Raw genomic sequence first — 57,671 nt, 5'->3', positions numbered from 1 at the left:
ATGGTCTGCCTACCATTTTGGTAACAATCGTATCCTCTGTTATTTCGTCGACATTAAATGTATCGACTGTCTGACCATCTCTTAAAATCGTTACCGAATCAGCCAGCCTCATCACTTCGCCGAGCTTGTGGGAGATATAAATACAGGTAACACCTTTTGCTTGGAGATCCTTCAAAATCGCAGCTAATACCTCTACTTCACTTTCTGTAAGAGCTGCTGTTGGTTCATCCAAAATTAAAATCTCCGCATGTTTTGTAAGTGCCTTAACAATTTCGATTAATTGTTGTTTGCCAACTGTCAGATCCCCCAATTTTCTTTGTGGATCTATATCTAGCCCAATGTAATCTAACCATCTCTTTGTTTCTGCATAAATCCTGTTCCAATTCAGTACTTTTTCCCGCATTAAATCACTGCTTAAGAAAATGTTTTCTCCAATAGTCATTTCAGGTACCAAAGCCAGTTCCTGATAGATAATGGCTATTCCGGCTTCCTGTGACGCCTTAATATTGCGAAAGCTCACTTCCCTGCCTTCAATCATTATTCTTCCATCAAAACTGCCAGCAGGATATACACCGCTTAAGATCTTCATAAGCGTGGACTTACCGGCACCATTCTCGCCACACAGGGCATGAATTTCCCCTTTTTCAACGGACAATGTGACATGATCCAATGCCTTCATCCCGGGAAATTCTTTTGTGATACCTTCCATTTGCAGTGCATACGCACCCATACAAGATTCACCTCTTTCATCAACTCACTAAGAAAAGAAGAGAGTTCCCCCTCCTCCCCAAAGGCTGATGGCAGCCAATGTTCATAAGTTATTCCGGTTTTTCCGGTCGTTCATCTTCCGGTACATTTTCATACACATCCTCGAAAGAATGAAATCCATCCGCAATAACGGTATCGACTAAGTTATCCTGGCTTACTTTGATTGGTTCAAGTTTAATAAATGGTACATCCACCGTACCATTATTAACTGTGTCTTCTGCTTCGGTATCCTCGCCATTAGCAAGTTGCACGGCTACTTCAGCGTTTTTGGCTGCGATGTCCTGAATAGGCTTATATACTGTCATGGACTGTTTACCTTCTGCAATTCTTTGAACCGCTGCTAAATCGGCATCCTGTCCGGATATAGCTACTTCACCTGCAAGGTTTTGTGCAGCTAGTGCCTGCACTGCACCACCAGCCGTGCTATCATTTGTTGCTACAATCACATCAATATCATTTTCATTTGCAGTCAATGCATTTTCCACGATACTCATAGCAGTTTCGGCAGACCATCCTTCTACCCATTGGTCTCCAACCACTTCGATGTCACCGTTTTCAATCAATGGGGCTAAAATATTCATCTGGCCATCCCTGAACATTTGTGCATTATTATCTGTCGGTGCACCACCCAAAAGAAAATACTTACCTGCTGGTACCTGTTCAACTAAATATTCAGCTTGCATCTCCCCAACACGTTCATTATCAAAAGACACATAAGCATCAATTTCTGCATTGTTTATCAATCGATCATATGCTACAACTGGTATATTTTCTTCCTTTGCCTGATTAACAACAGGACTTAACGCATCAGAGTTATTCGCAATGATCACTAATACATCAATACCTTGTGAGAGCATATTTTGAATTTGAGACAATTGTTTTTCATCTTCCCCGTCAGCTGACTGAACCAGCACCTCCGCACCCAGTTCCTCTGCCTTATCCACGAAAATATCACGATCATGCTGCCACCTTTCCAACGTTAAATCTGCTACCGAAAGTCCGATCGTAATATCGTTGTCTGATGATGCATCATCGTTATCATTACCATTGGAGGCGTCCTGTCCGCATGCCGCAGCTAAAAGCAGTAAGAAAGCTGATATGACTGCCAAAACGCCGGATTTAAATACCTTACTCATTAAAAATTACCCCTTTCATTCAAATTTCATTCAACTTGGACTTTGTTCGTACAGCAAATAAACAAAGTAACTATACTGGGATGACGATTCTTGCAATGTCAAGCACGATAGAAAGTTTTTCTATTCCCACTTGGACATTAAATACGCAGCATTTTGATCAAAAATTTGATAAGCGTAATCGGATATGAACGCTTTTTCTTTCTTCTGATCCAATTTTTCTATGAATTTTTCCATATGTTTAATGGCCTTCTCCGGTTCTTCCTTCTCTTCAAAATAATCCACCGTTTTCAGCTGTGCCTGTAAAGATTGAGCAATGCCATGGTTTGCAAACTTGCCTTCCTGTTCGAAGTCTTCAATCAATCCCTTCATTCCATCTATGTTGTAACCCATCATTTCCCAATAGGCAGGTTTGACATTAAAATCTGGATCGAAGACAAATGGTGCATCTTTTCCAACGCCATGATTATACGCTTCCGCACGATCATCCAGCCATGTATGGTCATCTGCAATTCCCCAGAACGTCACATGACTGATTTTATCTTCCAGTTCGCCATATAGTTCAAATAACTGACTATAACGTGCTGCCTGATCAAACAGACGACCACTCTCCAGGATTTCGTCATAAGATGCGAACGCTGGTGTTGGAGGCCATCCATACAGACTGACGTCCAGCTCTGTAATTTGATTATCTAATCCCAAACTGGCAAATAGATTGATAGAATCCCTTGTTTCTTCAATAGAAGGCCATCCTATTTGAATATGTGCCTGGTGACCAACACCATCAATTGGAACGCCTTGGTCGAGCAGGTCTTTTACTAGATTATATAGGTGAGTGCGTTTTGGTTCTACTTCGGTATTGTAATCGTTTATATATAATTTGGCATTTTCGCCAGCATATTTCCTTGCTGTTTCGAATGCCGTTTTAATATAGTCTGTACCTGTCAATTGGTACCACTTTGATTCACGTAAACCTCGAGCATTGGATGCATTCGGGTCAATTGTTTCATTAACAACATCCCACGCATCTACTTCATCACGATAACGCTTCACAATAGTCTTAATATGGTTCTCCAAACGTTCAAGTAAAAGTTGTTTATTTTCTTCTCGCTGTTCAGGATCTGTTTCGTCAATCATTTCGTTTCCTTCCTCATCTAAGAAAAACCATTCTGGCACCTGGCTATGCCAAACCAGCGTGTGAAAGCGCAAAGCCATATCATTTTCTTCAGCAAACTGGACGATTTTATCCGCCTCTTCAAAATTGAATACACCCTCTTCCGGCTGAATATTGACAGGCTTCATGACATTCTCTGCCACAATGCTGCTATAGTGACGTTTTAAAATCTCTCCATGAATTCCTTCCAGTTGATATGGTTCAACTGCAGCCCCAATTGGAAAGGAATCTTCATACCTGTCTTTCATTGCCGGCACCTCTAATGCACTAATCGGCTCAATTTCCGGCTCAGCATAGATGACATTAGCTCCGGCTGCTGATAATAACAATAAAGAGAATCCTGCCACAATAGATTTTCGAAAAATGTTCTCCATCCCAAATCCTCCTTTTTTATTTTTAACTCTTTGGAAGCGGTCCGCAGCTGATTAAGAGAGACCTTTCATATGCGTCAAACCAACCAGCTCTCTCCCCATATGAAAGAGCTTACATTATATCTGATAAACAAATAGGTTCAACCCATGGCGTAATTGAACCTATTATGAAGAAATCGTTTTTCCTGTCATAATCTAGTTGCGGTATACTGCTAATCTCTCATTCAATTCTTTTGTCTGACCATAAACGTCCTGATATAAACCAAACAATTTTTTATATTTATCCACACTGTCTCTATTTGGTATAAATGACTTATCTTCCTTCAGATATGCGTTCGCACAATCCTGTAATGAATCAAACCATCCGCAGCCATAAGCAGCCAGCATTGCCGCTCCCATACCAGCTCCTTGTTCACTTGAGAGTTTCACGATTTTAGCATCAAAGATATCAGCCTGCATCTGCAGCCAGTCATCATTTTTCGCTCCACCGCCGGTTGATACAACCGTGTCAATGGTCTTGCCACTTTTTCGAAAAATATCGATCGATTCATTCAGCGAAAACGTAATGCCTTCCATGACGGCCCGAACAAAATTCCGTCTTGCGTGCGAGCTATCCATACCGATAAAACTGGCGCGTATGGATGCATCTGCGTGAGGCGTTCTTTCGCCTGCTACATATGGTGTAAACAATAAGCCATTGGACCCTATCGGAACAGAACCAACTTCAGCTGCCAAATCATCAAAAGATTCATTCTTGGCAAATACATCTTTAAACCAGCTGAGACTATAGCCTGCTGCAAGCGTAACCCCCATGGTATAATAAGCTTCCGGTGCTCCATGATTGAAATAATGCACTTTACCGTGAAAATCCTTATCACTCAGGCCCTCATACGATAACACCACACCAGATGTACCGATACTGCAAAGCGTCTTTCCCTCTTCCAGAATGCCGGATCCGATGGCGCCGCATGCATTATCCGCTCCACCAGCAAACACACGCGTTGCTTCCGATAACCCCGTCTCATCAGCCACACGTGCATCGACTGTCCCCACTTGATCATGGGAAGTAACCAATGGTGGGCAAAAATCATCATCAATGTCTAGCAGGCTGCATATTTCATGGCTCCATTCATTCCGGCCAACATCCAGTAATAGCGTCCCGGCAGCATCCGAATATTCCATATGAAGTTTTCCTGTCAGCCTATAGCGCACGTAATCTTTCGGCAGTACAAACTTCGTCGCTTTCGCAAAAATATCAGGCTCATGCTCCTTCACCCAAAGTATTTTTGGCAGCGTGAAGCCCTCCAGCGCTGGATTTTTCGTAATCCTCAGCAAACGTTCTTTGCCAACCGTATCGTGAATCTCCTGACACTGCCGGGTTGTGCGGGTGTCATTCCAAAGAATGGCATGACGAAGCACGTTATACTGTTCATCCAGCAGCACCAGTCCATGCATTTGGCCAGAAAAACTGATGCCCTCAATCTCGCCAGGATCGCCCTCAAATTGATCGAGCATTTCCCTCAGGGCTGCTATCGTCTGCTCCACCCACACCTCCGGATCCTGTTCACTGTACCCGGTTTGTGGCTGGATTAATGGATAAGATCTGGAAACTTCCTGAGCGATTTCTCCATTTTGATCCACAAGCAGCAATTTGACTGCACTTGTCCCTAAATCAGCACCAATCACATACGTCATAGTTATTACGCTCCTGCATATGCTTTCAGCAAGTATTGGTTAATCGTTGCTTTGATGTACTCAAGACGTCCGGATTGATTTTGAATACCATCCAGGTTCAAGGCGTGTTCTTCCAGTTTATGAAAGTCTGTCGTGCCATCTTCAATCTCTTTGCCGATTCCCTCGTCAAAACTGCTGTACCGTTCCTCGATCACATTATCGAGCACTTGGTCATCAATTAATTTCTGTGCCACTTTTAATCCGACTGCAAAACTGTCCATTCCGGCAATATGCGCATGGACCAAATCTTCCGGTTCAAAGGATCCCCGGCGGACTTTCGCGTCAAAATTCAAGCCGCCGCGGCCGAGACCGCCGTTTTTGATGATTTCATACATCGCCAGTGTCGTTGCATACAAATCTGTCGGAAACTCATCCGTATCCCATCCCAGCAGCTGATGCCCCTGGTTGGCATCGACAGAGCCCAAAATATTATTAACACGGGCATAACGGAGCTCATGCTCAAAAGTGTGCCCCGCCAACGTAGCATGGTTTGCTTCAATATTGAATTTGAAATGATTCTGCAGCCCGTAACGCTGTAAAAAGGCGTAACCGCTGGCAACGTCAAAATCATATTGGTGTGTTGTCGGCTCTTTTGGTTTCGGCTCAATCAAAAATTGCGCATCAAATCCGATTTCTTTCGCATAGGCAACTGCCATATGGTAAAACTTGCTCAAGTGGTCCAATTCCCGTTTCATGTCGGTGTTCAGAAGCGTCTCATAGCCTTCACGACCGCCCCAGAACACATAATTTTCAGCGCCCAGTTCCTTGCCGATTTCCAACCCTTTTTTGACTTTCGCCGCCGCATAAGCGAAGACATCTGCATTATTGGATGACCCCGCACCGTGTACAAACCGTGGATGGGTAAAGTTATTTACCGTATTCCACAGCAGCTTGGTCTTGCTGTCTTTCATATAATCCTTCATCATGGCGACAATCGTATCGATATTTTGATTGGATTCCCGCAAATGACTGCCTTCCGGGGCAATGTCGACATCGTGGAAACAGAAATACGGCACATCCAATTTTTCGAACAGCTCAAATGCCGCGTCAACCCGAGCTTTAGCCCGGTCCATTCCATCATAATGGTCCCATGGGCGGACAGCGGTTCCTGCACCGAATGGATCAGATAAATCCTCAGTAAACGTGTGCCAGTATGCAACAGAGAATCTCAAATAATCCTCCATTGTTTTGCCGCCTACTTTTTCTTCTGGATTGTAAAATTTAAATGCATAAGGATTTGTGGAATTAGATCCCTCATATTTAATGTTGCTGATGTTGCTGAAATAGGTCATGGTTCATTCCTCCTGAAATTTTTCTTGATATTTAAAACGAATTCACTCACTATAACAATCCTTCATGTCAAACACTTCATGATGATGTATAATCGTGTTATAGTATGAAACTGACGCCAATGAGTTTTCTGAATCCCCCGATGGAGGGTATCTTAATGAATATGTTCGCCAGTACACTTTATCGAATAATGGAATGGATTACCCGTTTCGCTTATGTCCAATTATTATGGATCTGTTTTACATTTTTCGGGTTTGTCATCCTTGGATTCTTTCCCTCAACGGCTGCTATGTTTGCCGTTGTACGTGATTGGATACGAGGAAAAACGGATATTCGCATTTTTAAAACATACTGGAACTATTTTAAAACTGATTTTTTCAAAGCGAATCTTTTTGGAATCCCAATTATCTCTATCACTCTATTAATCGGTATCAATGTTTATTATATTCAAATTGATATAAGTGAACATTTGACCTGGACTTATATCCCATTATTCGCTTTTATGTTTTTATTTACTTTATTACTGTTTTATTTATTCCCGGTATTTGTGCACTACGACCTGAAGATATTCAAAGTGATTAAAAACACATTTTTAATCATGCTTATTAGCCCAATTCATAGTTTACTCATTGTAATCAGCCTCGTTTCCCTCTTTTGGTTGATGAAATCCATCCCGGCTTTAGCATTTATATTCGGGGGCAGTATATATGCATTTATCACGATGTGGCTAAGCATGCATGCCTTTCGCAGCATCGAACGGAAAAAGGGATCCGTATAATAAAAGCTTTGAATTTTCACTGCCGAATCAACCTTTAACAGCACTCGATGAGATCCCTTCCACCACTTTATTGCTAAAGAAGATAAAGGCTACCAAAATGGGCAATAAGCTGATGATCAATGTTGCCCCGATTGCACCCCAATCCGTCATATACTGACCGATAAAGTTTTGGATGCCGACCGTCAATGTTTTGAATTCATCTGAACTGATAAATGTATTCACAAATACAAACTCGTTCCAGTTATAAATCATGTTGATAATGACGATCGTTGACAAAACAGGCGCAGTCATTGGGAGAATAATCCGGAAAAACATCCGGTGAATGGAACAGCCATCTATGATCGCTGCCTCTTCTATTTCACGCGGCAATGTATAGTAAAAGCCAAGCAAAATCATCATCGTAATCGGCAGGTTATAGGCCGTATACGTGATGACAATTGACAATGGATTATCAATCAGGTTCACATTCAAAAACATGCTGAACAACGGGATAATAGCGGAATGGATCGGAATCATCAGACCGACCATGAACAATCCAAGTACCAGTTTATTCAGCTTCCAATGCATTCTTGTAATCGCAAAAGTTGCCATACTCGCCAAAATGGCGGTAAATATAATCGCCACTGCTGTTATCCAGACACTGTTCCAGAAATAAAGACCAATGCCACCTTCCCATACCTTTAGATAATTTTCCCATCGCCACTCCGTCGGTAAAGCAAATGGCGACCCTGCAAAAATTTCCCGATTGCTTTTTAATGAAAAGAGCAACAGCCAGATGATCGGGAAAATTTGAAATACAGCTACAATCCCTAAGCATATGTATAGAAAAACATATCCGACTCGATTCATGGCACAACCTCCTCTCTAGTATTGTATCTCGTCTTTTTCAGCTGTTAATTTCCGAACAATGACCGTGACAATCAGCGTGATAATCAACAGAAGAAAACCAATGGCACTTCCATAACCGAATTCGTTCGTATTAAAAGCCAGTTTATACATATAGGAGGCCATTACCTCGCTAGCACCATTTGGCCCGCCGCCTGTCATGACATAAATTAGATCAAAGTATTTCAATGACCCGACAATAGCCAGCACAATGGTAACCTTGACGACACTCTTAATTAACGGAAGCTTAATTCTATATGCGATCTGCAAAGGAGATGCGCCATCTATTCGTGCCGCTTCAATAATTGTTTCGGGAATATTTTTCAGCGCAGCATAATAGATTAAAATATAAAAACCTGCATATTGCCATAAAATGGGGATAAAAATCGCATATAATACGATATCCGTATCCGCCAGCCACGCAGGCGGATTTTCAAATCCAATTGACATTAAAATTCGGTTCAGCATTCCGTTAGCAGGATTAAATACTTTGATCCACAGCTGAGCTATTGCCACGGAGGATAATAACATCGGAATGAGATAGATTTTCCTTAAAAGATCTGCCCCCTTTATTTTGGAAGCTAGAATCATCGATATACCAAGATAAACAATCAAGCTTAGAGTCGAGAATAATGCCAGTAAAAAGGAATGTAATGCACTATCCCAAAATTTCAAATCCTGTACTGCATTGATGTAGTTTTCCAGCCCAATAAACTCCATTTCTCCTATACCATCCCAATCCATCAGGCCATAATAACCTGTCAGGATTAAAGGAATAAAAATTAATACACCAATCAGCAATAAAGCAGGAAGAACGTACATAGCTATGATCCATTTATTGGACATTACTTTATTCATTGCATTCAACCCCAAATCTTTTTAGAAAGCTTTGATTTATCGTTAAGCCTTTGTGGCATTTTTACAGACAGAAAATGATGATACTTTCCCATCTGTCTAACTGAGAAAAGGGCATGCCATCAAATGCCCTTTTCTGTAATTGTATACGTTTCTTAAGATAATCTATTTAAATTATTCTTCTTGCGAAAGGGCCTCTTCATGTGCTTTTGCAAAATCCTCCGGTGACACTTCCCCTCCAAACAATGCCTGAATCTGGTTTAAATGAACTTCTGCCGTATCAGGACTCATTTGCACATCTGCAAACAATGTTATATTGCTTGCATTATTTAAATCATCCAATACATCCACATACATTTGAGGCAGATCCAGGGATTCAGCATCTACTTTAGTAGCCGGGATAACACCCGCTTCTGAAACGGATTTTTCACCCCATTGCTGCGCAAAGAATGATGCAAAATCTTTTGCTTCTTCTTTGACGTCTGAGTTCTCAGAAACAAATAACCCTACACCCGGACCGCCTACATAGCTGTCCTTATCACCATTTCCTTCAACAGTCGGGAAATCAAAGTATCCTACTGAGTCTCTGAATTCTTGCGGTACTTCCTCATTTGTTGTGTAGTTTGGCAAATCCCACGTCGCAATCAAATACATAGCTGTTTGTGCATTCATAAACATACTTTTAGCTTCCTGGTCAGAAAGCCCGTTAAAGCCATCATTAAAAGCATTCATATCTACTAGATTCTGAACTTCCTCCGCTGCCTGGACCAAAGCTGGATCCTCAAACGTCCCTTCCCGGTTGATGGCGCTGGTCAAAACATCTGAACCGCCAATCCTGTCAGCGAAATACATATACCATAGTGATCCGGTCCAGCGATCAGCATTACCTAAAGCGATTGGTGGCACACCATTTTCGTCCAATGTTTGCACAACGTTCTTAAACTCTTCGTAGGTTTCGGGTGCCTCAAGACCATGCTCATCAAAAATAGATTTATTATAGAATACGGTTGCTATATTTAATTCAAGCGGCAGCCCATATGTTGTCCCATCCACCGAAAATGCTTCTGTCGTTCCGGATACAAAGGCATCCTGTAATTCATCACTTTCTGCAACATCATCCAGGGAAGCAAATTTGTTACCTTCCACAAATGGCTCCATATACCCTGCAGCCCATGTCATGCCAACATCAGGTAATTCGTCAGATGTAGATAACACTTGAATTTTATCCTTATACTGCTCATTGCTTAGTACTTCAAGATCAATGGTAACGCCTTCATTTTCACTTTCGTATTCTTCTATAATCTCGTCTACAATTCTATTATGTTCCGCCGAACTGCCTTCAGGCCACAAGTGCATAAACTTAATCGTTTTATCACTTTCAGAATCTGCACTGCTGTCGGAATCATTGCAGCCTGCCATGAACAAAGCCAATACCGTCACAAACAAAACAATTGTAATCGCTTTCTTTTTCACACTAAATTACCCCCTGATTATCATTTTTACATTCGATCCGAATGCTTATTTTAAATATTAACAAAACGAACTTTGTTTGTCTAGTGGATAAACAAAGTTTTCCGTGATATAATACTTAAAAAAGAGAAAGTGATGAAGCAAATATGCTACAAAACAAAACTTGGAATCAAAACACTATTAAAAATGGCAACAAATCCCTTGTTCTGGAAACGATTATGAATCATTCCCCCATTTCCAGAGCGGATATTGCAGAGAAAACCGGATTAAACAAGGGAACAGTATCATCCCAGGTCAATGAGTTATTGGACGAAGATTTGATTTATGAAAAAGGCCCCGGCAAGTCAAGTGGCGGAAGAAAACCCGTTATGCTTCTGTTTAATGAGGTTGCTGGTTATTCAATCGGTATTGATATCGGAGTTAATTATATACTCGGTATTCTGACCGACCTTAAAGGAAACGTTTGTAAAGAAAGCTCACTGGTATTTAAAGAGCTGACGTTTGAAGAAATCAAACAAAAATTATTTGAAATAGTTGATTTCCTTGCCTCCTCTGCCCCTTCAAACAGATATGGCATTGTCGGAATTGGCATCGGCGTCCCCGGCGCAACCGATAAGAATGGACAAGTTTTACTGGCCCCCAATCTTGGCTGGGAAAATGTTGATTTAAAATCAATTATGGAAGAAAAATATGACTGCCCTGTCATCATTGAAAACGAAGCAAACGCCGGAGCTTATGGCGAAAAGAAATTTGGAGCTGGTGCTGACGATATTATCTACGTAAGTGTAGGCGTGGGGATTGGTGTCGGCCTTATATTGAACGGAGAGTTGTACCGGGGCAATAACGGCTTTTCAGGCGAAATGGGGCATATGACCATTGAAACAAATGGAACAAAGTGCAGGTGCGGCAATAACGGCTGCTGGGAACTTTACGCATCTGAACAAGCTTTAATGAACAATTCCGGCCATTTTGGCATTGAGTATGCTAATGAGGATAACATTTTAGAAAAGATGGTGAACCTGGCGGTAGAAGGAGATAAAGAAGCTATGAAGCTATTTGAAACAATAGGAGATTATTTAGGAATTGGCATCATTAACATTATCAATTCTTTTAATCCGCAACAGGTCATCATAGGCAACCGCATGGCAGATGCAAAAAAATGGATCGAACAGCCATTACTTAAAAGGGTGAATAAACATGTACTCTGGTTTCAGCAAAATCATTTGCAAATCAGCTTTTCCGAGTTGTCTGCTCATTCGACAGCTTTAGGTGTAGCTGCTTTTTCAATTGAATATTTCTTTAAAATCCATAGTCATTCTTTTGCTTAAAAGTATGATTTAAATTTTAAAAAGAGGTGATCATATGGCAACTATACAAAACCCAATTTTGACAGGGTTTAATCCTGACCCAAGTATTTGCCGTGCCGGGGAAGACTATTATATTGCTGTTTCTACGTTTGAATGGTTCCCCGGGGTTGGTATCTATCATTCTAAGGATTTAAAAAACTGGCGGCTGATTTCAAGACCACTGAACCGGGTCAGCCAGTTAAACATGAAAGGAAATCCCGATTCCGGCGGCGTCTGGGCACCTGCTCTTTCCTACAGTGACGGAATGTTCTGGCTGATTTATACGGATGTCAAAGTCGTTGATGGTGCCTGGAAAGATTGTCATAACTATCTTGTAACAAGTGACACAATTGACGGCGATTGGTCTGATCCCGTTTACTTGAACAGCTCCGGATTCGATCCTTCGTTATTCCATGATGACGACGGGAGAAAGTATTTGATTAACATGCTTTGGGATAGTCGTGCCGGCCATCATGATTTTTATGGTATTGTGCTTCAGGAATACAGTCATGAACAGAAAAAACTGATCAATAAAGAGAAAGTCATCTTTAAAGGGACAGATATAAAGTTGACGGAAGCCCCACACTTATACAAATTCAATCACTATTATTATTTATTGACTGCTGAGGGCGGAACAAGGTATGAACATCAGGCGACCATAGCACGTTCTGACAATTTATGGGGACCATACGAAATTCACCCTGAAAACCCGTTGATTACATCATGGCCACATCCAAGAATCCCACTTCAAAAAGCAGGCCACGCTTCCATCGTTAAGACACATACAAATGAGTGGTTCCTGGTACATTTGACAGGACGGCCGTTGCCTAAAGAAGATCAGCCATTGCTGGACCAGTCGAGAGGGTATTGTCCATTAGGAAGAGAAACTGCCATACAACGATTGGAATGGAAAGGTGACTGGCCATATGTTGTTGGCGGAAACAGCCCTTCTGTCGAAATCGAAGGACCAGAAATCCATGAAGTCCAATGGGATAAGGATTTTGATGAAAAAGACGATTTCAATTCCAGCACATTGAATCATCATTTCCAGTCACTGCGGATCCCATTAGGTGAAAATATTGCATCGTTAAAAGACAACCCTGGTCATTTACGGCTTTATGGCCGTGAATCGCTGACGTCAAAATTTACGCAGGCTTATATCGCCCGTCGCTGGCAGCATTTTAATTTTACCGCTGAAACAAAAGTTTCCTTTAACCCTGAATCCTTTCAGCAAGCTGCTGGATTAGTCAATTATTATAACACGCAAAACTGGACAGCTTTCCAAGTGACTTGGGATGAGGAAAAAGGCAGAATCCTGGACTTAACCATATGTGATCATTTCTCATTTGAGCAGCCGCTCCAGGATAAAATTTCGATTCCGGATGACGTTGAGTATGTATACTTGCGCGTTAACGTTAAAACAAACACTTATCATTATGCTTATTCACTTGACGGTCAGGAATGGGCTGAAGTTCCGGTAACTTTATATTCGTTTAAGCTATCTGACGATTACATCGATGGCGGCGGGTTTTTTACCGGGGCATTCGTGGGCATGCAATGTCAGGATACTTCCGGTAAAAATTTACATGCTGATTTTGATTACTTTACTTATCGAGAGAATACTGACAGGTAAATGCAAATTAAAGAGGAATGATCCAATAACCATCTAAATGGTGCTGCCTGTTGAATCATTCCTCTTTTATCTGCTCTATTGATTTCGTGTTTCTCCCGCTCGAGTTGGTGCTCCGCTCGCACAAGTTTTACTTGCTCCCGCCCGAGTTAGAGCTGCGCTTGCACAAGTTCACGACACTCCTGCACGAGTTGACGTTACGCTCGTACACGTTTGAGGTGTGTTCGCACGAGTTTAAGGCAACTTCACCCACAAGTTAGAAACGCCCTCCCTCGCACATTTCAAATGATTTTACTATGGAGGATTTTTGGCAAGGGCCAAACATCAACTCAATAGAACAATCAAAAGGATGATTTTCGGCATTGGCCGAAAACCACCCTCACCCCAACAATCCAACCATCTTCAACCCATGTCGGATACCATCCTCATTCACATCTTTCGTCACAGCACTCGCTGCTTCCTTGACGATATCAGATGCGTTTCCCATCGCAACACTGGTTTGGACGGACTTGAGCATTTCAATATCATTCAGCCCGTCACCGAATGCATAAACATCATGCGCAGGAATCTGTAACTGCCGAATCAGCTGCCCAATACCTGCTGCTTTGGAACCGCCGGACGGCATAACATCAACGGAAAAATCATGCCAACGGACAAAGTCAAGCTCGTGAAAAGCCTGATCGTATTCTACTTCACCTTCACCCGTGCAAAACAACAGTGTCTGATAAACCTCCCCATCCTTATAAAATTCAGGATTATACGTGACGTCCTGATCAAGCTTCAGCGATTCAATGGCTGTCTTAACATGTGGATGATGCCTTGTATTGGTATACCAGTCCTCATGATTGAGATAAACGAGCGGATGATTCCGCTCTAAAGCGTATTTTTCCAGCCTGGCGAGAGCAGCCGGATTCAGCGGATTTTTATAAATCGCTTCGTTGTTGTGCACGACATACTGCCCATTGATACTGACATACGTACCGATATTTAATTCTTCGAGTAACGGTTTAAACGCGAATGGTGCCCTTCCTGTCGCAATTGCCACATAGTGACCGGCTTGCTGTAATTCTGCAATCGCCTTTCTTGTCGAATCCGGCAGCTGCTTCTCGTCATCAAGCAGTGTACCGTCTATATCAAAGAAGATGAGTTTTTGTGTCATGTGTTTTCCCCATTCCATCTCATTTATAATTTCTTATCTTTCCGGAAAATAGGCACCCCGCTACTCCCCATTCCTTGATGACACAACTTTAAATGAGTACTTATGCGGGTGGAAATATACTTTCGAGTACTCAAAAACCGTTCCATCCTTGAACGTGGAGAATGCCTGCATGAATAATAATGGATCACTTTCAGCAATATGCAAGTGTTTCATCATTTCTTCATTGGGCATCATTGGTATAAGCTCACCATGGCGCCTGTCAATGTTATAGCCTTTGCTGCTGACATATTCGTATTTTGATCGCTTCATCACATCAATAGATAGGTCCGGAAAGAGATCAACAGGTAAATAGGATGCTTCCAAAATAAGTGGTTCAGAATTCGCTAGCCGCAACCGTTTGACGTAATAAACTTTTTCGTTTGCTCCTATTTTCAATTGCTCCCTGGCCTCTTCAGGTGGTGCCATGAGCTGAAATTCCAATATCTCGTTGGACGGATTATTATCCAGAATGCTCATTTCCTCGGTAAACCCCTGCAATTTCAGTATATCATGCTCTATTTTTTCATGACTGATGTACGTACCACTTCCTTGAACACGATACAGGATGTCTTCCTCAACAAGCTGTTTGATAGCCTCTCTTATCGTTACTCTGCTGACTCCATAAGTTTTGGCCAATTTTGTCTCAGAAGGAATGGCATCTCCATGCGTTAATTTTGCATTTGCAATATCATCTTTAATGTTGTTCGCAATTTGTTTGTATAGCGGCATAGAATCATTCCACATTTCCTCGATCAACCTTTCTATTTACTGTATTAAGTGTACCATGCTCCGATCACTTTTCATACCAATTTAATATTTGTATTAAATTGGTATTGATATCGCTATAAAATTGAGTTAAAATCATATTAACAACAACATGAAAGGGGTTTCATCCTATGCAAAGAAAAAATCTGGTTATCGTTGGCGGCGGGAGCACATATACACTTGGAATGATCATGAGCCTGATTGAGGAAAAAGAACATTTCCCGCTCAAAAAAATCACATTTTACGATATTAATGCGACACGCCAGGAGATAATAGCGAAAGCGGCAAAAGTTTTATTAAAAGAACATTATCCCGAACTGGAATCTTTCAGCTATACAACAGATAAAGCAACTGCATTCAGCGACATGGATGCAGCATTTGTCCAGATCAGAACCGGTGGGCTTGCTATGCGTGAACTTGATGAGCAAATACCAATCCAACATGGTGTTATTGGTCAGGAAACTTGCGGTGCCGGTGGGATGGCATACGGTCTGCGCTCAATTAAAGACATGATTGAACTGGTCCATGACATCCGGCAATATTCCAGAGATGCCTGGATCCTGAATTATACAAATCCCGCAGCCATTGTCGGTCTGGCATTAAAAAGAGAATTTCCCGAAGACAAGCGAATTTTGAACATTTGTGACATGCCGATTGCGATTATGAAAAGTTATGCCGATTTGCTCGAAAAAGATGTATGGGAACTTGTACCGGAATACTTCGGATTAAACCATTTTGGCTGGTTTAGCAAAATTCTTGATAAACAAGGCCATGACCTGACTGATGATATTAAAAATAAAATTATTAATGGTGACTTTCTTCCGACAGATAAGGAAATTGCTCATGATGAGTCATGGATACAAACGTTCAGAAAAGCCAGACAAATGCTGGTCGATTTCCCGGAATTTCTGCCGAACACGTATCTGCAATACTACCTGTATCCGGACGATTTGGCTAAAAAGGAATCCCCGGATAATACAAGAGCAAGACAAGTTATAAATGGAAGAGAGAAACGTGTGCACGAACTGTGTGACCATATTATTTCACAGCAGACAACACATGATATAAACATCGAGGCTGACATTCATGGCGTATATATGATTCGGGCCGCCGCGTCACTCGTATTTAATTGGAAGGAAACGTTCGTTGTCATGGTTGAGAACAATGGGATTATTTCCAACCTGCCAGATGATGCGTTAGTCGAGGTTCCGGCCCTTTTGACCAGCCACGGTCCAAAAGCCTTTTCAGTTGGCGAAATCCCGACTTTTTATAAAGGCTTAATTGAAAGTCAGCATGCATACGAAAAACTGGTCGTCGAAGCGTATTACGAAAACAGTTATAACAAATTACTTCAGGCCCTGACTCTAAACAGAACGATTGTTCATGCGCCAAAAGCAAAAGGAATACTTGACGATCTAATTGATACGAATAAAGATTACTGGCCCGAGCTGAATTAATTTTTTAACAGAAATCAATCCGACCGAAAACAGACTGAATTTTTCAAAAAGGCCGGTTTGACTACTGTCGTGGTACGGACACGAAACTAAATTAATTTTCGGAGAGAGGGAGCGATCATGTTAAAACTCATCATAAATGCCGATGACTTCGGCTATTCAAGGGCAATCAACTATGGAATTATTGATGCACATACACAAGGGGTGCTCACGTCAACGACATGCATGACCAACATGCCTGGCGCGAACCATGCTTATGAACTCGGCAAACAACACAGAAGTTTGGGAATCGGGGTTCATCTCACCTTAACGTGCGGCAGACCGTTACTGAATAATCACCAGACATTGGTCGATGCAGATGGGAATTTTAAAAAGCTGCACCATTATCGGGAGAAATTTCATATTGATCAGAATGAGTTATATCAGGAATGGAAAGCCCAAATTGAGGCTTTTCTCGATTCCGGGCTTGTCCCTACCCATTTGGACAGTCATCATCACATTAATAACCTGGAACCAATGCTTCCTGTTTTCATCCGGCTGGCGAGGGAATATAATCTGCCGGTGAGAAATAATTTCGATCAGGAAGCTGCCAAGGCAAAGCTATTGACAACTGACGTGTTCGAATATAATCCGGAAATTATGCTAGCGGATACACAAACGATTTTAAATCATTATAAACATGCTGAGACGGTTGAAATCATGTGTCATCCGGCATACTTGGACAAATTTACCATGGAGAATTCAACATATGCCATGCCGCGCCTGGAAGAGTTAGCGGCCATTACGCATCCGGAAACAAAAGTTAAATTGGGGGATAAGGAACATTTTAAGTTAATAACGTACAACGATTTATGGAGAGGTGAATAATCAATGAGACGTTTCATGCAAAATCTGGGGAAATCAATGCTCATCCCGATCGTAGCACTTCCCGCTGCAGGTATTCTGTTCCGCATTAGTGCTGAAGACCTGCTTGACTGGCCACTAGTACAGGGAGCCGGGGCCATTTTCAATAATATGGATATTCTGATTTCGATTGGTATTGCAATGGGGCTTGCTAAAACCAAAGATAGGGGTATCCCTGCATTAACCGGATTTCTGGCAATCGCCATTTTGAACGAAGGATTGGCCACTATAAACCCTGACCTGGATATGAGTGTGTTCGGTGGTGTGTTATCGGGATTAATCGCCGCCTTTATCTATAACCGCTTTAAGGACACAAGGCTGCCGAATATCTTTTCTTTTTTTGGCGGTGAGAAATTTCCGATCACTATGATTATCGTAACCATGATACCTGTTACAGGCATTTCGGTGTTATTATGGCCATATGCACAATCAGCTATCGATTCACTTGCGCAGGGTCTGGTCGGATTAGGTGCTGCAGGTATATTTATTTTCGGTTTTTTGAACCGTTTCCTGCTGCCGTTCGGACTGCACCACGTACTGAACACGTATATTTATTTTGGTCTCGGAAGCTATGAAACTGCTGGCGGTGAAGTGGTAACAGGTGAAATCACCCGGTTCCTGAATGGTGACCCAACTGCCGGTTACTTTTTAGGCGGGTTCTTTGTAGTCATGATATTTGGTATTCCGGCTATTGCGCTGGCCATAACCAGGGCTGCGTACAAGAAGAAAAAAGAAGAAACAAAAGCCTTGATGAGTTCAGGAAGTTTAACGTCTGTCGTTGCCGGTTTGACTGAACCGATTGAATTCACATTCCTATTCACGTCACCATTGCTGTACTTTATCCATTCCGTCTATACAGGACTAGCCGGGGCTACACTGTATTTACTAAATGTCCGGCATGGGTTTTCCTGGGGCGGAAGTGCGATTGATTACACATTGAACCTCGGAATTGCCGATAGCGGATGGATGATCATCCCAGTAGGTCTGGCATTCGGGGTACTCTACTACTTTACTTTCTACACCATCATTGTAAAGAAAAACATTAAAGTGGTAGGCAGAGAAGATGATACAGCATTCAGTGAAGAAAGAGAAGAACATGAAAAAGACCTCGAACTAAGCCACGGTAAATACGAATACATGGCGAAGAAAATCTTGCAGAATGTCGGTGGCAAAGAAAATTTGGTAGACTATGAAAATTGCATGACCCGCCTGCGCTTGGTCGTCAAGGATGCCTCAAAGGTAGACGAAGAAAAGATCAAACAAACTGGAGCACATGGTATTGTAAAAGTTGATCATGAACACGTACAGATTGTTATCGGGCCTGAAGTTAGTCATGTTTATCAGGCGTTTAGAAAGCAGGTTGAGGAATAATAGGGCTTGAAAAGACCGTATATCAACGTGAAAAGATGTGCGGTCTAGGATATTTTTGGGGAGTAACTGTTGCTGCATAAGTGATAAGACATACTACTCTTACGCTACAATCTAGTGTCAACTCCCCATTCCTTATAACTGGGTAAACGAGAAATAATTGCGCATTATTATTCCCTTTCCTTTAATTTACCATTTTCATGAAGATAATAATGTGTATGAGTGTCCAGCGTTCTTCCCCGTTTTTTAAGTGCACCTTCATCAGTTTATCGTATACTTTTTGCCTTTTGGTACCGGGAAAACACGATGAAATTCCTGTTCCAGTGACGGAGTGTTTAAGCCAATTCAATTTCTGATAGAGATCTGGAGCAAAGAAAGGACAAATGGTTCAAAAAATTCTGTGATCACCTCCTTCCAAAGGCCATCCTAATCAAGGTACGGGGGGTTTAGGTGTGGCTTTTTTCCATGATTTGATCACATCCTTTTGTAGAATGTCAATCTTACTTGAGGTCGCGTTGATGAATTTATGAGGGTATTAAATTAATTACAGAATAGCAGACTTTTTTGCAAGAAAAGCGAGTATTTGGGACAAAGGATCAGACCCTTTGTCCCAGTTTCAAGTCCTCTACAGGATTTTCGAGTGGTTCAAATCCATCAACCTGGCAGGAAACAATATCGCCATCACGGATGACGGCTGCACCCGGTGTCCCAGTTGATATAATGTCGCCTGGCAAAAGTGTCATCACCTGGGAATGGAACGACACAAGATCCCAAGGTTTAAATGTCATGTTCGAGACGACATTTTTGCGATGCAGATTGCCATTGATCATCGTAGAAACTTCCAAGTTGTGGACATCTCCAACCTCGTCGGGCGTGACAAGATGCGGTCCGAAACTGAAAAATGTATTAAAGCTTTTCGACCGCGTTAAATAACGCGGATTCTTTTGTAAAATGTCTTCAGCTGTCATGTCAATGACTGTTGTATAACCAGCAATGACATCTGGTGCATTTTTCAGGGGGACGTCCTTACAGGTTTTGCCGATAATGATCCCGAGTTCCGCTTCAGCTGTCGTCCGTTTGGATTGAAGCGGTATTTGAATGGTATCTTTTGGTCCAATAATCGTCGTATCCGGCTTCATAAAACTGGCCGGTTCAGTATTCGGGGCCGTTTCACTTAAGTCTGAGGCATGTTCCACATAATTAAGCCCAATCCCCCAAATTTTCCGTGGATGGCGATAGAGCATGGCATAATTAACATCTTTAAGCGGAGAGACATTAATTTTTGCTTTACCCGATTCTCCGAGATCCTCCAGCCATTGATCGAGTTTTTCCAGCTGACCCGATTCCAGCAATGTCATCACATCAGTCGGCCATTGTTTGAGGTAGGCATCATTCAAATCCTGAATTGGAAAAATACCATTCTTCATGACAACTGCTGCCTGTTCTTTTCCTTCATGCTTAATAGTTGCTAACCGCATAAATTTCAACTCCCTCTTTTGTAGGTAGGACATAGGCTCATACCCGTTCTACCCCAATTATCTCACCCAGCTTATCCAGTGCAATATTACCGCCTAAGATCACACAACACACGTTTTTTCCATGCAAGCTGGCCTTGTTGGTCATGACTGCTGCGATGCTGGAAGCAGCAGATGATTCAATGAGCCGTTTCATCCGCTCCAACACAAATAGCAATGCATTTTTAATTAAGTTTTTCGGCAATATAAGCAACTGCCTGACCGTGGTTACCCGGAGATGCTACACCATAAAAAAGCGAGGATAAACTTGAATTCCCCGAAACTACTTAGAAATTTCCGGGGATATCATATAAAACAATTATCTCCTGATTCGAATCTGTCTCTAGTTTTCTACCAGTTTCTCTTCTTTCATGTACCGGTAAATTGGAATAGTATCTCCAACATCGACAGGCAGATAGTTAAACGTCACGTAACTATCCACAAATTCCGGTTCGAGTGCAACAGCAATCAGGTTAGCAGATGGTTGAGCGGAACTGAATACATAGCTTCCTCTCGGGAATTGCTGTGTTTTTTCCTCTATATCGGTAGTAACATGATTTATCTGATGACCTTGATAAGGTTGATCTTCCACCTCTTTATCAGTAACTTTATAACTTTCAACGGTTAATTCTTTTGTTTCTTTGAGCCTTTTAACTTCTACACCCTGTGCTTTCAGTTTTTCTGCGATATCATGATATTCTGGCGGCATTATATAAGCCGTTGGGCGAATTCGCTTCATTGTAGGCACCGCTTCTTTTGAGCTGTAATAGTTTACTGGTATTTGCTCTATTTCACCATCAGCAATATCTACTACCTTCAATTGCTGTGGACCAGGCAGTTCTTGCCTCTCACTATCTAGTACAATTTTATCGTTGCTTCCAATCTTGCTGCCATCACGCACAATCTTATCTTTTGTATTGTCTACAATTCTTTTGATAGCATTTGCACGTTGAGCACTCGACTTCAGCAAACTCGTATGTGCAGCCACAGTAGCAGCAACACGCCGTTCGAAATTTTCACGTCCTATTCCAATTCCACGACTTTCCACCAAAATAGTAAAACTTGGCTGAAGACCATAGGCATTGGTGTCTAAACGTGACTCCAAACCCCCTTCAGTAATTGTTGTTGTCTCTACTGATCGATCAACTAGGTAATAGGGACCAGAAGAAAACCCTTCTTTATTAAGATCTTTGTGCGCCTGTTTGACAAACCAATTTGACGACTTGTTACGAATTTGCTTTGGGATATTCAGGTTAAATCCCGGAGCCAACAGAATGTCATGGTAAGGTAATGCTCCCTCTTCACCTATGTCTGGGAACCTCGGCGAAGCTCCATACTCATGCGCACTGATAACCACTTCTGGTTCAAATCGATTAAACACTTCATGAAGCGTACGGACCTCTGGAAGTTCAAGCTTAATATGATCACGGTTTGCATCTAAGTCGTTAGCTGTCCCGCGCTGAAAATAGTAAGAACCATCCGGGTTTATTCGGGGAATCATCATAACATTAATATCACTAAGTACTTCCTCCCCTAAGTCACCTTTTGCCAGTCTACTAGCTATTACCAGCATAGATTCACCGCCAGCCGGCTCGTTACCGTGGATCTGACCTTCCAGCATAATTGTTGTTTTACTTTTAAAATCAGAAGAATCGACATCATTGCTTGTTGAAAAAATGAGCAACGGCAGATCGCGTCCTTCAAGTGATTGTCCTGCAGTTTCCATAGTCATAAAATCACTGGATTGTTCTAGGTCTTGCAAAAATAACATCATTTCACTTTGCGTCGTGAAATTCTCTTTTCCCGCTATAAATCCTGGCGTATCAAATTCAACATCAGGCGCAGGATAAAGTTCCTTGACTTGTTCAGGCTGTTCATAACTTTGGCCAAAATACGGCGTGAAGCCTGAACTAGCTGATCCTGACGAAACTACATTTACCTGCTCTGTACCAAAAAACAACGCCGTAAACATGACAATAGTAGTAAGAATTGCTAAGAGTTTTCCCTTTTGAATATTTAAGCCCTCCTTAAAGTTATTCATGGAATTATTGGTCGTGGCGCAATTTTTCATAATAAATTGCCTCTGCAAATTGCTAGGGTGGATCAGAATCAAAAGAATATCTCTTCACCATACACGCCTATCGTCTATAACTGAATATATTTAGTTCTGATTCACCTCCTGGGACGATATTTAGACGTATAGAGTGTAGACTTGTCTTAATACTTTCTATTTTTCAAAAGATGATTCCTTGTGTCTAAAGAGCTATTTTAGGAATCGTGACTTTTGACTAAATACATTACGTAATAAATTAATTTGTAGGATTTTATAATATTAACGACGTAAGAACGCCGGTCGTTCTTATGAAGGAAAAGCTGCAAACGATATGATTTTGAGAAACGTAAAATAGAAGAGATCGAGATCGTTAAACTGATCCTTTAAAAATACCGCTATTAGTTGTGAGTATTTCGCACGTGTGGATGGATTCTCGTACAAGTTTGGGACCTACCTGCACGAGTTTTGAGCGCAGCTGCACGAGCTATGTTTATTATTCCACCAACCGGTAATCCTCTCGAATATCTAAAACAGCCCCGTACTTCCAAACAAGAAAAGACCACCACAGCACTGCGATGGCCTCTTTAAAAAGGGAAGATTTTCGGCCTCAGTCGAAAATGCCCCTCATCAAATATATCAACTATAATGTATCCCTTTCTCAAGCCACGCACTCCCCGCTTCACCCAGTGATTCGGAAACGGTTGGGTGAGGGAATACCATACTGTCAATCTCGTCAACTGTTCCTTCAAGATGCATGTAGGATGTTGCCTGGCTGATCATTTCGGTGACATGGGAGCCGACCATGACGACACCGAGCACTTCGCCGTATTTGTCATCAGCAATCAATTTCATAAAACCGCTTGTTTCTCCTGCTGCAATGGCTTTTCCATTGGCCGCGATGTCCACTTTTTTCGTTTTGACGTTGTAGCCTTTTTCTTTTGCCTGGACTTCTGTAATGCCAACGCTGGCTATTTCCGGGAAAGTATAGACACAGCGTGGAATAATGGATTCCGCCTGAGGATTAGCTTCACCTAAAATATGGTTAACCGCCCGAATTCCTTCATCACTTGCCGCATGTGCCAGCTGATATCCACCAATCAAATCACCAACCGCATAGATACCGGCAATGGATGTCTCGAATCTCTGATCGACTTTTACGAATCTGCCGTCAAAATGGACTCCTAAGTTTTCAATGCCGGTCAAATTAGGTGTCCGCCCGACGGCAACGAGCACACTATCCGTTTCAATCATGCTCTTGCTGCCATCCCCGGCCTCAAACTCGACGGCTTTTTGCTGATCGTCTTTGCGGATACCAGTAATTTTAGCATTTGTATGAATTCCAATGCCTTTTTTACCAAGCTCACGCCGTAAAAAATCCGACGCATCCGGATCCTCGCCAGGCAAAATCCGGTCAGCCATTTCGACAATTTCGACTTTCGTATTCAAACTGTTGAAAATACAGGCAATCTCAAGTCCGATGACACCACCGCCCATAATGACGAGATGCTCTGGCACGTCATCGATATTAAAAATCGTATCACTCGTATAATAATCAACATCTTCAATACCCGGCAGCTCCGGTACAAACGGTTTGGACCCGTTTGCCAGTATCACATTGTCAGCTTGAATTGTCTCCAAACCGTCCAAACTGCCACCATTTTCGATCGTCACGGTTTTATCTTCTGCTATATGCCCATAGCCTTGATAGACATCAACCTTGTTTTGTTTCATCAGGCTTTTGATGCCATTCTTCAATGTGTTGACAACTTTATGTTTCCGGTCAACCATATCCTTGATGGAAAAGGAAAAATCGTTTACGGTAATGCCATATGTCTTTGCGTCTTTAATATGCTCAATTACTTCAGCATGTTTCAGCATTGTTTTGGATGGGATACAGCCCCTGTTGAGGCAAGTCCCACCGAGGTCTCCTCCAGTCACAAGGGCGACACTCAAGCCTTCTTTTGCTGCCCGGATGGCTGCGACATAACCGCCTGGGCCTGCGCCGATAATTGCGAGATTATACGTTTTCATCATGTTCACCCCTTATATCAACAGGCCGTATGGATTTTCCAGCCGCTCTTTCAAATCAGTCAGGAATGCTGCAGCTGGTGCTCCATCTATTGCCCGGTGGTCGAATGACAGACTGAGTACCATCATTGGCCGCACTTCAACCTCGCCATCGACAACGACTGGTTTTTCGACAATACGTCCGACACCTAGAATCGCTGTTTCCGGCGGATTGATGATCGGCGTGAATCCATCAACTGCATACATGCCCAAGTTGCTGATCGAGAACGTGCTCCCGGTCATTTCAGCTGGCGTCAATTGATTGTCTCGTGCTTTTTTGCCCACTGTTTTGCTGACTTCAGTCAATTCTGCCAAACCTTTATGGTTCACTTCCTTAACAGATGGCACAATCAATCCATCTTCCACGTCTACAGCCAATCCGATATTCACCGATTTATTGAGGACAATTTCGTGATCGATCAGTGATGCGTTGACACGCGGATGTGCTTCCAGAACCTGGGACGTTGCTTTCATTAAAATTTCGGTATAGGACAGTCTGTAGCCGGTTTGTTTTTCAATAATCGGCAGCAAGGACTTCCGGACGTCGATTACATGCGTCATATCAACTTCGCTTGTGAGCGTGACATGCGGAATCGTGCTGGTGCTCTGAACCATTTTGTCCGCTACTGCTTTGCGCAAGCCTTTTAGCTTGATGCGCTCAGTATCTTCAGACAACTGTACCTGTGCCGATGCAGCGGTATGCTGCATCACATCTGCTTTGCGCACTTTTCCATGAGGGCCCGATCCTTCAACTTGTGACAAATCAACGTCCTGATCCCCGGCAATTTTTCCGGCAAGCGGGGTGGCTTTCGTACTGTCAAGTGCGTCTTTCACGTCTTGCTCGTGAACACGTCCTTTTGGCCCGGATCCTTTAACAGATCCCAATTCGACGTTTTGTTCACGGGCGACGCGTCTAGCCGCAGGTGTTGCGCGTACTTTGCCGTCAGCATCAGCCGGCGCTTTTTCTGCCCCTGAAACTGCAGCAGCCGGCGTTCCGTCTGTACCGGGGGCCACTGCTGTCGGCACATCCGACGGTGTATACTTGCGCCCACCTTCAGCCTGCGAGATCGCACCGTCGTCAGCCTCTCCATCAGCGGCAGGTGGCTCCTCAGGCACTTCTTCATTTTCTTCGCCGACATAGCCGATCACAGCATTTACCGGGATTTCTTCATCAACATCATAATAACGCTTTAACAATACACCTTCTTCATACGACTCCACTTCAATATTAATTTTATCCGTCATAATTTCGAATAACGGTTCCCCAACTTCAACCGGATCGCCTTCCGCTTTGAACCATTGCAGGAGTGTACCGACTTCCATCGTACTGCTGAGCTTCGGCATAAATACTTCCTTAGCCATTATGAACCAACCCCCTTATGCCTTGATTAACGTTTCTTTTGCGGCTTGAATGATCACCGGCACTTGCGGTACGTGAGCTTTTTCTAGTTCCGGATTGTATGGTACCGGAGAAGGCGCACCGCCTAAGCGTTTGATGGGCGCATCGAGAAAATCAAACGCATCACTTTCCGCAATCATGCTTGCAATTTCACTGCCGTATCCGCCGCGTTTTACTGCCTCGTGAACAACAACTGCACGTCCGGTTTTGGCAACGGAGTTTACGATTGTTTCCTCATCAAGCGGTACCAGTGTGCGCGGATCAATTACTTCAGCACTGATGCCCTCATTTTCCAGTTCCGCCGCCGCATCGAGTGCACGCTGTACCATGACAGCTGTTGCGACAATCGTGACATCTGTTCCTTCGCGTTTCACATCAGCTTTGCCTAGTGGAATGCTGTATGGCTCTTCCGGTACATCGGATTTCGTTTTGTACAAGGTTTTATGTTCGTAAAAAATTACCGGATTATCATCATCGATCGCTGCTTTCAATAATCCTTTTGCATCATAGCCTGTCGATGGCTGGACCACCTTCAGCCCCGGCACGTGCGTCACCCATGCTTCCAGGCTTTGTGAATGCTGTGCAGCAGCCCCTGTACCTGATCCGCTCGGCGTACGCAATACCATCGGCACCTTGCCCTTACCGCCGTACATGTAACGGATTTTGGCCGCCTGATTAGCCATTTGGTCCATCGCAATCGTAATGAAATCGGAAAATTGCAGTTCAACTATTGGGCGCATTCCCGTCAGTGCTGAACCAACCGATGCCCCGGCAATTCCGGATTCACTGATGGGTGTATTGCGGACACGCTCCGGGCCGAATTCCTCGATCATGCCTCGTGTAACACCAAAAGCACCACCATATACGCCAATGTCTTCTCCCAAAATAAAGACGTCTTCATTTTTGCGCATTTCCTGACTCATCGCTTCACGCACTGCTTCCATATAAGTTATCTCTCTCAACGTGGTTCCCTCCTATGCATAAACATCTGTCAGCAAGTCGTCTTCGGTCGGCATTGGGCTGTTTTCTGCAAATTCAACCGCATTTTCAATTTCCTGTTTGGCATCTTTTCGGATTTCCTCAGCCTTTTCTTCCGTTAAAATACCAGCCTCTACAAGCACATTTTTGAACCGTTTGATCGGGTCCTTTGCCTTCCATTCCTGCTCCTCTTCACGTGTGCGGTATTTCTTCGCGTCACTTTTTGAATGGCCTTTCCAGCGATACGTTTTTGCTTCAATCAGTGTCGGGCCTTCACCGCTGCGTGCACGTTCAATCGCATCGTGTGTTTTGTTCATCATATCCACAATATCGTTTCCGTCCGCCACTTCACCGGGGATACCGTATGCATCTGCACGTTCAGCGATATGTTCAACATTCACCATTTCTTTCACGGATCCGGACATACCATATTGATTATTTTCACAAACAAAAATAACCGGCAGCTTCCATATGGATGCCAGATTGACCGCCTCATGGAAACTTCCTTCGTTTGTAGCACCATCCCCGAAAAAGCAGACTGTCACATAGCTTTGTTTTTTCATATGTGCCGTCAATGCCGATCCGACAGCAAGCGGGATACCGCCTGCAACGATGCCGTTTGCACCCAAGTTACCGATGTCAATGTCAGCAATATGCATCGAACCACCTTTTCCTTTGCAGTAACCGGTTGTTCTGCCGAATAATTCCGCCATCATTTTGTCAGCGGTTGCACCTTTGGCAATGCAATGACCGTGCCCGCGGTGTGTACTGGTTATCTTGTCTTCTATGTTAAGCAGCGCACATGCCCCGGCAGCACTTGCCTCCTGCCCGACTGCCAAATGGGTTGTACCGTGGATCATCCCTTTCGCAAAAAATTCATCGACTTTTTCATCAAAAAACCGTATCGTCCACATTTGTTTATATAAATCTACTAATTTTTCCTGACTGACATCAGGCACGAGCTTCACATCTTTTGTCAATTCCATTATGATCACTCCTTTTTACATTTGTTCTTAATTGTTACGTTTGTAATTATTGTAAACCGTTTTCTTGATCGGGTCAAGTTAAATCAATCTATTAATCAAGCTTTAGAAAAAGCCCCTGATATTAACCAGAGACTTCTATAAATTACCTTGTTAAATTTCACTCTCTTTTAAAACCATATCCAGCGACTAGCAAAACTTCCTCACCTATACGATAAGTCAACATCGACTTCCAACGGTCGTCTTGGTTCCTTTATCTCCTTCAGTGCAGTCTATTCCGTACATGGCTAGCCGGTCGATTCCACTTTAACTCTTATCCTGCAATGCCCTTAATTTCCAGATAGTCGATTCTTTTGTTTGTTCGACAGCGTCATAGGTGATAACGTCACCTTGCTTGACTGCTTTGGTTAATTTGATATTGCGATCAACCAGTCCGATCGGCAAAGCTTTATCTGCCTTTGCTTCATCAGCTTTCAGTAACTTGCCATAAACCGAATAGCCACCGATTCCGTCCAAATAATCCCCCTCATACAAGTCTTTTTTCGCAATAGCCACCGTTTCACCCCGCAAGCCATAATGAGGCGCAATTGTCGGTTCTTCGTCAAAGTACGCTTTTGCAATCGACAGCGGTGTTTCCAGACTTGTCAGGTGGTATGGCCGATACAGTACATAATTAGGTCCATCACCCATTTTCAAATACTTCATTTCTGCATTTACTTCATCTTTATCCGACGCAATGATCGCGAATACACCCGGCGCTACCCCGTTGACAAAATCGACCACTTTTCGGTGATTCAGCTTTCCGCCTTTTTCTTTTTCTATGAAAATACCAGGGAGATCCGCCACTTTGCCCTCAAAACCGTGCATGCCTGGCTGGTCTGGCGCAAATCCGGTTGCATTGGCTACAGCGTTCATTTCAACCATTGTTTTCGTTCCGTCCTGGAATGATGCAAGCATTTTTGGACTGGATCCTTTCGCCTTTGCTTCTTCAGCAGTAACATCCGGATTTGATTCAAGATTCAATGGATTATTTTTCCCTTTACCTAATGCAACAACTTCAAAACCCATGGCATCGGCAAAATCATATAATTCCATAATCGCACCTGGCTCATCACCGGCAGAACCTGTGTAAACAACACCACTGGAATCAGCCATTTTTTTCAATAGCGGCCCAACCGTAACATCGGCCTCCACATTGAGCATGACAATATGTTTGTTGTTCAGAATACTGTCCCAGGCAATTTGAGCACCAATATCCGGAACTCCCGTCGCATCCACAACAACATCCACTTCCGGCAATGCTGTCACCAGTTTGCTGTCTTTGGTGGCTACTACCTGATCCTGCAAGACCGCTTCACGAGCCGCTTTCAAATCATCCGTAACGTTGATATCTGATTCGTTTATCCCGGCATTTTTATAAGCATTGTCCACATTATTAATCGCCAGATCAGCTGTGATTACAACACGCATGCCTTTCATGCTTTCAATCTGGGAAATCATTCCTCTTCCCATTTGCCCCGCACCGACAAGCCCGACCTTAATATATGATCCTTTATCCTCCAGGTTCGCTAGTTTTCTGTTAATTCCTAACATGATGACTCACTCCTTATTGTTTTTATCTTGGTCTGTTAAATGAAATGGTTGAGTTTTCACTGATCTGCGGAATTGACTTGTCTTCAAGACATACCGTGCCAGGCAAATCAGAAATGGTTTCCCCGTTAAAATGGAACGTAGCGTGGCCCAGATCTCTCATTGTTTCATTCACTTTATCTCCAACAAATAAAATGTCAAAAGTGTCCCCATCAATGACCAACTGATCGCCTGCTTTTATTTCATCAGTCAATTCACCGCCATCATGTACAAAGGCAATGCTCCTCAGATCTTCAGGGACGGTATTATTAAACAAGATAACCATCTTTTCTTCGAGCATTAACGAAGCGTCAGAACCAATCTCGACGACATTAACGTTATAATAGGTATTTGTCATGTTGTTTTCCTCCATTGCGATTTATTTTTTACATTTGTTCTTTATTGTAACATAAGTAAAAAGATTTGCAATTTGATACCCTCTCTTGCAAAAGAGGGCATCGCAATATTAACTATAAAGACCAAAACTCGCGAAGTAAGCAATGACAACTGCTGCAGGACCTGTCACTAACCTTGAGAAAAGAACAGCCGGAACACCTACTTCAATTGTTTCCGGTTTTGCTTCCCCAAGTGTCAGCCCAACCGGAACAAAATCTGTCCCTACTTGCGGGTTAATAGCAAATAATGCCGGCAATGTCATTTGTGGCGGGATATTTCCTTTTCCGACTTCAACCCCGATCAATACACCAACAACTTGAGCGATAACAGCTCCCGGCGCAAGCAATGGTGAAATAACCGGTATTGAACAAATTAAAGACAGAATCAGCATCCCAATCAGGGATGTCGCCAATGGTGTTACTGTGTTCGCAATCCAATCACCGATTCCCGTATAATTGATAATGCCCATTAATACACTGACAAACGCCATAAACGGCAAAATGTTCTTGATAACGGTTTCAATGGTATCCCTGCCAGCCTGGAAAAAGGTGCTGACCACATTCCCAACCTTATCACCAAGCACTTCAATGACTCGGTTAACCGGATTCTTTTTCCTGCCATTTCCTGCTTCCTGTGCAGCTACCGACTCTTTTGCCTGTTCTTTTTTCTGTTTGGCAACATCTTTATCCAGTAATGACGTATGATTTTCCTGTTCATTAGACTTTACTTCCGGATGACTTTCCTCTGAAGAACTGTCGGCTTGTTCAACGTTTTCTGCTGCAACACCTGATACAAAATTCGTTTCCTTGATAAATTTCGCAAGGGGGCCTGATGGCGAATTGCTGAATACATTTACCGTCAGTATGCCCATTTTCGGATAGACACCACTCCTGGCCGTACCACCGCAATTAATGACAGCGCAGGCCATTTTTTCTTTTTCAACTGATTTCTCAAATCCGTCAATCGCAATACCGCCACTCTTGTCTGCTATTTCCTGTGCAACCGGATGAATGCCGCCGCCGGTTACTGAAACAATATATTTTTTTTCGTCATTTGGATGAATTATAAGCGGTCCTCCCCAACCTGAGGAACCCTTTGTTACCTTTACTGCACGATAGTCACTCATGTAAAATCCTCCTTACCAGCTTAGTCTTATGCCGCAATATCTTCAGCCTGCTGTTTATTTTTAATCATTCGCGCTGTAATAAATTCTGTCACAACGCCCCTTAACAGCATAACCACAATACCTACAAGCAGGAAGCGCAATGCCAATGGCCCAGTAGACAATCCAAGCTCCGTAATTCCTGCTGCTACACCTGTATAGACGAATAATTCAGCCGGGTTCGCGTGCGGAAAAAGTCCTGTAACCGGATGAACAAATGATACGGTCGAATCGTAAAATGCTGGTTTTTTACTTTCAGGCAAGAAACGGCCGAACGTATAACACATCGGATTTGTCAAAAAGAAAACGGCCAAAAATGGGAAAATCGTATATCTTAAGAAAAAATATTTTGTACATTTTTGGGCAAAGCTGAAAACCCTTTCTTCACCAACGAATTTAATTAAAGCGTTTACAGCAGTGATCAAAGCAATCAGCAAAGGAATAATATCGGTTACCAGGCCCATAAATGTATCTCCGCCTTCTTGAAACATGCCGATAAAACCTTCTGCCAGTTTAATCAAGAAATCCATGCTTCATTCCCCTTTCGTTTATTCATTTCTTTCTTTATCATATCAATCGCACCAGTGAGAGCGAGGTGTTCTTTTTTCGGCAGGAAATCCACAAATTTGCTTTCTTCCAGTTTCATGCCAACCAGTTGTTTCATATTTCTGAATCTGGCAAAAACGGTAATCCCCTTCATAATCTTGGCATCTGTAATACGAGAATGTTCATCACATACAAGCACAATAATTGCTCCTGTACCGAAACGTTTTTTATAGTAACCAGTTCCTAAAAAGCCGTTGTCCCTGTTGCTGAGCTTCTTAATTTCAGATTGATAGTGTTTCACCTGAAAATGCGTCAATAAAAACTGAAGTGCCCATATCGAAGTAAATATGAATATAAATGTCCCCCACATTCTTTGTCCCTCCCTTTACAAATGTTATTATTCATTATTTTTGTAAATTCATAATAAAACGCTTCCAATAGATTGTCAATATAATTTATTTACTTTTTTAAATTTGTTCATATCTCGAACAATTTCTTAATAAACCCTCTGCCGTTTGATCATCCGTAACCAGCACGTTAACAATTCCCGTCTTCAATGCGATATGCAGACTGTTCACTTTATGCTTCCCTTCAGCAATTGCCATTACCTCTGGGATTTCTTTAATTTCGTCAAGACTGGTACCAATGATTCGATCATTGATCGGATGGTTAACCTCCCGACCGTTGACATCAAAAAATGATGAATTAAGATCCCCTTCAGCTCCGGCTTCTTTTAACGAATCAATATCCTTATCACGCAGGTAGCCCATTTCAATTGCTGTTGTCTGTCGGGTCATACCACCAACACCCACAATTGCAAGATCAACTTGTTTGCCTTCTTCCAGTACGGACGCCACATCCTTGGATTGAACAATTTTTTGTTTCAAATCAGCATTATCAGCTATTGCAGGTGCATACAGGTAAGAAGAACTGGCATTCAGCTGTTGCGCAAGCTGAAAAGATAATTGATTTGAATGATATTCCACAAATTCCTGGCCCATACCGCCAACTAATGGCACCAAATGAATGTGCGGATATTCAATACTCTGAAATTCCTCGACTAATGTGTAGATAGATTTGCCCCATGAGATTCCCAATGTTTGAATCTGGCTCAATCTTTTTGACAAATAACCCGATGCTGCCCGCCCCATATTTCGCCGTACCATTTCCGTTCCTTTATTTGCTCCGGAAACAACTACAGCTTCCTGAAGGTTATACTGTTTTTCCAGAAGACGCTCCAGTTCTACTGTATGGACGGATTCATCTTTAATATAGATTTCAACGATATTTTTCTCTTTCGCCTGCTTCAGTAACTTTGATATGATCGGCCTTGACAAGCCTACTTTTTTACAAATCTGGGTTTGCGTCCATCCCTCAAGATAATAGAGTTTGGAAACCTTCTCCATCAGATTTCGATCTTTCATGGTTATTGTCAATGTTTAATCCCCCTAACTTCTGTCAAAGAACATACACTATATTATCACCATAAAATCAACAGAGAAAGCGATTACACTATTAAACTAATAATTGTAAGCCCTTTATTGACTTAATATTTTAAAAGGAATATACTAAAATTACAAGTTTTACAAATGATTTATTATGTTACTTTTGTAAACATAAACACTCAAATGGAGGATGAAGTATGGGCAGCAGAATATTTTCTTCTTTAAATCGTGCCTCTATCGTAAACGAACTGGAAAATGACTATTTTGATGTATTGGTTATTGGGGGAGGCATCACCGGAAACGGAATTGCATTGGATGCCGCCACTCGGGGTCTGAAGATTGCACTGATTGAACGAAAGGATTTTGCATCCGGAACAAGCAGCCGCTCCGGAAAATTAATTCATGGGGGACTGAAGTATCTGCAAAAATTTGATTTCCCGGTTGTAAAAGAAACAGGTCGCGAACGGGCGATTGTTTATAATAATGCACGCCATCTCGTGTATCCAATTAACATGAACTTTCCGATTATCAAAAAAGAATCATACAACTTAGCCACATTAAAAGCCGGGCTTACCTTATATGACCGCCTTGCCGGCGTGCGAAAAGAAGAACGCCATAAAATCTATAGTAAACGAAAAACCTTGAAGCATGAGCCATTATTTAATCCGAAAACCATTAAGGGGAGCGGCATATATGTAGAATATCGTACAGATGACAGCCGGTTGACACTGGAAGCAGCCAAAACAGCCGCCGAAAAAGGAGCTTCTATCCTCAATTATGCCGAAATGACCGATTTTCTTCAGGATGAGCATAACCAGGTGAAAGGTGTCGTGGCAAGAGATCATGTTGACGAACGAACATTTACCATCAAGGCCGCGCATATTGTCAATGCGGCTGGGCCGTGGGTGGATAAAGTCCGGCAGAAAGACCGCCCGATCAACGGAAAATATATGGTACATGCCAAAGGAATTCATATTGTCTTTAGCTATCAATCATTACCTGTTGCATCATCTATTTACTTCCAGCACAAAGGGCGTATGATTGCGGTCATTCCTAAAGATGACAAAACATATGTCGGATCAACGGAAACGATTTACAACGAAAATATGGACGATATTCATGTTCATAAATCTGAAGTCAACTATTTGCTTGGCTGTCTGCATGATATCTTTCCGTCACTTGATTTAAGCATTGATGATGTCACATCCAGCTGGGCAGGTATCCGGCCACTTATCGGAAAAGATGACGATGCCCCGTCCGAACTTTCACGTCATGATGAAATTTTTGAATCGGACAGCGGGCTCATAACCATTGCAGGGGGAAAATTGACCGGCTACCGGAAAATGGCGGAACGCGTGCTCCAGTATATTGAAAAGCGGGATAATCAGAAACCAACTTCCTCAAATACTGATCACGTTAAACTATCTGGCGGTCATTTCGCTTCAGAACAAGATCTGGCAGCACTTGTCAACCAGTTGCATGAGCAATACAGTCACTTACAATTAACTAAAAATGTCATCAATGAATTTGTTTTGCGATATGGTACAAATACCGAAGAACTTTTAAAACAGATCATGGATTATGATGACCGGTTTGACGACGATGAACTACGCAATATTGCTGCTGAGATACGATATACGGTTGAGCATGAAATGGCTGCAACGCTTGCTGATTTTTATGATCGCCGAACAAGTTATCTGCTATTCGATCTTGATAAAGTGAAACGGACAATGAATACGGCAACCAACGAAATGAAAGCAGCCCTTCAATGGGATGAGCAAACGACGAAAAAACAAACCGCACATATCCAATATCTTACAGAAAAAGCATTAACATTTGCTGAAGGTGAATAGACTTTAAGGGGGGAAATTTATGCATGCAGCTGTTCTTACAGGAAAACAGCAACTGGAATTACAGGAACGTTCCTATCCGGCCATTAATCTGGACGAAATATTACTAAAGGTTCACGCAATCGGTGTATGCGGATCAGATCTCCGGATTTATAACCATGGTGACGATCGTATTCATTATCCGCGTGTGATCGGTCATGAAATTGCCGGTGAAGTAGTTGACACAGGTGATCATGTGAACCGGTTCAAACCTGGCGATCGGGTAACCCTTGGAGCCCATATCCCATGCGGTGAATGCATTTATTGCCAGCAAAACATGGGACACCATTGCGTAAAAGGACATTCAATGGGATATCAGGTTGATGGCGGCTTTGCCGAATATGTTGTCCTGCCAAAACAATTTGTGCAAAATGGATCTATCCAAAAAATCGCCGATACAACATCCTACGAGCTTGCCAGTTTATCAGAACCATTTTCATGTGTGCTGAGCGGACTTGAGGAAGTGGATGCCAAGCCGGGGGAAACGGCTGTTGTCTATGGGGCAGGTGCTATCGGGTGTATGTATATTGCCGCATTAAAAAGAATGGGGGCTGCCAATGTGATTGCCGTCCAGCGATCCGCAGCACGACAGCATAAAGCAAAGGAATGCGGTGCCGATGTGGTGATTGATCCATCTCTAACGGATACTGCAGAAAGAATCAGCGACGAAACAAACGGCCTAGGAGCCGATACAGTCATTGTCACAGCACCTTCTGCCCTAGTACAGCGGGAATCACTTGAAATTGCAAAAACAACCGGAAAGGTCCTTTATTTTGCAGGGATCAAACCGGTGACAGAAAATCCAATCAATACGAACCATATTATTTATAAGCAATTGAAACTCGTCGGAACACACGGTGCACCGCGTCAGCTCCATATGGAAGCCGTTAAGTGGATTGACAATGGATTGCTCGATTTTTCAGCCTTTATCACGCACACATTCCCACTGGAGAAGACAGACAAAGCATTTCAAACAGCTCTTGCCAAGGAAGGACTGAAATGTGTTGTAAAACCCTCTCAAGTGTGATCGTCCATTATCAACAATTGATGCAGAAAAGAGGTGATCATCCAAAATCCGGATGATCACCTCTTGTTAGTATTCCTGAACTAACGCTTGGGCAGTTTGATCGTCAATAATCAGTACATCCAGATAACCACCCCGTAGCGCTGCTTCTATACTATCAAGTTTATAGGAACCTTCCACAATTCCTACAACTTGCGGGATGTTTTTTATTTCCTCCAGATTAAGACCAATAACCTGATTGTTTAATGGGTGGTCGATCTCCTCACCGGCTGCGTCAAAGAAACGTGAACTGATATCGCCAACCGCACCTGCTTTACTTAGTGATGTGAGATCACTCTCCTGTAAATAGCCAATTTTCTCCATTGTTGAGCTTTTATATGGATTCCCGACACTAACAAGCGCTATATCGACATTACGGCCTTTTTCCAGAACATGTGAAATATCTTTGGAGTTTACAAGTCGTTCCTTCAGATCATCCGTCTCTACCATTGCAGGGGCGTAAAGATATGAACAGGATGTATTCATCTTTTGTGCCAGATGAAAGGCAAGCTGATTGGAATGAAGATGTACATCCTTCGTCCCCATTCCCCCGACGATCGGAACAATATGAATATTATCCCTGCGTTCATACGGATATTCCTCAATCAGCGATAACAGCGTCGTTCCCCAGGAAATGCCCAAGTTACTTACATCCTGTATATTTTTACTTACATACGCCGCAGCTGTTTTACCCAACTGCCGTTTTGCCATTACCGGTTCATAACCGGCAGTTGAGACAACCATCACACCGTCAAGCTCATACATCTTCTCGAGTTTTTGCTCAAGATCAACTGTATGCACTGTTTCATCTTTAATGTAAATCTCAACTAATCCTTCTTTTTTTGCATTGTTCAGTAGTTTTGAGATCACAGGGCGTGACACATTATTTTTCTCAGCAATTTGCGCCTGTGTCCACCCTTCAAAATAATATAGTTTGGCCACTTTCACCATTAACCGACGTTCTTCCCAGCTTAACATACGATCGCTCTTTTCCTTAGTTTGCTACGGTAAGGTTACATTTGTTATTTAAACTTACCTTTGTAACCTATCATAAAGCGAGTTTCAGCCTGCGTCAACAGTCCTTTAAAACAAAAAAAGCGCCCTCTTAGGGCGCTCACTTTATTTTTCCCTATCCTACTTCAGGATAAAACAAAACTTTCACATAGGAGCCCTTCCCATTAATTAAATGATCAAACGTTTCCGGCCCCTCCTGCAAATTCAGTCGATGGGAGATCATTGGATTCACATTGATTTGGCCTGTGCTCATATAGTGGACGGTAGAACTCCATTCTTTTCCAGGGAATGGTGAGGAAATGGCGTTCCAGGATCCAAGCACACGCAGTTCATTGCGGACAATTCGTTCAAAATAGAAACGCTCCATTTGAATGTCTGCATATGGAATGCCCATGAAGACGACTTCGCCGCCTTTTTTCGGCAGTGCAAATACTTGCGCAGATGTAACGGGGGATCCCGCTGATTCAACAGCTAAATCGACACCCTTGCCGTTGGTATGCAGCTTAATTTGTTCATGTGCCGGTTTTTCTAATGAATTAATCAGCACATCTGCTCCAACTTGCTTGGCGACTTCCAATTTAGTGTCGTCAATATCAATCGCATACACCGTTTTGGCACCAAAGATTTTGGCCCATTGCACAGCAAGCAAGCCAATACTGCCGCATCCCATAATGGCCACCTCAGCACCAGGCTGGATGCTCGTGCGGTAAAAGCCATGTGCCACTACCGCAGAAGGTTCGACAAGTGCAGCGGTGTCGTAATCGACATTATCCGGAAGCGGGATAATATTTTTAGCAGGCAGTTTTACATACTCCGCATAGGCACCTGGAAGCCATGCGCCCGTAACATGCAGGTTTTCACAACGGGATAGTTCGCCTTTTTGACAGCTTTCACATTCACCGCAGCAAAATGTCGGACAACCGGCAACACGGGTACCTGCTTTAACGCTTTCTACACCATTGCCAACCGCTGCCACTTCACCTGAAAACTCGTGTCCGAATGTCATCCCTTTTACATATGGTCCCAATTTTTTGTAGCGTGAAATGTCAGAACCGCAAATCCCGACAGCTTTTACCTTAATCAACACGTCATCTGCATGTTCGATCACAGGTTCAGCTGATTCTTCAAATCGTATATCCTGTTTATCATAAAGATTAAGGGATCTCATCTCTATCACCCTTTCAGATTCTGGTTAGTTTGCTGATTCCTGCGTCTTCTTTTGACTGAACAAGATTTTATATAAAGCAAATCCTACAATGATGGTATTAAAATAGAGTTGATAGTCGAGATAAAAATCACTTATTCCTCGTAAGGGTCCCAGCATAAACTCCAGCATTGCATCAACCATGTTAACCCTCTTTTCTATCATGAAAGTGATGGGAGCGATTGAGCTATCATAATACCCAATCGTCCCTGTATTATAAACACTATTTAATAGGCAGCATTTGATGTACCGCCGGAAACAATCGCCACTGCATCACTGGCACCAATCCGGTCTGCGCCTGCTTCGACAATAGCCTCAGCATCTTCATACGTGCGGATACCGCCGGCTGCTTTAACACCAAAATCATCGCCTACAGCCGAGCGCAAGCGTTTCACATCTTCAACGGTCGCGCCGCCGCCGTTAAATCCCGTGGCTGTCTTGACAAAATCCGCACCCGATTCTACAATCAGCTTGGCAGCCGTAACTTTTTCCTCGTCTGTCAGCAAACCATTTTCAATAATAACCTTTGTTGTCAGTCCTTCAGATGCTTTAACTACTTCAGCTATATCATATTTGACAACATCGAATTCATGTGACTTCAAGGCGCCCAGATTAATCAGCATATCAATTTCTTCGGCACCATTCTTCATCGCCTCTTTTGTTTCCGTCACCTTTGTTTGAGTCGTGGCACCACCCAGTGAGAATCCAATCGGCACGCCAACTTTAATATTGTGGGGCGATAACAGCTCATAAGCATATGATACATAATACGGATTGACGAAAACTGTTTTAAATCCATATTCGATCGTTTCCTGGCAAAAACCCTTTATATCTGTCTTGCTTACAGTTGGTTTCAACAGTGTATAGTCAATGATATGAATCAAATCGTGCTTTTTCACTTGCAATCAGCTCACTTCCTGTGGTTTAGTCAACAGGCGTCAATAATACCTTGATCGCTTCACCGTCTTTGATGGCGCTGTACGCTTCATCCCATTGGGTAATATCAAATTCATGTGTCACCATATCTTTTGCGTTGACAGATCCATTGTTCATCAGTTTCAATGATGGCTCCCAGTCAGCCGGCTTTTGACTTCTGCTGCCGACTACCCGGATTTCTTTTTGGATCACTTTTTCCATATCAAATTGGATATCTGACTCCGGGAAAATACCAACTTGGGCATATTGTCCTTTTTTGCGTAATAGATCAAGGCCTTGTTTTGCCGCAGGAACAGCACCTGAGCATTCAAATACAAGATCTGCGCCATATCCTTCTGTCAAACGATGAACCAGTTCTTTGACATCCTGTTCCTGAATATTGACGACATGATCAAGACCCAGTTCTTCTGCTTTATCCAGACGCACTTTATCATTTGATAAACCGGTGACAATAACTTCAGCGCCACGGCTTTTTGCCACTTGTGCTGTGAATAGTCCAATCGGTCCCGGCCCAATAACAACGGCAACATCCCCATCATTGATAGTTGTTTTGGAAACAGCATGGTGCGTACATGCCAGCGGCTCAGTCATCGCTGCTTCCTTATAACTGACATTTTCCGGGAGATGATGCAAGCTATTATGACGAGCAATTAAATATTTGGCAAAACCGCCGTCCTGCTGTGTCCCCAGCCCTTTCCGATGATTACAGAGATTATAGTCTCCGGACTGGCAATATTTACATTTTCCACAAATGTAAAATGTTGTTTCGGATGTTACACGATCACCTGGTTTGAAGTCAGTGACACCTTCACCGACTTCAACCACTTCACCGGCAAATTCATGTCCTAAGGTTACCGGTGCAGCAACTTTGTAATGCCCCTCATACGTGTGAATATCGGAACCGCAAATCCCTGCATATTTTACTTCTATCTTCACTTGATCTTTGCCAGGCTGCCATACTTCTTTTTCCTGAATCGCCAAATGACCAAATCCCAGATCAGTTTTAACTAAAGCCTTCATCGATAACGCCTCCTACCATATTCTAGCTAGCAGTTCATGTTTACTTAAATGAGAGGACGATTAGTTAAACAATTCAAAGAACCTCCATATGATCCAGTTAATCAAGTTGCCACCCTGGTCAATACTTGAAATCATTGCTGATCCTTCTGGCATATCAAATTCAGCATTTTCAGCCATTTGCGTAAACACTGTTGCAATATCGGTTGCCATGTAAAGGGATAAAGCAATCATGATCGTACCCACAATGACTGAATGGACAATATTACCTCTTGCCGCACCTACAATGAAGGCAACAACAAACGGAATCGTTGCCAAATCACCGAATGGCAATAATGCATTGCCCGGCAAAATAACCGCCAATAAAACGGTAATGGGGACGAGAATCAAGGCTGTTGCAATAACGGATGGATGACCAAGCAAAACAGCTGCGTCAAGTCCGATATGAATCTCTTTGTCGCCAAAGTGCTTGTTAAGCCACTCACGAGCAGACTCGGAAACAGGCATTAATCCTTCCATCAGGATTTTAACCATGCGTGGCATTAACACCATAACGGCAGCCATTGACATCCCGATATCGATAATATCTCCAACACTATAGCCTGCCAGTGCACCGATAGCAGCACCTAAAAATAAGCCGATAAAGATTGATTCGCCAAATACGCCAAAACGTTTTTGGATCGTTTCCGGATCAGCATTCAAATTTTTTAACCCAGGTATTTTTTGAAGTAATTTTACTAACCAAATACCTGGTGCGTAGGAAACAGTACTTCCAGTTGCAATCGAAACACCCGGCAGCTCATAGAAGTCATTAACCATCGGCGCTGTCCAGTCGGCGATTTTCAGTGTGATGATTTGGAAAATGACCGCAGCAATTAATCCCTGAACGATACTTCCTGAAATCGTATAAATAACCGCTGCCATAAATGTGTAGTGCCAGAAGTTCCAAATATCCACATTCATTGTTTTCGTGGTTTTTGTCAGGAGCATGGCAACGTTTACAACCAATCCAAGCGGAATAATGAATGCAGCTACGGCAGATGCCCAGGCAATGGATGATGTTGCCGGCCAGCCGACATCAATGACATTCAATTCGACGCCTAATCGATCGACCATTCCTTGTGCTGCAGGACCCAAATTATTGACAAGCAAGTCGACAACAAGAAAAATACCGACGAATGCTACCCCAATTGTTAAACCGGAACGGAATGCTTTACCCGGTTTTTGACCAAATAATAAGCCCAGCAAAAATATAACAACTGGTAAAATGACGGTTGCTCCTAAATCCAAAAAGGCTTGAATTGCATCAACAAAACCTTCCATTTTTTCTTCCCCCTTCTTCATTCCAACCGAAATCTGATTTATCCTGTTTGGAAAACCCGGCATCCGCCTCTACTCATGGGATTGCCGAAGTTTTCCACTCTCTTTCATCCTTTAGAAATTCATCGTTTTTACTTTTGAAGTTCTTCTAAGATTTGCTTTTTGGTTTCTTCTGTCCCGATACCTGTCAGGAATGAGCGCGCATTGATGACCGGGAATGGAAACTCTTTCTTAGTCATTGCTGTCGTAACCAATAAGTCAGCAGTGTCTTCGTAACTGCCCACTTCAGATATTTTGATTTGTTTTAAATCAACATCAAGACCATGTTCTTTTGCCATATCCTCAATCGCACCATTTACGACAGTTGACGTTGCAATACCTGCGCCGCACGCTACCAATACTTGTTTCTTTTTCATGTTACTCACCTCCTTTAAGTGCTGCCATGTCCAATTTATCTTCCATCACATGTCTGATTTCTGTTTCATCAGCAGCATTCGTCAAACGATGTAATGTATGCTGATCCTGAAAAACTTGCATTAGCTTCTGCAGCAGTGACAGTTGTGAATGGGTTTCATCCATCGCCAGCAGAAATACAATTTTTACTGGAGTCGTCTCATTCTCATCTCCCATCACGCCGAAATGAACCGTATTTTTTAAAACACCTACACTTATTGTTTTCTGAATGACATGTTCCACATCTGTATGCGGGATGGCAACCGAAACATCTCCCGTTGGCAGGCCGGTTGCAAATTCACTTTCTCTAGTAATAATTGCATGGATGAAGCTTTCCTTCACAAGGTTTTTGTCTGCCAGATTTTGGCCCATTTGGGTTAAAATCTCTTCTTTTGAGTCACCTTCTACGTTTAATAGAATGACAGATTCGTCAAAGTATAATTCACTCATTCCCGGCACCCCTTTATCTAAGCTGTAAAATGCCACCTGGTTAATCAGTCGAATATGATTGTATGATGTCATGAATCTCTTCAGCAGAGGTGGCATATATCATACGATTCCGATCCTTTTCCGAACCGGCAAGTTTCATTAATTGCATTAGTGCATGTAAATGCTGGTGCTTATCTGCCGCAGCAATAACGATAATCAGATGAATGTTGTAGTCTGTTGAAAACTTAACACCCTTCCTTAATCTCAATAGGCTCATCCCAATCTCATTGACCCCATCCTCCGGGGAAGCATGCGGGATCGCCATATTCGGGCCAATAACGATATACGGATCTTCTCGTGAATAGTAAAGCATTGCCTCCACATAAGCTGGTGTGATAACACTGCTTTCAATCAGCGGCTGTGCACTCACCCGGACTGCTTCTTCCCATGAATCAGCATTATTTTGCAAACTAATCGTCCCGGGTGTAATCAGCTGATCTAAATTGACGGTTTTCCTGTCAGGCGTCTGGTGAATGGATAAATCATCATCCCGATTCACATACCATTGCAAGTCTTCTGCTAATCCGCTTTCATTTTCAATTGAAGCATGGCTGCGAATAATCGCCATCAGCTCTTCGACATTCAAGTCATGAGGTAAATACCCATGCAGCTCCAGCATGACTTGTTTTCTGAGACGCTGTCTTTCTTCATATCCAAGAAATGCTTTGGCTATAAACAATTTTTTATCCGTTTCCAAAAAAGTCGGTGCGAATACGATGTCGTAATTCAGTTCGTATTTTAGGAATTCGCGAACAGACAGTGAATCAAGAAAGACAATCTCAGGAAACAATTCGCTTAATTCGTTAAACATCAGTCTGGACACCGATACGCCCTGTGGACAGACAACAATCGCTTTTATCTTCTTCTCAATACTTTCGCCATGCCGTTTCATCCAGCCGCCAATCAGCATGGTAATATAAGTGATTTCATTGTCAGGAATACGGCTTCCAATCAAATCTGCAAGCGGCTTTATTGAACGTTTAACCAAATGATGCAATTCCTTAAATTCATGACTTAACAAATCCTGGGGCGAAATCGTATCCGACAGCTGATATTTAATACGGTAATACGCTGGTTTAACGTGCTGCAGTAATTTATCCAAGAGCTGATTACGATCCTGCAAATAAATACAGGCACTTTTTTCAAACAGTCGCAGCATATTATCGATGGCAGGCATCAGATTGGGAATGACATCCTCTTCCGCCTGGAACTCGGTCGAATAAACATTTGTCGTCAGCAAATGAAGTGTAATGAATAACCGCTCTTCCATTGGGATTGCTTCCGCATTGCAGAATATTTCTTCTGTCGCCTGATATTCCTTCGTATGTGAAAGCTCTTCATATTCAATTGAAAAAAGATTAATGGCATGGCCTTTTTCAATCCTTCTGAGAATCAATATCAGGACATAAGGCATGGTTTCAAGCTTCTCATCCGTAAATTTCAGATTCAGCTTGTTCTCGACATTTTCGATACGGTCATGGTATTCAGCCACTTCACGGTCATCGATTGACGCTAACTCCTTCAATCTTTTTTCCCCATCATGCATAAACATGATCTGATAGGTGATCGTCATGAGCAGTTTGCGAATCTGGAATTCCCTGCCTTCCAGTAAATAGCCGTATTTCCGCGAATACCGGATGCTCAACGTATAATCATCCAGAAATTTCTGGGCTTCTTTTAAATCTTTCAAAGCCGTATTCTTGCTTACATCCAGTTCACTTGTGAAATGATGAAGCGACAGTTCATCTTCACTGCTCAATAGCATAATGATCATAAACCGCATTCGCTGGTCGCTTGTCAGAACCGCAGTTTCCATTGGAGCGGTTTCGTCTTCAGCACCAAGCTTTGTAAAAACGGCCTGATCGATCATAAAATGTCCTTTTCTTGTTCTTTCAATACTCGGAAGGTTTTTACTCATCAGCCAGTCATTAATTTTGTTAATGCTGTAACCAAGCTGCCTGCGTGTTAAGCTGTGTTTTTGTTCCAACAGCATACTTGTGATGCCAGGGTTGCGAATCAATTCATCAAGAATCTTATTATCCCGTTCACTTAGCGGCACCTTGTTTTCCCTCCTTCCGTATTTTTATTTTATCACCATATAAGAACTTGCTGAATACGTTTTCAGCACAAGTGATTGAACATTTAATGTGCAACATTGTGATTTACAAATATCATTCCAGCATATTGACATATCATTCCATTTAAGGTATTTGGTATTTACTGAACTGTATCAATGTGTTACAGACAACAAAAAACCACCCTCGAAGTAAGGATGGTTTTCAATATACATTTTTAACATTATGCGAATGTATTTAATTCGACGCTGTTATACCGCCATCTGCAATAAATTCGGAACCTGTTGAATAACTGGAATCGTCTGATGGTAAGTATACGATCAGTTTAGAGACTTCTTCGGGGTGTGCAGTTCTTTTTATTGGAATCGTTTTCTTCATTTCCTCAACGAGCTCTTCTGAACCTTCCTTTTCAATCATCGGTGTCTGGATAATTCCCGGATGAACCGAGTTGACACGGATTCCATATTCGGCAAATTCCATTGCGGCACTTTTGGTTATCCCGCGAACTGCAAACTTGGAAGAATCATAGGCTGCATTACCCGCCGAACCCCGAAGTCCATTAATGGAAGATACATTGATAATTGAACCATTTCCTGTCTTTCTCATAGACGAAAGGGCTGTTTTTATTCCGAGAAATACACCGACCTGGTTGATGTCAACTACTTTGCGATACATTTCTTCAGAAAGATCCTCAAAATTTTTTGTTACAACGATGCCGGCATTGTTTACAAGTATATTCACGGGGCCAAAAGTTTTTTCTGTTTCATCAGTTACCTGTTTCCATTCATCTGCATTCGTGACATCGTGTTTAACGAATTTTACATTTTCACCAAGTTCATTTGCCAAGCCCTCTCCTTCTTCTATAAGAATATCGGAGAACACAACTCTCGCACCTTCCTCTACAAAATTGCGGACGTGTGAAGCACCCTGTCCACGTGAGCCACCAGTAATGACAGCAACTTTCCCATCCAATTTGCCCATTACTCATTTCCTCTTTATATCCGTTTGTCTATTATTATATACCTAATCTCTATAAATGTAAACGGTTTCATTATCAGACTGAAAGATTCCTGGAGTACTATCGTCATAGTTTTAAAGTGGCGTTTTTAGAGGAGCCAAAAATCAACATAACGTTTTTGCAATATCTTCAGGTTCAGGGGGATGATTTGCATGTTTGATGACACTACCTGCATTGATAGCTGTCCCGCGTACAAAAAATCCGTACGATTCATCCGCTTGATGTAACCATCTGAAAGCAACAAAGACCCATCCCTGCTGGTCTGCATCATTTCATTGTTAAACTAACATATTCTCCATCATCGTCTACGGACCTAAATGTAACTAGACCATATTTTTACTGGTGCGCTCTATTTCATGAAGTGATTTGGTCATCACTTTTTACTACAGCTTAACCCGTTCCTGATATGTTTCGATCAATTTCTGATTATGTTCATCCGCTCCTTCAATATTACCACTGAGGAAAACTGGTGGATCATACCCGACATCTGCCATTTGTTTGATTGATTCAGCCAAAATGGCATTTAAAATGGCCGCACCAATAACCGTTGAGCTTGGAGCAAAATTTACATCAACTTTATTATGTGATAAAAGTGCGTCCCCAACTGGTGCATGATTATTGATAACCAGGTCAACTGCATCATATAAATGTTCACCGCTTGTATGTCGCGATGGTTGACTGGATGAATATTCAATCGATGTGATACCTATGACGTATGCACCGTTCTGTTTGGCCATTATAGCAGAATCAACAGGAACTGGATTTCTTCCCGATGTCGATATGACAAACATGACATCTTCTTCTCGAATATCCTGTTTTTCCATAAAATCCGATGCATAATCATTTTTTCGTTCCAGTGAGGACGAACGGACAGCTCCTTCATGGAGCATTAACGGTTCATGTAAAATAGGATGTATAGGAACTAGGCCGCCTGCCCGATAATAAACTTCTTCCGTTAAAATATGTGAATGGCCGCAGCCGAACAAATGAATGACACCATCGTTTTGAATAGCATCTGATACTTTTTCTGCTGCCTGCTTCATCACATTATGTTCTTCTTTTTCAACGACGCCCAATAAATCGGTTATATGGCTAAAATAATCATGAATCATAATAAACCCTCCACTGTTTTAAAAATTGCCCTTACTTTTTCTGGAATCGTTTTGCCTGTTTCATGATCAACGGCCGAACCAAAAATATGCGGCATAAAAAATTCAATATCGATATCTTTTACACCCGCCATGATCTCGCCAATATTAGTAACGTTAATTCCACCGGCTGGCTCGACCCCACGAATCCCCTTTGCCTGTGCTATTCTGGTTAAATAGACAAGTTCTTCTACATGCTCAGTTCCATGGACTGGCATCATTTTAATACTTTCGATGCCTAAACTGGCAGCAATGTCCATAAATGCTTCAACATCCATCGTACTTCCGGCATTCGCCAACTGGATTTTCCCTACTTCACCTGTTGGCTTTACAAGTGCATTTACCACCTGTTTATCAAGATTCCCCCTATCCAGATAACCCTGTGAATAAGAGGCCGTCTCGAATGGCTGGTTCAGATGACCAGGTTCAGAAGCTACCGCAATACGCAATACTTTCCTCCAGTTGTCTGCATTACCGCCGCCCCCAAGACCGATGCTTACGACATTTGAAACTTTTTTAAGCTCGTTTACTTTATCAACTGCATCGTCGACAGACGTGAAATGATCGGATACAATGCCTGGAACGACATATCCTGAACCTGCCTCCAAAATAGCTGCGGCGTTGTCTGCATCATGTGCGAGAAAATTAAATAAAAACTTATCATGCCATTTTTCCTTCATCCCCTAACCTCACTCCTGTTCACTGTTACTGTTAAAAAAATGCACCATATTTTCCAATGCAATATTGACAATATATTTCCCTTTCTCTTCTGTAGCCAACTTGGCATCACCCAGAACAGCTGATGCTGTAAATTCCTCCCACGGCGTTGGTGTCACATCAGCATCAGCCGGGATATCCGGGATATCTGTTATAGCTTTATCCATATCCACATATTCGGGGGCTAAATAAAGCATATAAGATGTTTCAATTTCACACGCATGAAAGTAGGTATTATGTGATGATTGTGTTTCCCGAACTTCCGCCGCTGCCTTATTCATACCGGGGTAGAAAAAATATAGTACCCGCATATCAGGACACGTTTCATATAACGCACGTGCTGACTCCTTTAAAGCCGTACCATTTCCCAAATGACCATTGACCATTGCAAATGTTGTAAATCCCTGGTGATACAAACTCTTACCTATATCAACCAGGAAACGTATCAATGAATCATTGCGGATATGAATACTTCCGGGAAAGTTTCTCAGGCTCCATACCTGTCCATAAGGAAGAGTCGGAAGCACAAAGCCATTGACGCGTTCTGCCAGTTTCTCGGATAATCGCTCCGCCAGCAGATTATCCGTTCCAAGGGGCAAATGCGGACCATGCGCTTCCACTGCACCAATCGGTAAAATAGCTATTTTGGAATGATCGATTTTTTCTTTTATATCAAATGAATTTTCGTTTTGAAATTGCATACTAGTGCCACCGCCCGTACCATTATTTTTTAAACGTAAAGCAACGTGCCGGGTTCTGCACAAAAAACTTGTCAACCAATTTTTCTCCGTTAAACCCTTTTTGATCAGCCTCTTCAATAAAACGCGGTACCCATTTTACAAGAATGTTTTCCAGGCCGAGACCGTAATCATAATGTTTGTAGTAGCTTTTTCTGGCTGTATCACCACTCACCAATATCTGGTCTTCATAACCTTTCCTGACGAGTTCCAAAATACAATGAATACGAGTGCTTTCTGGGGCATATTTTATTTTGGAAATGCCGTCAAATGAAAGGAATGCCCCTGTTTTTGCTATTTTTTCATGATAGAAAGGATCTGGATTGCGATCCATGTGACCGAAACTCATATATTCCAGGGTTATGCCTTCACTTTTCAGAAGTTCCATTTGTTCCAGCCCCATTGTGCCAGCCTCGGTATGTGAATGAATGGGCGCCTTCGTTTCATGATGTGCTCTTGCTACTGCACGCAATGTCTTTTCTTCCAATGAAGTTATACGGTTATAACCGGTGCCAAATTTCACCTGTCCACCCGGGATGCCTGTACCTTCCAAGCCCTCTTCAACTTCCTTAACGACAAAATCTGCCAACTCGTTAACTGATTTTTCACTGATCCATTCATAGTACGTTTGATAATCCCCGGTAACTTGTTTCAGTCTGTCAGGAATCGCAGCATCCCATAAAAAGCTTTTATTAAATCCAGCTGTACCGATAAACGTAACCCCTGTTTCCTCGGCAATTTCCTTAACTGCTTGTACATCACGGCCATAATCAATGGCGGTTGCATCAACAATGGCTTGTCCGCCCAGATTTTTAAAATCCAGCACATCCCGCTTTGATTTCTCTTTATCATCCAAAAGCAGGTCATTTGCCTGCTGTTCCTCCCAATATGGCGGTCTACACACAATATGTTCATGCGAATATGTGAGTCCCAGCTCATCCGGGCTTATATCACCATGAAACGTTCGGATAAAACGCATGACTGTCACTCCTTTTCATTACAGTTAAATGGAAAAGGAGAAAAGCCGGAAACCCTTCCCCTTTAACATGGACGCACTCAGCCAAACAAGAGCTGTGACAAGAAACGAATAATCGGACCTAGAATAAACATATCCGAGTCCGCAGCCCACATAGCTGTATCAGGGATCGTATCAGGAAGCAGCATTCTGACCATGATATATTGACCCCAAGCGACAACGGTTGCTGTGATGAAGCCACCGATAACAGCACCTCGTGCACCACCTGTTGCATTACCAAACACACCTGCTGTCGCACCATGGAAAAACAACACAATCATTGTCGGCACAAATACATAACCAACTGCATTACCTAAAACAACTAACCAGATTAACCCACCAATGAAGGCTCCCAAAAAGCCTAAAATGACTGCGTTAGGTGCATACGGAAACACGATAGGCGAGTCCAAAGCTGGTTTGGCTCCCGGTACAATTTTCGTTGCAATCCCTTTAAAAGCAGGAACCATTTCACCAATGAACATGCGCACACCTGTTAGTACAACAGCAATACCTGCTGTAAAGGTGAATGATTGAATCAGGGCATACACAATGAAGTTCTGATCTCCAGCTGAGGCAATAAGTTCCTGTGCACCAGGCGTATCCCTGAAGGACACGACAATCGCCCCCGTCATAAACAGGAGACCCATTGTCAATGCTGTGATGACGTTTGAATCACGCAGAAATTCCAAGCCGTTTGGCACCTTAATTTTTTCAGAATCGTTTTCTTTATTGCCCAGCCATTTACCTGCCCAGGCAGAAAGCAGTGAAACCGAAGCAGAGGTATGACCCAGTGCGATATTGTCATTGCCAGTTATCTTACGCATATATGGCTGTACTATGGCCGGCTGGATTGTCCAGTATATCCCCATAATGACAGCCAGGAAGATAACTAGTTGCCAAAATGACACATCGGCTGCCGTCTGAACAATAACGCCTGCGAATATGGTTGTTGTCCAGAACATCATATGACCGGTTAAATAGATATACTTGAATCTCGTAAATCTGGCAATTAGCACATTAAGAATGAAGCCAATTGTCATGGCCAGTGCAACTGCACTGCCATACTCGCCGGTAAATGCTTCTTGCCCCATATATTCGCTGAATGATTCAGATTCCAAGTTGAAAACTTCGGCCCATAATGGTTCAAATACAGTCAATGCAGCCGAAATGATATCGGAACCAGCGGTAATAATCAGAAAACCAATAATAGCTTTAAACGTTCCGCTGATCGTCTGACTGGCACTTTTCTTTTGCACCAGGAGACCAATCAGTACAATGGAACCAATTAAGATGGCCGGACCAAATACGTTAGTGGCAAGCCACATAACGACTTCCATGATCGCATCCATTTTTAATTCCCCCTATTTTTTAATTGGCATTTAATGATCAAGTTTCCATATGGCCGTCAATCGCCTGATTAATCTCATCCATATCAAAATAGTTATTCACAATAACCACTTTTGCATCATGCGCGACTAAGCTTTCTGCCAGTTCATTGCTTGTAATGATATAATCTGCCTGCATACTTGAAGCTGCTGAAACATCTGTATGTTCTACATCTGCCTGAATACCTTTGTCATTAAGCGCTTGTTCCACATTCATTTTCAAAATCAGACTTGTTCCTTGTCCCAAACCGCAAACTGTCAAAACTTTCATCATAGCTCATCGCTCCATTTCAATAATTTTTTGTATATCTGCCAAATTATCAATGTTTATTAAAGCTTCCACATTATTCTTATCATTCAAAAGGCCTGTTAACTTTTTCAGTAAGGTTAAATGCTCATCGCTTGATGCTGCACCTAAACCAAAAACTAGCTGTACCGGGTCATTTGTTTGATGACCGAATTTAACCGGATGCTTTAGCTGTACAAGTGAGACAGAAGCCTCCTTCACGCCATCTTCAGGTCTTGCATGCGGGATGGCAATATAGGGAGCTAATACAAAATATGGACCATTCTCTTTATAAGCATCAATCATCGCGTCAACATATGTTGCTTCAATAGCTCCTTCCTGAAAAAGAACTTTGCCAGCTTCTTCGATAGCATCCTCGGCTGTTTGTGCCTCAGCCCCGATTTTTATCATATTTCTATCCAAAAACTTCATAGAATCCTCACACACCTGCCTTTTCACCCTACGCTTTGAAATGTGTTTGAATCAATTCAATCAGTTCAGTTTGATCACCTGATTGCATGATTTTCTCTTTTGCTGATTTTTTGGAAAACAGCTGTGTCAGTTGAGACAATGCTTTTAAATGCTGTTCATTATCAATTGACGCCAAAACAATAAACAATCGGACAGACTTTCCTCGCAAATTAACGTCATTTTCCAAAAGCAGCATACTCATCCCAGTTCTGATAACCCCATCTTTGGGATTTGCATGTGGCAGTGCAACTTGATCGGAAATAACAATGTACGGCCCTGTGGCTTCAACCATTTGAATCATCTTTTTAACATAATCACTTGTAATAAGTCCCTGATTTAATAGTGGGTAAGCCGCTTCGGAAATAGCTTCTTTCCAGGTTTCCACCCGCTTTTTCACCTTCATTCTGTTTTTCGGCAAAAGTTCAGGTAAATCTGGCTTTTGATTTTCGCTGTCCATTGAAATTGGCGATTGGAAGTAAGTCTTTAACTCATGCTGCAATGTCGCTTCATCCTGTATGGCTGCATAACGCCTGATCATATCCATAACCGTATCAATCGATATCATATTTTGGTATGAACCATTATCAAACAAGCTGTTTACCTTCTTCAGTAATTGTTCTTTATCTTCATTATTCAGTACGGGATCTACGACAAAGACGGGGACACCTCTGTCAGGGAGAACGATCGTTGATACGATAAAATCGGCGGATGCAGCTAAATCTTCTATTTCCTCATATTCTCGCAATGAGGTAACACCGGTAATATCTACATCCGAAAACAATCCTTCCAATTGGCTTTCCAGCAGACGCGATGTTCCTAAACCATTTGTACATACGATTAATAGTTTTTTATGCCTTTGCTCCAGAACGACGCCTTCTTTTCTTAACCATCCGCCAAAATGCATCGTAATAAAAGCGATTTCATTATCATCTACCTTCTGCCCCATTAAATCTTCAACATGGTGAATCACTTTTTTTGTTAAATGAAAAATCTCCGGATAATTGTTTTTCACCGAATCTTTCAGAACATTTTCAATATGGAGGCCATACTTTATCCGGTAATATGTTGGCTTCAGGTGCAATAGGAGATTATGGATCATCCGCTGTTGATCTGGAAAGGCAACAGCTGCATACGTCTGGAAATCATATACCATCTTTTCCACAACCGATGTGAGTTTTTTCATCTCTTGATTTTCCAGTTGTAAATTCAGGCTATAGTTCACTTTTGCGCTCAGTAAATATTTCGTGAAGTAATATATTTCATCGAGTGAGATCGTTGAATGAAAATAATTTGATAAACGGCGACACAATTCCTTGGCACCTTGAAATTCATCTGTTGTGTGAATGACTTCTTTTTCCGCAGGATCAACTTCAACATATTTTCCTTGTTTAACCCGCTGGATAAAAAGATAAAACCATAAGATAAGGTCATTTCGCACATCATCCGTAATTTCAATCTCAACCTGTCTCTCATAATCATTTAGAAATGCTTTGACTTGGTATAAGTCCGCTGTACTAAATATAATGTCATTCCGAAAATCTTCATTTTCGTTCTTGTGGTTCTTTTCTTCTAAATCCTTGACGAAACTGAACCAGGTATCTTTCGGAACAACCTCTGTTAAATACTGAATCAACAGACTTCTGATAACGGTTTCAGTACCGTGGATGTTATAGCCTTTCTTTCTTTCCGACACCAGGCGAAGCTGATTGGTCTCTAGCTCTTTCTTTAGTTTTTTGATATCTTCAATGACGGTGTTTCGGCTGACCCCAAAAAGATCCTGAAAGTTATCCAGAAAATAAAACTGATGCGTTCCAACCAAATAAATATATATCCATGCTTTTCTCTCTGTTTTTGAAAACGCATAATAGGGCAGATCGGAAGTATCCATTGTTTGCAATAGCTCTCTCTTTACAGACGGTTCAAGATACAATCCCTTCCCCCTTACCTGTTTCGGCTGGGATAAGTGCTGTTCTTTCAACCAATCATTGATTTTATCAAGGTCATTGTAAATTGTTCGCCTTGACACATTAAATAGCTCAGCTAGCTTTTCAACAGAAATGTATGAATCTGCTTTTGTCAATTTGTTTAGTACAGCCATACTTCGTTGATCCATCAGATTTCACCGCCGTTGTCCTTTCAAGTAAAAGTTTATTATCTGTCTCCCCTATCTTTACTATACTCTATTAAAATAGCATTTATTAAGACCAAATGGATCACATAATAAAATGCAAAATTGGACTCTCAACCGAATGAGAACATTCATCTTTGGACCTTTCATTAAACAGTCAGGTCCTTTACAATAACGTAGCACCCATGAAAAGATACTTATCTTGACAGTCAAATACTGCAGATAGAATCGACACATGAAATGCAAATTTTGCGAAAGTTAAAGATAAATTCATTTAAGATTTATCTGTTTCATTATCATTCGTCAGGAAGGTTGTTCTCCTATATAATAAACCATAACGATACCAATGGAGGGTCCCCTAATGTACTCAATCCTGGATCAAATACAACTGAAATACCAAACACTGAGCAAAACGGAAAGAAAAGTTGCTGACTATATCGTTAAACATAGTAAGGATTTATTAAATATCCATATTCAGGAACTCGCGGATCAAATCGATGTTTCGGTAGCTGCCATTACCCGTTTCTGCAAAAAAATTGGTGCGGCCAGTTTTGTTGAGTTTAAAATTCTTTTGCGTGATGCTGTCGAACAAAATGATGAAACACATGATGCGATTAATACCGTCAATCAGATTTATGAGTCCGTCATTAAATCAACCAACTCACTTACCCATATCGAGCAATATGAAACAGCCTGTTACTGGATTTTAAATGCCAATCGGGTCCATATTTTCGGCATAGGCAGCTCAGGTTTATCCGCTGAAGAGTTGAAATCACGATTATCGAGAATGGGCTTCCCGGTCGATACGCACACAGATTCACATGCCATGATTATTGCTTCCTCCATTCTCTCATCGGAAGATATTGTCATCGCGATTTCCAGTTCTGGTCAAACAAAAGAAATCATCGATGGCATTGAAATGGCCAAACGAAAAAGTGCAAGCATTATATCCATCACGAGCTATTCAGAAACGCCCCTGGCTCAGAATTCTGATCTCATGTTATACACATCGAGTATAAAACCGCACCAGGTAAAAGGATTCTTGAATAGTCAACTATCAATTTTATATTCTGTGGATGTTCTCAGTATGCTGCTGCTGCACAATAGAAACCTGAAGAATAAACACGCACAAACCCTTCGTGCATTAAATGAATATAAAAAAATTTAGAGGAAGGGACACCATTAAAACGTTTCACTATAAAGGCAAACGATTACAGGGCAGGAATTGCAGCATTTTACTTTTTCAACAGTCACATCCTTATTGATCGTTGATACCGATTGCGAACGCGTGACAATTTGTCTTGGTGCAGCCTCCGCTCATGTTGGGGTGCTGATTGTTGGAAGAAAAGAACGATATTCATTGAGCTTTCTGTCACCTTATGAGAACACGATTCTAAGCTGTAGAAAAATGCGACACGCCTGGGGGAACAGCGCAAGCCGAAGACCCACTTTGCAAAGTGGTTTTCTTGCCAAAGTTAGCTGAGCCTGTGCCCCGGAAAGGGCGTATTTTTCGCAGCGACCCACATGCACTCACCAACAAAAGCATGGAAAAAAGCAAATCTAAGACCAAGTTACTTCTCCGTTTATCGATCATTCGCAATAAATTTTCAAACATCCCTCCAAAGATAAATCCGAACTGTTCCCATCATAGTGGAATCATCGTTCGGATGTATCTTTGGCTAATATCCTATTGTCCCTGCCTCCATTATTCATAACACGAACTCAATCAACTGTATTGACTGCATCTGCAAATGTTTCCGTAATAATCTGCGGACGCGTGATGGCACTGCCTACAACGACAAAATGCGCTCCAAGCTCAAGCGCCCTGGCTGCTTTTGCTGGTGTGTTCAATTTCCCTTCCGCCACAACCGGAACAGAAACTTCTTCCACCAGCTTTTTCAAAATGGCAAAATCATGATCGGCCAGATTGGTTCCTGCTGTTTCTTCAGTATAACCTATCAGCGTTGTCGACACACAGTCAAATCCTAATTGCTCCGCGCTGATCGCTTCTTCAACCGTTGAAACATCGGCCATCAGAGCAACATCCGGTGAATGCGCTTTTACATAGTTGACTAGTTCATCCAACTGTTCATTGTCCGGACGCTTTCGATTCGTCGCATCAATTGCCAGCATATCAATATTTGCATCCAGCAATTCCTTCACTTCCTGCAGCGTTGGTGTTATATAGATGCTGCTATCGTTATAATCCTGTTTAATGATCCCGATAACCGGCAAATCCACCTGCTGTTTAATTTCATTGATATCAGTCCCCGTGTTGGCCCGAATGCCAGCCGCTCCTCCCTGAAAAGCGGCAAGCGCCATCCGCCCCATAATAAACGGGGAATGCAATGGCTCATCTTCCAAAGCCTGACACGATACGACAAGCTGTTTTTCTAGCTGTTTGAATATCTTCATAGTCTAACTATCCCCTAACGCTTCTTCAACCTCATTTTTTATTCCGGTAACTTCCGGTCCGTAGATAACTTGTACACCATTTCCGCTTGCGACGACACCTTTAGCGCCTGTTTTTGTTAAATCATCTTTGTTGACAAGATCTGACTGATGAACACTAACCCGCAAACGCGTTGCACACGCATCCACATCTTTAATATTCTCTTCGCCGCCTAAACCGGCTATAATCGTATTGGCTCGTTCTGTTTTCGTTAACGTAACTTCTTCCATATCATCATCTTCACGTCCGGGTGTATTATAATTGAATTTCTTAATCATAAACCGGAATGTGAAGTAGTACAGGAAGAACCATGGCACACCGATAATCGGCACCATAAACCAGTTCGTTTTATCGGCTCCCTGCAGGACACCGAACAGCATAAAGTCAATAAAACCTCCGGAAAATGTCTGACCGATCGTTATTTCAAAAATATGGGCCAGCATAAACGCCAAACCATCATAAAACGCATGAATCACATACAGTATGGGTGCAATAAACAAGAATGAGAATTCAAGCGGTTCGGTAATACCTGTTAAAAATGACGTTAAACCGGCCGACAGCATCAGACCGAACACTTTCTTCTTATTCTTAGGTTTAGCTGTATGATAAATGGCCAAGGCTGCACCAAGCAGACCAAACATCATCGTGATATGACGTCCGGACATGAAACGAGCTGTCCCAATAAAAAATTGGTCAACGGAACCCGCATTTGCCAATTGCGCAAAGAAAATCCGCTGTGTACCTTCTATCAGTGATCCGTCTATAATCATGGATCCGCCAAGACTGGTTGTCCAAAACGGCAAATAAAAAATGTGGTGCAATCCAAATGGTCCAAGCAACCGCAAAATAAATCCATAAATTAACGTGCCAACATAACCGGTTGCTTCGACAAGGCCACCTAAGGAAAAAATCCCTTCCTGAATGATTGGCCACACGTAAAATAGTACGATACCTAGTATAATTGCTGCAAAAGAAGTCACAATGGGTATAAAGCGTGATCCGCCAAAAAATCCTAAAAATCTCGGCAGTTCAATTTTGTTATAGCGCTGATGCATCCAATAGGCTACCAGCCCTAAAATGACACCGCCAAATACACCTGTTTCCAGTGATTGGATACCTAATGTCATACCTTGTCCGGCTTCAGCGATATTTTCATCCACAAGTTTTCCGGTTATTGTCAGCATGGCGTTAATCGTCGCATGCATCACCAGAAAACCCAATACTGCTGCAAGGCCGGCAGTACCCTTATCCGACCTGGCCAGACCAATCGCTATCCCAACGGCAAAAATGACCGGCAAGTTGGCAAAAACAATATCCCCTGCCGAACTCATAATGGTAAAAATAGCTTGAAGCCAGGCTACATCAAGAATAGGGTATGCTTCTATCGTGGCCTGATTGCTGAAAGCGCCGCCAATACCCAACAATAACCCTGCTGCAGGCAAAACTGCAATCGGTAACATAAATGATTTACCAAATCTTTGCGCCTGCTCAAAAAGAGCTTTTTTCTTCATTTGATTTCACCTCTCTTGTTTTTTGATAACTGTTTACAATTATATATTA

At 42.3% G+C, this 57,671-nt stretch carries 52 protein-coding genes (1 of these 52 only partly in view); 9 read left to right on the top strand and 43 right to left on the bottom strand.

The window, feature by feature from the left end; genetic code table 11:
• From BM195_RS07460 to xylA, 5 genes are all read right to left on the bottom strand, one after another.
• Positions 1 to 730 carry the beginning of a xylose ABC transporter ATP-binding protein gene (locus tag BM195_RS07460; protein ID WP_090235969.1) on the bottom strand. The gene continues 809 nt to the left of window position 1, outside the view, so 730 of the gene's 1,539 nt are visible here — the first part of the coding sequence; the start codon lies at positions 728 to 730; its stop codon lies beyond the left edge, outside the window.
• Between the two features lie 88 nt (positions 731 to 818).
• Complete coding sequence (gene xylF / locus BM195_RS07455) at positions 819 to 1,904, bottom strand: D-xylose ABC transporter substrate-binding protein (RefSeq protein ID WP_090235966.1); 1,086 nt, start codon at positions 1,902 to 1,904, stop codon at positions 819 to 821.
• A gap of 120 nt (positions 1,905 to 2,024) precedes the next feature.
• Entirely contained in the window at positions 2,025 to 3,449 is a 1,425-nt protein-coding gene (locus BM195_RS07450) for an endo-1,4-beta-xylanase (RefSeq protein ID WP_090235960.1), read from the bottom strand.
• 192 nt (positions 3,450 to 3,641) lie between these two features.
• On the bottom strand, positions 3,642 to 5,141 hold the full coding sequence (gene xylB / locus BM195_RS07445) for a xylulokinase (RefSeq protein WP_090235957.1): 1,500 nt from the start codon (positions 5,139 to 5,141) through the stop codon (positions 3,642 to 3,644).
• Positions 5,142 to 5,146: 5 nt separating this feature from the next.
• The gene (gene xylA, locus BM195_RS07440; RefSeq protein ID WP_090235954.1) at positions 5,147 to 6,472 is read right to left on the bottom strand and encodes a xylose isomerase; all 1,326 of its coding nucleotides are present in this window, start codon (positions 6,470 to 6,472) and stop codon (positions 5,147 to 5,149) included.
• Positions 6,473 to 6,627: 155 nt separating this feature from the next.
• Between xylA and BM195_RS07435 the strand changes: the two genes are divergently transcribed.
• A complete protein-coding gene (locus BM195_RS07435; protein ID WP_090235951.1) occupies positions 6,628 to 7,248 on the top strand; it encodes a YesL family protein in 621 nt (206 codons plus the stop codon).
• A gap of 27 nt (positions 7,249 to 7,275) precedes the next feature.
• On the opposite strand, the gene BM195_RS07430 is transcribed toward BM195_RS07435, so the two are convergent.
• The 3 genes from BM195_RS07430 to BM195_RS07420 form a co-directional block, all read right to left on the bottom strand.
• Positions 7,276 to 8,097 carry a carbohydrate ABC transporter permease gene (locus BM195_RS07430; protein WP_090235947.1) on the bottom strand — a complete coding sequence of 274 codons (822 nt, stop codon included), beginning with the start codon at positions 8,095 to 8,097 and terminating at the stop codon, positions 7,276 to 7,278.
• A gap of 15 nt (positions 8,098 to 8,112) precedes the next feature.
• The gene (locus tag BM195_RS07425; RefSeq protein WP_090235944.1) at positions 8,113 to 8,991 is read right to left on the bottom strand and encodes a carbohydrate ABC transporter permease; all 879 of its coding nucleotides are present in this window, start codon (positions 8,989 to 8,991) and stop codon (positions 8,113 to 8,115) included.
• A 171-nt stretch (positions 8,992 to 9,162) separates the two neighbouring features.
• Entirely contained in the window at positions 9,163 to 10,407 is a 1,245-nt protein-coding gene (locus BM195_RS07420; RefSeq protein WP_090236363.1) for an extracellular solute-binding protein, read from the bottom strand.
• A gap of 197 nt (positions 10,408 to 10,604) precedes the next feature.
• Between BM195_RS07420 and BM195_RS07415 the strand changes: the two genes are divergently transcribed.
• The gene (locus BM195_RS07415; protein WP_090235941.1) at positions 10,605 to 11,786 is read left to right on the top strand and encodes an ROK family transcriptional regulator; all 1,182 of its coding nucleotides are present in this window, start codon (positions 10,605 to 10,607) and stop codon (positions 11,784 to 11,786) included.
• Between the two features lie 34 nt (positions 11,787 to 11,820).
• Positions 11,821 to 13,437 (top strand): glycoside hydrolase family 43 protein, encoded by a 1,617-nt coding sequence (locus tag BM195_RS07410; RefSeq protein ID WP_090235938.1) that lies wholly within the window; start codon positions 11,821 to 11,823, stop codon positions 13,435 to 13,437.
• A 376-nt stretch (positions 13,438 to 13,813) separates the two neighbouring features.
• Here the strand turns inward: BM195_RS07410 and BM195_RS07405 are convergent, their stop codons facing one another.
• Both BM195_RS07405 and BM195_RS07400 read right to left on the bottom strand, forming a co-directional pair.
• Positions 13,814 to 14,593, bottom strand: a complete 780-nt coding sequence (locus BM195_RS07405) for a Cof-type HAD-IIB family hydrolase (protein ID WP_090235933.1) — start codon at positions 14,591 to 14,593, stop codon at positions 13,814 to 13,816.
• A 60-nt stretch (positions 14,594 to 14,653) separates the two neighbouring features.
• On the bottom strand, positions 14,654 to 15,376 hold the full coding sequence (locus tag BM195_RS07400; protein ID WP_090235930.1) for a GntR family transcriptional regulator: 723 nt from the start codon (positions 15,374 to 15,376) through the stop codon (positions 14,654 to 14,656).
• A gap of 152 nt (positions 15,377 to 15,528) precedes the next feature.
• Here BM195_RS07400 and BM195_RS07395 point away from each other — a divergent pair, with 152 nt between their 5' ends.
• From BM195_RS07395 to BM195_RS07385, 3 genes are all read left to right on the top strand, one after another.
• A complete protein-coding gene (locus BM195_RS07395; protein WP_090235927.1) occupies positions 15,529 to 16,854 on the top strand; it encodes a 6-phospho-alpha-glucosidase in 1,326 nt (441 codons plus the stop codon).
• Between the two features lie 117 nt (positions 16,855 to 16,971).
• A complete protein-coding gene (gene chbG, locus BM195_RS07390; protein ID WP_090235924.1) occupies positions 16,972 to 17,718 on the top strand; it encodes a chitin disaccharide deacetylase in 747 nt (248 codons plus the stop codon).
• Between the two features lie 3 nt (positions 17,719 to 17,721).
• Positions 17,722 to 19,125: a PTS transporter subunit EIIC gene (locus BM195_RS07385; RefSeq protein WP_090235921.1), complete on the top strand. Its 1,404-nt coding sequence runs from the start codon at positions 17,722 to 17,724 to the stop codon at positions 19,123 to 19,125.
• Positions 19,126 to 19,718: 593 nt separating this feature from the next.
• Here the strand turns inward: BM195_RS07385 and BM195_RS07380 are convergent.
• The 13 genes from BM195_RS07380 to BM195_RS07320 form a co-directional block, all read right to left on the bottom strand.
• Entirely contained in the window at positions 19,719 to 20,600 is an 882-nt protein-coding gene (locus tag BM195_RS07380; protein WP_090235919.1) for a fumarylacetoacetate hydrolase family protein, read from the bottom strand.
• Between the two features lie 37 nt (positions 20,601 to 20,637).
• Positions 20,638 to 20,841, bottom strand: coding sequence for a hypothetical protein (locus BM195_RS07375; RefSeq protein ID WP_090235917.1), 204 nt, complete (start codon positions 20,839 to 20,841; stop codon positions 20,638 to 20,640).
• A gap of 138 nt (positions 20,842 to 20,979) precedes the next feature.
• Complete coding sequence (locus BM195_RS07370; RefSeq protein WP_090235914.1) at positions 20,980 to 22,707, bottom strand: M14 family metallopeptidase; 1,728 nt, start codon at positions 22,705 to 22,707, stop codon at positions 20,980 to 20,982.
• 618 nt (positions 22,708 to 23,325) lie between these two features.
• Positions 23,326 to 24,720, bottom strand: coding sequence for a dihydrolipoyl dehydrogenase (lpdA, locus tag BM195_RS07365; protein ID WP_342028021.1), 1,395 nt, complete (start codon positions 24,718 to 24,720; stop codon positions 23,326 to 23,328).
• A 12-nt stretch (positions 24,721 to 24,732) separates the two neighbouring features.
• Positions 24,733 to 26,118 (bottom strand): dihydrolipoamide acetyltransferase family protein, encoded by a 1,386-nt coding sequence (locus BM195_RS07360; RefSeq protein WP_090235909.1) that lies wholly within the window; start codon positions 26,116 to 26,118, stop codon positions 24,733 to 24,735.
• Positions 26,119 to 26,133: 15 nt separating this feature from the next.
• Complete coding sequence (locus BM195_RS07355; protein WP_090235908.1) at positions 26,134 to 27,117, bottom strand: alpha-ketoacid dehydrogenase subunit beta; 984 nt, start codon at positions 27,115 to 27,117, stop codon at positions 26,134 to 26,136.
• Positions 27,118 to 27,129: 12 nt separating this feature from the next.
• On the bottom strand, positions 27,130 to 28,119 hold the full coding sequence (locus tag BM195_RS07350; protein WP_090235906.1) for a thiamine pyrophosphate-dependent dehydrogenase E1 component subunit alpha: 990 nt from the start codon (positions 28,117 to 28,119) through the stop codon (positions 27,130 to 27,132).
• Between the two features lie 303 nt (positions 28,120 to 28,422).
• On the bottom strand, positions 28,423 to 29,709 hold the full coding sequence (locus BM195_RS07345) for an NAD(P)H-dependent oxidoreductase (RefSeq protein ID WP_090235904.1): 1,287 nt from the start codon (positions 29,707 to 29,709) through the stop codon (positions 28,423 to 28,425).
• Positions 29,710 to 29,731: 22 nt separating this feature from the next.
• A complete protein-coding gene (locus BM195_RS07340; RefSeq protein ID WP_090235903.1) occupies positions 29,732 to 30,103 on the bottom strand; it encodes a PTS glucitol/sorbitol transporter subunit IIA in 372 nt (123 codons plus the stop codon).
• Positions 30,104 to 30,211: 108 nt separating this feature from the next.
• Positions 30,212 to 31,267: a PTS glucitol/sorbitol transporter subunit IIB gene (gene srlE / locus BM195_RS07335; protein ID WP_090235900.1), complete on the bottom strand. Its 1,056-nt coding sequence runs from the start codon at positions 31,265 to 31,267 to the stop codon at positions 30,212 to 30,214.
• 26 nt (positions 31,268 to 31,293) lie between these two features.
• A complete protein-coding gene (srlA, locus tag BM195_RS07330; RefSeq protein WP_090235897.1) occupies positions 31,294 to 31,833 on the bottom strand; it encodes a PTS glucitol/sorbitol transporter subunit IIC in 540 nt (179 codons plus the stop codon).
• Positions 31,821 to 32,219 carry a transcriptional regulator GutM gene (locus tag BM195_RS07325; RefSeq protein WP_090235895.1) on the bottom strand — a complete coding sequence of 133 codons (399 nt, stop codon included), beginning with the start codon at positions 32,217 to 32,219 and terminating at the stop codon, positions 31,821 to 31,823. Before BM195_RS07325 ends, srlA begins: the two co-directional genes overlap by 13 nt.
• 97 nt (positions 32,220 to 32,316) lie before the next feature.
• Positions 32,317 to 33,285: a sugar-binding transcriptional regulator gene (locus BM195_RS07320; RefSeq protein ID WP_244535697.1), complete on the bottom strand. Its 969-nt coding sequence runs from the start codon at positions 33,283 to 33,285 to the stop codon at positions 32,317 to 32,319.
• 206 nt (positions 33,286 to 33,491) lie between these two features.
• On the opposite strand from BM195_RS07320, the gene BM195_RS07315 reads away from it, so the two are divergent.
• Both BM195_RS07315 and BM195_RS07310 read left to right on the top strand, forming a co-directional pair.
• Positions 33,492 to 35,147, top strand: a complete 1,656-nt coding sequence (locus tag BM195_RS07315) for a glycerol-3-phosphate dehydrogenase/oxidase (RefSeq protein ID WP_090235893.1) — start codon at positions 33,492 to 33,494, stop codon at positions 35,145 to 35,147.
• Between the two features lie 19 nt (positions 35,148 to 35,166).
• The gene (locus BM195_RS07310) at positions 35,167 to 36,210 is read left to right on the top strand and encodes a zinc-dependent alcohol dehydrogenase (protein WP_090235891.1); all 1,044 of its coding nucleotides are present in this window, start codon (positions 35,167 to 35,169) and stop codon (positions 36,208 to 36,210) included.
• Between the two features lie 66 nt (positions 36,211 to 36,276).
• On the opposite strand, the gene BM195_RS07305 is transcribed toward BM195_RS07310, so the two are convergent.
• The 18 genes from BM195_RS07305 to BM195_RS07225 form a co-directional block, all read right to left on the bottom strand.
• Positions 36,277 to 37,224 (bottom strand): sugar-binding transcriptional regulator, encoded by a 948-nt coding sequence (locus BM195_RS07305; RefSeq protein WP_090235887.1) that lies wholly within the window; start codon positions 37,222 to 37,224, stop codon positions 36,277 to 36,279.
• Positions 37,225 to 37,375: 151 nt separating this feature from the next.
• Positions 37,376 to 38,428 (bottom strand): galactitol-1-phosphate 5-dehydrogenase, encoded by a 1,053-nt coding sequence (locus BM195_RS07300; protein WP_090235884.1) that lies wholly within the window; start codon positions 38,426 to 38,428, stop codon positions 37,376 to 37,378.
• A gap of 24 nt (positions 38,429 to 38,452) precedes the next feature.
• Positions 38,453 to 38,608, bottom strand: coding sequence for a hypothetical protein (locus BM195_RS18290; RefSeq protein ID WP_170848187.1), 156 nt, complete (start codon positions 38,606 to 38,608; stop codon positions 38,453 to 38,455).
• Between the two features lie 83 nt (positions 38,609 to 38,691).
• On the bottom strand, positions 38,692 to 39,363 hold the full coding sequence (gene deoC / locus BM195_RS07295; protein WP_090236356.1) for a deoxyribose-phosphate aldolase: 672 nt from the start codon (positions 39,361 to 39,363) through the stop codon (positions 38,692 to 38,694).
• A 25-nt stretch (positions 39,364 to 39,388) separates the two neighbouring features.
• On the bottom strand, positions 39,389 to 40,420 hold the full coding sequence (locus BM195_RS07290; protein ID WP_090235881.1) for a zinc-binding dehydrogenase: 1,032 nt from the start codon (positions 40,418 to 40,420) through the stop codon (positions 39,389 to 39,391).
• Positions 40,421 to 40,480: 60 nt separating this feature from the next.
• Complete coding sequence (locus tag BM195_RS07285; protein ID WP_090236354.1) at positions 40,481 to 41,740, bottom strand: galactitol-specific PTS transporter subunit IIC; 1,260 nt, start codon at positions 41,738 to 41,740, stop codon at positions 40,481 to 40,483.
• A gap of 128 nt (positions 41,741 to 41,868) precedes the next feature.
• Positions 41,869 to 42,153 (bottom strand): PTS sugar transporter subunit IIB, encoded by a 285-nt coding sequence (locus BM195_RS07280; protein ID WP_090235878.1) that lies wholly within the window; start codon positions 42,151 to 42,153, stop codon positions 41,869 to 41,871.
• 1 nt (position 42,154) lies between these two features.
• Positions 42,155 to 42,640 (bottom strand): PTS sugar transporter subunit IIA, encoded by a 486-nt coding sequence (locus BM195_RS07275; protein WP_090235872.1) that lies wholly within the window; start codon positions 42,638 to 42,640, stop codon positions 42,155 to 42,157.
• A gap of 40 nt (positions 42,641 to 42,680) precedes the next feature.
• Positions 42,681 to 44,738 carry a BglG family transcription antiterminator gene (locus BM195_RS07270; RefSeq protein ID WP_090235869.1) on the bottom strand — a complete coding sequence of 686 codons (2,058 nt, stop codon included), beginning with the start codon at positions 44,736 to 44,738 and terminating at the stop codon, positions 42,681 to 42,683.
• Between the two features lie 253 nt (positions 44,739 to 44,991).
• The gene (locus BM195_RS07265; RefSeq protein WP_090235866.1) at positions 44,992 to 45,735 is read right to left on the bottom strand and encodes a glucose 1-dehydrogenase; all 744 of its coding nucleotides are present in this window, start codon (positions 45,733 to 45,735) and stop codon (positions 44,992 to 44,994) included.
• A gap of 420 nt (positions 45,736 to 46,155) precedes the next feature.
• Positions 46,156 to 46,884: an SIS domain-containing protein gene (locus BM195_RS07260; RefSeq protein WP_090235864.1), complete on the bottom strand. Its 729-nt coding sequence runs from the start codon at positions 46,882 to 46,884 to the stop codon at positions 46,156 to 46,158.
• On the bottom strand, positions 46,881 to 47,600 hold the full coding sequence (locus BM195_RS07255; protein WP_090235862.1) for a KDGP aldolase: 720 nt from the start codon (positions 47,598 to 47,600) through the stop codon (positions 46,881 to 46,883). Before BM195_RS07255 ends, BM195_RS07260 begins: the two co-directional genes overlap by 4 nt.
• Positions 47,601 to 47,609: 9 nt before the next feature.
• The gene (locus BM195_RS07250) at positions 47,610 to 48,338 is read right to left on the bottom strand and encodes a creatininase family protein (RefSeq protein WP_090235858.1); all 729 of its coding nucleotides are present in this window, start codon (positions 48,336 to 48,338) and stop codon (positions 47,610 to 47,612) included.
• A gap of 22 nt (positions 48,339 to 48,360) precedes the next feature.
• Entirely contained in the window at positions 48,361 to 49,353 is a 993-nt protein-coding gene (locus BM195_RS07245; RefSeq protein WP_090235854.1) for a phosphotriesterase family protein, read from the bottom strand.
• Positions 49,354 to 49,430: 77 nt separating this feature from the next.
• Positions 49,431 to 50,726: a PTS ascorbate transporter subunit IIC gene (locus BM195_RS07240; RefSeq protein ID WP_090236351.1), complete on the bottom strand. Its 1,296-nt coding sequence runs from the start codon at positions 50,724 to 50,726 to the stop codon at positions 49,431 to 49,433.
• 49 nt (positions 50,727 to 50,775) lie between these two features.
• Positions 50,776 to 51,045 carry a PTS sugar transporter subunit IIB gene (locus BM195_RS07235; protein WP_090236348.1) on the bottom strand — a complete coding sequence of 90 codons (270 nt, stop codon included), beginning with the start codon at positions 51,043 to 51,045 and terminating at the stop codon, positions 50,776 to 50,778.
• Positions 51,046 to 51,051: 6 nt separating this feature from the next.
• Positions 51,052 to 51,492: a PTS sugar transporter subunit IIA gene (locus tag BM195_RS07230; RefSeq protein ID WP_090235851.1), complete on the bottom strand. Its 441-nt coding sequence runs from the start codon at positions 51,490 to 51,492 to the stop codon at positions 51,052 to 51,054.
• 28 nt (positions 51,493 to 51,520) lie between these two features.
• Complete coding sequence (locus tag BM195_RS07225) at positions 51,521 to 53,644, bottom strand: BglG family transcription antiterminator (protein WP_090235847.1); 2,124 nt, start codon at positions 53,642 to 53,644, stop codon at positions 51,521 to 51,523.
• Between the two features lie 376 nt (positions 53,645 to 54,020).
• Between BM195_RS07225 and BM195_RS07220 the strand changes: the two genes are divergently transcribed.
• Complete coding sequence (locus tag BM195_RS07220) at positions 54,021 to 54,827, top strand: MurR/RpiR family transcriptional regulator (RefSeq protein WP_090235845.1); 807 nt, start codon at positions 54,021 to 54,023, stop codon at positions 54,825 to 54,827.
• A gap of 554 nt (positions 54,828 to 55,381) precedes the next feature.
• On the opposite strand, the gene BM195_RS07215 is transcribed toward BM195_RS07220, so the two are convergent.
• Together BM195_RS07215 and BM195_RS07210 are read right to left on the bottom strand one after the other, a co-directional pair.
• Complete coding sequence (locus BM195_RS07215; RefSeq protein ID WP_170848195.1) at positions 55,382 to 56,068, bottom strand: N-acetylmannosamine-6-phosphate 2-epimerase; 687 nt, start codon at positions 56,066 to 56,068, stop codon at positions 55,382 to 55,384.
• Between the two features lie 9 nt (positions 56,069 to 56,077).
• Positions 56,078 to 57,622, bottom strand: a complete 1,545-nt coding sequence (locus BM195_RS07210) for a PTS transporter subunit EIIC (RefSeq protein ID WP_090235841.1) — start codon at positions 57,620 to 57,622, stop codon at positions 56,078 to 56,080.
• Positions 57,623 to 57,671: the final 49 nt, after the last annotated feature.

It is taken from the genome of Lentibacillus halodurans, from assembly GCF_900112045.1.
In the GTDB taxonomy this organism is placed as follows: domain Bacteria; phylum Bacillota; class Bacilli; order Bacillales; family Amphibacillaceae; genus Lentibacillus; species Lentibacillus halodurans.
Note: the sequence above shows the minus strand (reverse complement) of the source record. Positions and strands in the feature narration are given on the sequence as shown.

Bases quoted from the DNA above. Each gene is read 5' to 3' on its own strand.
- xylF (WP_090235966.1), bottom strand. From the start codon at position 1,904: ATGAGTAAGGTATTTAAATCCGGCGTTTTGGCAGTCATATCAGCTTTC.
- BM195_RS07450 (WP_090235960.1), bottom strand. From the start codon at position 3,449: ATGGAGAACATTTTTCGAAAATCTATTGTGGCAGGATTCTCTTTATTG.
- xylB (WP_090235957.1), bottom strand. From the start codon at position 5,141: ATGACGTATGTGATTGGTGCTGATTTAGGGACAAGTGCAGTCAAATTG.
- xylA (WP_090235954.1), bottom strand. From the start codon at position 6,472: ATGACCTATTTCAGCAACATCAGCAACATTAAATATGAGGGATCTAAT.
- BM195_RS07435 (WP_090235951.1), top strand. From the start codon at position 6,628: ATGAATATGTTCGCCAGTACACTTTATCGAATAATGGAATGGATTACC.
- BM195_RS07430 (WP_090235947.1), bottom strand. From the start codon at position 8,097: ATGAATCGAGTCGGATATGTTTTTCTATACATATGCTTAGGGATTGTA.
- BM195_RS07425 (WP_090235944.1), bottom strand. From the start codon at position 8,991: ATGAATAAAGTAATGTCCAATAAATGGATCATAGCTATGTACGTTCTT.
- BM195_RS07420 (WP_090236363.1), bottom strand. From the start codon at position 10,407: ATGGCAGGCTGCAATGATTCCGACAGCAGTGCAGATTCTGAAAGTGAT.
- BM195_RS07415 (WP_090235941.1), top strand. From the start codon at position 10,605: ATGCTACAAAACAAAACTTGGAATCAAAACACTATTAAAAATGGCAAC.
- BM195_RS07410 (WP_090235938.1), top strand. From the start codon at position 11,821: ATGGCAACTATACAAAACCCAATTTTGACAGGGTTTAATCCTGACCCA.
- BM195_RS07405 (WP_090235933.1), bottom strand. From the start codon at position 14,593: ATGACACAAAAACTCATCTTCTTTGATATAGACGGTACACTGCTTGAT.
- BM195_RS07400 (WP_090235930.1), bottom strand. From the start codon at position 15,376: ATGTGGAATGATTCTATGCCGCTATACAAACAAATTGCGAACAACATT.
- BM195_RS07395 (WP_090235927.1), top strand. From the start codon at position 15,529: ATGCAAAGAAAAAATCTGGTTATCGTTGGCGGCGGGAGCACATATACA.
- chbG (WP_090235924.1), top strand. From the start codon at position 16,972: ATGTTAAAACTCATCATAAATGCCGATGACTTCGGCTATTCAAGGGCA.
- BM195_RS07385 (WP_090235921.1), top strand. From the start codon at position 17,722: ATGAGACGTTTCATGCAAAATCTGGGGAAATCAATGCTCATCCCGATC.
- BM195_RS07380 (WP_090235919.1), bottom strand. From the start codon at position 20,600: ATGCGGTTAGCAACTATTAAGCATGAAGGAAAAGAACAGGCAGCAGTT.
- BM195_RS07370 (WP_090235914.1), bottom strand. From the start codon at position 22,707: ATGAAAAATTGCGCCACGACCAATAATTCCATGAATAACTTTAAGGAG.
- lpdA (WP_342028021.1), bottom strand. From the start codon at position 24,720: ATGAAAACGTATAATCTCGCAATTATCGGCGCAGGCCCAGGCGGTTAT.
- BM195_RS07360 (WP_090235909.1), bottom strand. From the start codon at position 26,118: ATGGCTAAGGAAGTATTTATGCCGAAGCTCAGCAGTACGATGGAAGTC.
- BM195_RS07350 (WP_090235906.1), bottom strand. From the start codon at position 28,119: ATGGAATTGACAAAAGATGTGAAGCTCGTGCCTGATGTCAGTCAGGAA.
- BM195_RS07345 (WP_090235904.1), bottom strand. From the start codon at position 29,709: ATGTTAGGAATTAACAGAAAACTAGCGAACCTGGAGGATAAAGGATCA.
- BM195_RS07340 (WP_090235903.1), bottom strand. From the start codon at position 30,103: ATGACAAATACCTATTATAACGTTAATGTCGTCGAGATTGGTTCTGAC.
- srlE (WP_090235900.1), bottom strand. From the start codon at position 31,267: ATGAGTGACTATCGTGCAGTAAAGGTAACAAAGGGTTCCTCAGGTTGG.
- srlA (WP_090235897.1), bottom strand. From the start codon at position 31,833: ATGGATTTCTTGATTAAACTGGCAGAAGGTTTTATCGGCATGTTTCAA.
- BM195_RS07325 (WP_090235895.1), bottom strand. From the start codon at position 32,219: ATGTGGGGGACATTTATATTCATATTTACTTCGATATGGGCACTTCAG.
- BM195_RS07315 (WP_090235893.1), top strand. From the start codon at position 33,492: ATGGGCAGCAGAATATTTTCTTCTTTAAATCGTGCCTCTATCGTAAAC.
- BM195_RS07310 (WP_090235891.1), top strand. From the start codon at position 35,167: ATGCATGCAGCTGTTCTTACAGGAAAACAGCAACTGGAATTACAGGAA.
- BM195_RS07305 (WP_090235887.1), bottom strand. From the start codon at position 37,224: ATGTTAAGCTGGGAAGAACGTCGGTTAATGGTGAAAGTGGCCAAACTA.
- BM195_RS07300 (WP_090235884.1), bottom strand. From the start codon at position 38,428: ATGAGATCCCTTAATCTTTATGATAAACAGGATATACGATTTGAAGAA.
- BM195_RS18290 (WP_170848187.1), bottom strand. From the start codon at position 38,608: ATGGTTGATGCAATGCTGGAGTTTATGCTGGGACCCTTACGAGGAATA.
- BM195_RS07290 (WP_090235881.1), bottom strand. From the start codon at position 40,420: ATGAAGGCTTTAGTTAAAACTGATCTGGGATTTGGTCATTTGGCGATT.
- BM195_RS07285 (WP_090236354.1), bottom strand. From the start codon at position 41,740: ATGGAAGGTTTTGTTGATGCAATTCAAGCCTTTTTGGATTTAGGAGCA.
- BM195_RS07280 (WP_090235878.1), bottom strand. From the start codon at position 42,153: ATGAAAAAGAAACAAGTATTGGTAGCGTGCGGCGCAGGTATTGCAACG.
- BM195_RS07275 (WP_090235872.1), bottom strand. From the start codon at position 42,640: ATGAGTGAATTATACTTTGACGAATCTGTCATTCTATTAAACGTAGAA.
- BM195_RS07265 (WP_090235866.1), bottom strand. From the start codon at position 45,735: ATGGGCAAATTGGATGGGAAAGTTGCTGTCATTACTGGTGGCTCACGT.
- BM195_RS07260 (WP_090235864.1), bottom strand. From the start codon at position 46,884: ATGATTCATGATTATTTTAGCCATATAACCGATTTATTGGGCGTCGTT.
- BM195_RS07255 (WP_090235862.1), bottom strand. From the start codon at position 47,600: ATGAAGGAAAAATGGCATGATAAGTTTTTATTTAATTTTCTCGCACAT.
- BM195_RS07250 (WP_090235858.1), bottom strand. From the start codon at position 48,338: ATGCAATTTCAAAACGAAAATTCATTTGATATAAAAGAAAAAATCGAT.
- BM195_RS07245 (WP_090235854.1), bottom strand. From the start codon at position 49,353: ATGCGTTTTATCCGAACGTTTCATGGTGATATAAGCCCGGATGAGCTG.
- BM195_RS07240 (WP_090236351.1), bottom strand. From the start codon at position 50,726: ATGGAAGTCGTTATGTGGCTTGCCACTAACGTATTTGGTCCGGCCATC.
- BM195_RS07235 (WP_090236348.1), bottom strand. From the start codon at position 51,045: ATGAAAGTTTTGACAGTTTGCGGTTTGGGACAAGGAACAAGTCTGATT.
- BM195_RS07230 (WP_090235851.1), bottom strand. From the start codon at position 51,492: ATGAAGTTTTTGGATAGAAATATGATAAAAATCGGGGCTGAGGCACAA.
- BM195_RS07225 (WP_090235847.1), bottom strand. From the start codon at position 53,644: ATGGATCAACGAAGTATGGCTGTACTAAACAAATTGACAAAAGCAGAT.
- BM195_RS07220 (WP_090235845.1), top strand. From the start codon at position 54,021: ATGTACTCAATCCTGGATCAAATACAACTGAAATACCAAACACTGAGC.
- BM195_RS07210 (WP_090235841.1), bottom strand. From the start codon at position 57,622: ATGAAGAAAAAAGCTCTTTTTGAGCAGGCGCAAAGATTTGGTAAATCA.